Source organism: Paractinoplanes ferrugineus, assembly GCF_016862195.1.
GTDB lineage: Bacteria > Actinomycetota > Actinomycetes > Mycobacteriales > Micromonosporaceae > Actinoplanes > Actinoplanes ferrugineus.
The window spans coordinates 113,395-169,266 of the sequence record NZ_BOMM01000056.1; the positions used below are offsets into that span (position 1 = coordinate 113,395).

The 55,872-nt window shown below is 71.9% G+C and carries 52 protein-coding genes (2 of these 52 cut by a window edge); 19 read left to right on the forward strand and 33 right to left on the reverse strand.

Annotation, left to right across the window (positions count from 1 at the left end; all coding sequences use genetic code 11):
* Positions 1 to 851, forward strand: partial view of an FxsB family cyclophane-forming radical SAM/SPASM peptide maturase gene (locus Afe05nite_RS31945; RefSeq protein WP_239118333.1) — the 3' portion only. The gene continues 340 nt to the left of window position 1, outside the view; the window shows 851 of its 1,191 coding nt (coding positions 341–1,191); the start codon falls outside the window, past its left edge; its stop codon occupies positions 849 to 851.
* Complete coding sequence (locus tag Afe05nite_RS31950) at positions 848 to 2,131, forward strand: HEXXH motif domain-containing protein (protein WP_203820981.1); 1,284 nt, start codon at positions 848 to 850, stop codon at positions 2,129 to 2,131. The genes Afe05nite_RS31945 and Afe05nite_RS31950 overlap by 4 nt, the downstream gene beginning before the upstream one ends.
* Here Afe05nite_RS31950 and Afe05nite_RS31955 read toward each other — a convergent pair.
* Both Afe05nite_RS31955 and Afe05nite_RS31960 read right to left on the reverse strand, forming a co-directional pair.
* Entirely contained in the window at positions 2,128 to 2,517 is a 390-nt protein-coding gene (locus Afe05nite_RS31955; protein ID WP_203820982.1) for a PPOX class F420-dependent oxidoreductase, read from the reverse strand. The two genes, Afe05nite_RS31950 and Afe05nite_RS31955, sit on opposite strands and share 4 nt — an antisense overlap.
* 1,527 nt (positions 2,518 to 4,044) lie before the next feature.
* Positions 4,045 to 4,899, reverse strand: a complete 855-nt coding sequence (locus Afe05nite_RS31960; protein WP_239118334.1) for an SDR family NAD(P)-dependent oxidoreductase — start codon at positions 4,897 to 4,899, stop codon at positions 4,045 to 4,047.
* A 62-nt stretch (positions 4,900 to 4,961) separates the two neighbouring features.
* Here Afe05nite_RS31960 and Afe05nite_RS31965 point away from each other — a divergent pair, with 62 nt between their 5' ends.
* On the forward strand, positions 4,962 to 5,633 hold the full coding sequence (locus tag Afe05nite_RS31965; protein ID WP_203820983.1) for a DUF998 domain-containing protein: 672 nt from the start codon (positions 4,962 to 4,964) through the stop codon (positions 5,631 to 5,633).
* Here Afe05nite_RS31965 and pdxY read toward each other — a convergent pair.
* Positions 5,611 to 6,462, reverse strand: coding sequence for a pyridoxal kinase PdxY (gene pdxY / locus Afe05nite_RS31970; RefSeq protein ID WP_203820984.1), 852 nt, complete (start codon positions 6,460 to 6,462; stop codon positions 5,611 to 5,613). The two genes, Afe05nite_RS31965 and pdxY, sit on opposite strands and share 23 nt — an antisense overlap.
* On the reverse strand, positions 6,459 to 7,187 hold the full coding sequence (locus tag Afe05nite_RS31975) for a TetR/AcrR family transcriptional regulator (RefSeq protein WP_239118335.1): 729 nt from the start codon (positions 7,185 to 7,187) through the stop codon (positions 6,459 to 6,461). Before Afe05nite_RS31975 ends, pdxY begins: the two co-directional genes overlap by 4 nt.
* Positions 7,188 to 7,218: 31 nt before the next feature.
* On the opposite strand from Afe05nite_RS31975, the gene Afe05nite_RS31980 reads away from it, so the two are divergent.
* The gene (locus Afe05nite_RS31980) at positions 7,219 to 8,331 is read left to right on the forward strand and encodes an FAD-dependent oxidoreductase (RefSeq protein WP_203820985.1); all 1,113 of its coding nucleotides are present in this window, start codon (positions 7,219 to 7,221) and stop codon (positions 8,329 to 8,331) included.
* 52 nt (positions 8,332 to 8,383) lie between these two features.
* A complete protein-coding gene (locus tag Afe05nite_RS31985) occupies positions 8,384 to 9,403 on the forward strand; it encodes an aldo/keto reductase (RefSeq protein WP_239118336.1) in 1,020 nt (339 codons plus the stop codon).
* A 4-nt stretch (positions 9,404 to 9,407) separates the two neighbouring features.
* On the opposite strand, the gene Afe05nite_RS31990 is transcribed toward Afe05nite_RS31985, so the two are convergent.
* Complete coding sequence (locus Afe05nite_RS31990) at positions 9,408 to 10,268, reverse strand: alpha/beta fold hydrolase (RefSeq protein ID WP_203820986.1); 861 nt, start codon at positions 10,266 to 10,268, stop codon at positions 9,408 to 9,410.
* 91 nt (positions 10,269 to 10,359) lie between these two features.
* On the opposite strand from Afe05nite_RS31990, the gene Afe05nite_RS31995 reads away from it, so the two are divergent.
* On the forward strand, positions 10,360 to 10,953 hold the full coding sequence (locus Afe05nite_RS31995; RefSeq protein WP_203820987.1) for a TetR/AcrR family transcriptional regulator: 594 nt from the start codon (positions 10,360 to 10,362) through the stop codon (positions 10,951 to 10,953).
* An 18-nt stretch (positions 10,954 to 10,971) separates the two neighbouring features.
* Positions 10,972 to 11,457 (forward strand): serine hydrolase, encoded by a 486-nt coding sequence (locus tag Afe05nite_RS32000; RefSeq protein WP_203820988.1) that lies wholly within the window; start codon positions 10,972 to 10,974, stop codon positions 11,455 to 11,457.
* On the opposite strand, the gene Afe05nite_RS32005 is transcribed toward Afe05nite_RS32000, so the two are convergent.
* Both Afe05nite_RS32005 and fxsT read right to left on the reverse strand, forming a co-directional pair.
* Positions 11,458 to 12,135 carry a hypothetical protein gene (locus Afe05nite_RS32005; protein WP_203820989.1) on the reverse strand — a complete coding sequence of 226 codons (678 nt, stop codon included), beginning with the start codon at positions 12,133 to 12,135 and terminating at the stop codon, positions 11,458 to 11,460. It lies immediately after the preceding gene.
* Positions 12,136 to 12,650: 515 nt separating this feature from the next.
* Positions 12,651 to 15,566, reverse strand: a complete 2,916-nt coding sequence (gene fxsT / locus Afe05nite_RS32010) for an FxSxx-COOH system tetratricopeptide repeat protein (protein ID WP_203820990.1) — start codon at positions 15,564 to 15,566, stop codon at positions 12,651 to 12,653.
* Positions 15,567 to 15,872: 306 nt separating this feature from the next.
* On the opposite strand from fxsT, the gene Afe05nite_RS32015 reads away from it, so the two are divergent.
* The 4 genes from Afe05nite_RS32015 to Afe05nite_RS32030 all read left to right on the forward strand — a co-directional run bounded on the left by Afe05nite_RS32015 (position 15,873) and on the right by Afe05nite_RS32030 (position 19,162).
* The gene (locus Afe05nite_RS32015; protein ID WP_438869242.1) at positions 15,873 to 16,949 is read left to right on the forward strand and encodes an RNA ligase RtcB family protein; all 1,077 of its coding nucleotides are present in this window, start codon (positions 15,873 to 15,875) and stop codon (positions 16,947 to 16,949) included.
* Complete coding sequence (gene prfH / locus Afe05nite_RS32020) at positions 16,946 to 17,578, forward strand: peptide chain release factor H (protein WP_203820991.1); 633 nt, start codon at positions 16,946 to 16,948, stop codon at positions 17,576 to 17,578. Before Afe05nite_RS32015 ends, prfH begins: the two co-directional genes overlap by 4 nt.
* 86 nt (positions 17,579 to 17,664) lie before the next feature.
* Entirely contained in the window at positions 17,665 to 18,099 is a 435-nt protein-coding gene (locus Afe05nite_RS32025; protein WP_203820992.1) for a hypothetical protein, read from the forward strand.
* A 10-nt stretch (positions 18,100 to 18,109) separates the two neighbouring features.
* The gene (locus tag Afe05nite_RS32030) at positions 18,110 to 19,162 is read left to right on the forward strand and encodes a DUF2293 domain-containing protein (RefSeq protein WP_203820993.1); all 1,053 of its coding nucleotides are present in this window, start codon (positions 18,110 to 18,112) and stop codon (positions 19,160 to 19,162) included.
* Between the two features lie 34 nt (positions 19,163 to 19,196).
* Here the strand turns inward: Afe05nite_RS32030 and Afe05nite_RS32035 are convergent, their stop codons facing one another.
* The 14 genes from Afe05nite_RS32035 to Afe05nite_RS32095 form a co-directional block, all read right to left on the reverse strand.
* Positions 19,197 to 19,703, reverse strand: a complete 507-nt coding sequence (locus Afe05nite_RS32035; protein WP_203820994.1) for a zinc-ribbon domain-containing protein — start codon at positions 19,701 to 19,703, stop codon at positions 19,197 to 19,199.
* The gene (locus Afe05nite_RS32040) at positions 19,696 to 20,259 is read right to left on the reverse strand and encodes a phage tail protein (protein WP_239118337.1); all 564 of its coding nucleotides are present in this window, start codon (positions 20,257 to 20,259) and stop codon (positions 19,696 to 19,698) included. Before Afe05nite_RS32040 ends, Afe05nite_RS32035 begins: the two co-directional genes overlap by 8 nt.
* Positions 20,256 to 22,214 (reverse strand): putative baseplate assembly protein, encoded by a 1,959-nt coding sequence (locus tag Afe05nite_RS32045; RefSeq protein ID WP_203820995.1) that lies wholly within the window; start codon positions 22,212 to 22,214, stop codon positions 20,256 to 20,258. The genes Afe05nite_RS32040 and Afe05nite_RS32045 overlap by 4 nt, the downstream gene beginning before the upstream one ends.
* A complete protein-coding gene (locus Afe05nite_RS32050) occupies positions 22,211 to 22,618 on the reverse strand; it encodes a GPW/gp25 family protein (protein ID WP_203820996.1) in 408 nt (135 codons plus the stop codon). The genes Afe05nite_RS32045 and Afe05nite_RS32050 overlap by 4 nt, the downstream gene beginning before the upstream one ends.
* Entirely contained in the window at positions 22,618 to 23,010 is a 393-nt protein-coding gene (locus tag Afe05nite_RS32055; protein WP_203820997.1) for a PAAR domain-containing protein, read from the reverse strand. Before Afe05nite_RS32055 ends, Afe05nite_RS32050 begins: the two co-directional genes overlap by 1 nt.
* A gap of 16 nt (positions 23,011 to 23,026) precedes the next feature.
* Positions 23,027 to 24,676, reverse strand: a complete 1,650-nt coding sequence (locus Afe05nite_RS32060; RefSeq protein ID WP_203820998.1) for a VgrG-related protein — start codon at positions 24,674 to 24,676, stop codon at positions 23,027 to 23,029.
* Complete coding sequence (locus Afe05nite_RS32065) at positions 24,669 to 25,349, reverse strand: CIS tube protein (protein WP_203820999.1); 681 nt, start codon at positions 25,347 to 25,349, stop codon at positions 24,669 to 24,671. The genes Afe05nite_RS32060 and Afe05nite_RS32065 overlap by 8 nt, the downstream gene beginning before the upstream one ends.
* Before the next feature lie 17 nt (positions 25,350 to 25,366).
* Entirely contained in the window at positions 25,367 to 26,344 is a 978-nt protein-coding gene (locus Afe05nite_RS32070) for a hypothetical protein (protein WP_203821000.1), read from the reverse strand.
* Positions 26,345 to 27,827: 1,483 nt separating this feature from the next.
* Positions 27,828 to 28,280, reverse strand: coding sequence for a phage tail protein (locus Afe05nite_RS32075; RefSeq protein WP_203821001.1), 453 nt, complete (start codon positions 28,278 to 28,280; stop codon positions 27,828 to 27,830).
* Positions 28,273 to 28,458, reverse strand: a complete 186-nt coding sequence (locus Afe05nite_RS45000) for a DUF6760 family protein (protein WP_369076814.1) — start codon at positions 28,456 to 28,458, stop codon at positions 28,273 to 28,275. The genes Afe05nite_RS32075 and Afe05nite_RS45000 overlap by 8 nt, the downstream gene beginning before the upstream one ends.
* Positions 28,440 to 28,799 (reverse strand): hypothetical protein, encoded by a 360-nt coding sequence (locus Afe05nite_RS32080; protein ID WP_239118338.1) that lies wholly within the window; start codon positions 28,797 to 28,799, stop codon positions 28,440 to 28,442. The genes Afe05nite_RS45000 and Afe05nite_RS32080 overlap by 19 nt, the downstream gene beginning before the upstream one ends.
* Positions 28,796 to 29,227: a phage tail protein gene (locus Afe05nite_RS32085; RefSeq protein WP_239118339.1), complete on the reverse strand. Its 432-nt coding sequence runs from the start codon at positions 29,225 to 29,227 to the stop codon at positions 28,796 to 28,798. The genes Afe05nite_RS32080 and Afe05nite_RS32085 overlap by 4 nt, the downstream gene beginning before the upstream one ends.
* Positions 29,228 to 29,240: 13 nt before the next feature.
* The gene (locus tag Afe05nite_RS32090; RefSeq protein WP_203821002.1) at positions 29,241 to 30,881 is read right to left on the reverse strand and encodes a phage tail sheath family protein; all 1,641 of its coding nucleotides are present in this window, start codon (positions 30,879 to 30,881) and stop codon (positions 29,241 to 29,243) included.
* Positions 30,882 to 30,896: 15 nt separating this feature from the next.
* Positions 30,897 to 31,229 carry a response regulator gene (locus Afe05nite_RS32095; protein WP_203821003.1) on the reverse strand — a complete coding sequence of 111 codons (333 nt, stop codon included), beginning with the start codon at positions 31,227 to 31,229 and terminating at the stop codon, positions 30,897 to 30,899.
* A 156-nt stretch (positions 31,230 to 31,385) separates the two neighbouring features.
* Here Afe05nite_RS32095 and Afe05nite_RS32100 point away from each other — a divergent pair, with 156 nt between their 5' ends.
* Positions 31,386 to 34,904 (forward strand): eCIS core domain-containing protein, encoded by a 3,519-nt coding sequence (locus Afe05nite_RS32100; RefSeq protein WP_203821004.1) that lies wholly within the window; start codon positions 31,386 to 31,388, stop codon positions 34,902 to 34,904.
* Here the strand turns inward: Afe05nite_RS32100 and Afe05nite_RS32105 are convergent.
* Genes Afe05nite_RS32105 through Afe05nite_RS32115 form a run of 3 tightly spaced genes read right to left on the reverse strand, consistent with a single transcriptional unit; the run spans position 34,901 to position 38,131 of the window.
* On the reverse strand, positions 34,901 to 35,467 hold the full coding sequence (locus Afe05nite_RS32105; RefSeq protein ID WP_203821005.1) for a Pvc16 family protein: 567 nt from the start codon (positions 35,465 to 35,467) through the stop codon (positions 34,901 to 34,903). The genes Afe05nite_RS32100 and Afe05nite_RS32105 overlap by 4 nt on opposite strands.
* Positions 35,448 to 37,565 carry an ATP-binding protein gene (locus Afe05nite_RS44135; protein WP_239118340.1) on the reverse strand — a complete coding sequence of 706 codons (2,118 nt, stop codon included), beginning with the start codon at positions 37,563 to 37,565 and terminating at the stop codon, positions 35,448 to 35,450. Before Afe05nite_RS44135 ends, Afe05nite_RS32105 begins: the two co-directional genes overlap by 20 nt.
* Before the next feature lie 8 nt (positions 37,566 to 37,573).
* Positions 37,574 to 38,131, reverse strand: coding sequence for a helix-turn-helix transcriptional regulator (locus Afe05nite_RS32115; RefSeq protein WP_239118341.1), 558 nt, complete (start codon positions 38,129 to 38,131; stop codon positions 37,574 to 37,576).
* A 250-nt stretch (positions 38,132 to 38,381) separates the two neighbouring features.
* On the opposite strand from Afe05nite_RS32115, the gene Afe05nite_RS32120 reads away from it, so the two are divergent.
* Genes Afe05nite_RS32120 through Afe05nite_RS44685 form a run of 3 tightly spaced genes read left to right on the forward strand, consistent with a single transcriptional unit; the run spans position 38,382 to position 43,982 of the window.
* Positions 38,382 to 40,031, forward strand: coding sequence for a transglycosylase SLT domain-containing protein (locus tag Afe05nite_RS32120; RefSeq protein WP_203821007.1), 1,650 nt, complete (start codon positions 38,382 to 38,384; stop codon positions 40,029 to 40,031).
* Positions 40,032 to 40,056: 25 nt separating this feature from the next.
* Complete coding sequence (locus tag Afe05nite_RS32125; protein WP_203821008.1) at positions 40,057 to 41,109, forward strand: COG1470 family protein; 1,053 nt, start codon at positions 40,057 to 40,059, stop codon at positions 41,107 to 41,109.
* An 11-nt stretch (positions 41,110 to 41,120) separates the two neighbouring features.
* Positions 41,121 to 43,982, forward strand: coding sequence for an Hsp70 family protein (locus tag Afe05nite_RS44685; RefSeq protein ID WP_203821009.1), 2,862 nt, complete (start codon positions 41,121 to 41,123; stop codon positions 43,980 to 43,982).
* Here the strand turns inward: Afe05nite_RS44685 and Afe05nite_RS32135 are convergent.
* The 9 genes from Afe05nite_RS32135 to Afe05nite_RS32175 form a co-directional block, all read right to left on the reverse strand.
* On the reverse strand, positions 43,964 to 45,445 hold the full coding sequence (locus Afe05nite_RS32135; RefSeq protein WP_203821010.1) for a dynamin family protein: 1,482 nt from the start codon (positions 45,443 to 45,445) through the stop codon (positions 43,964 to 43,966). The genes Afe05nite_RS44685 and Afe05nite_RS32135 overlap by 19 nt on opposite strands.
* Positions 45,442 to 47,190: a dynamin family protein gene (locus Afe05nite_RS32140; RefSeq protein ID WP_203821011.1), complete on the reverse strand. Its 1,749-nt coding sequence runs from the start codon at positions 47,188 to 47,190 to the stop codon at positions 45,442 to 45,444. The genes Afe05nite_RS32135 and Afe05nite_RS32140 overlap by 4 nt, the downstream gene beginning before the upstream one ends.
* A 293-nt stretch (positions 47,191 to 47,483) precedes the next feature.
* Positions 47,484 to 48,488 (reverse strand): sensor histidine kinase, encoded by a 1,005-nt coding sequence (locus Afe05nite_RS32145; protein ID WP_203821012.1) that lies wholly within the window; start codon positions 48,486 to 48,488, stop codon positions 47,484 to 47,486.
* The gene (locus tag Afe05nite_RS32150; protein ID WP_203821013.1) at positions 48,485 to 49,186 is read right to left on the reverse strand and encodes a response regulator transcription factor; all 702 of its coding nucleotides are present in this window, start codon (positions 49,184 to 49,186) and stop codon (positions 48,485 to 48,487) included. The genes Afe05nite_RS32145 and Afe05nite_RS32150 overlap by 4 nt, the downstream gene beginning before the upstream one ends.
* Before the next feature lie 10 nt (positions 49,187 to 49,196).
* Positions 49,197 to 49,442 carry a hypothetical protein gene (locus Afe05nite_RS32155; protein WP_203821014.1) on the reverse strand — a complete coding sequence of 82 codons (246 nt, stop codon included), beginning with the start codon at positions 49,440 to 49,442 and terminating at the stop codon, positions 49,197 to 49,199.
* The gene (locus tag Afe05nite_RS32160) at positions 49,439 to 50,539 is read right to left on the reverse strand and encodes a molybdopterin-dependent oxidoreductase (RefSeq protein WP_203821015.1); all 1,101 of its coding nucleotides are present in this window, start codon (positions 50,537 to 50,539) and stop codon (positions 49,439 to 49,441) included. The genes Afe05nite_RS32155 and Afe05nite_RS32160 overlap by 4 nt, the downstream gene beginning before the upstream one ends.
* Positions 50,512 to 51,150 carry a class I SAM-dependent methyltransferase gene (locus Afe05nite_RS32165; protein WP_203821016.1) on the reverse strand — a complete coding sequence of 213 codons (639 nt, stop codon included), beginning with the start codon at positions 51,148 to 51,150 and terminating at the stop codon, positions 50,512 to 50,514. Before Afe05nite_RS32165 ends, Afe05nite_RS32160 begins: the two co-directional genes overlap by 28 nt.
* Positions 51,147 to 51,809: a TIGR04282 family arsenosugar biosynthesis glycosyltransferase gene (locus Afe05nite_RS32170; protein WP_203821017.1), complete on the reverse strand. Its 663-nt coding sequence runs from the start codon at positions 51,807 to 51,809 to the stop codon at positions 51,147 to 51,149. The genes Afe05nite_RS32165 and Afe05nite_RS32170 overlap by 4 nt, the downstream gene beginning before the upstream one ends.
* The gene (locus Afe05nite_RS32175) at positions 51,806 to 52,459 is read right to left on the reverse strand and encodes a glycosyltransferase family 2 protein (RefSeq protein ID WP_203821018.1); all 654 of its coding nucleotides are present in this window, start codon (positions 52,457 to 52,459) and stop codon (positions 51,806 to 51,808) included. Before Afe05nite_RS32175 ends, Afe05nite_RS32170 begins: the two co-directional genes overlap by 4 nt.
* Positions 52,460 to 52,603: 144 nt before the next feature.
* On the opposite strand from Afe05nite_RS32175, the gene Afe05nite_RS32180 reads away from it, so the two are divergent.
* From Afe05nite_RS32180 to Afe05nite_RS32195, 4 genes are all read left to right on the forward strand, one after another.
* A complete protein-coding gene (locus Afe05nite_RS32180; RefSeq protein ID WP_239118342.1) occupies positions 52,604 to 53,653 on the forward strand; it encodes an NAD-dependent epimerase/dehydratase family protein in 1,050 nt (349 codons plus the stop codon).
* Positions 53,654 to 53,811: 158 nt separating this feature from the next.
* Positions 53,812 to 55,098 (forward strand): hypothetical protein, encoded by a 1,287-nt coding sequence (locus Afe05nite_RS32185; protein ID WP_203821019.1) that lies wholly within the window; start codon positions 53,812 to 53,814, stop codon positions 55,096 to 55,098.
* 45 nt (positions 55,099 to 55,143) lie between these two features.
* Entirely contained in the window at positions 55,144 to 55,635 is a 492-nt protein-coding gene (locus tag Afe05nite_RS32190; protein ID WP_203821020.1) for a 2Fe-2S iron-sulfur cluster-binding protein, read from the forward strand.
* Positions 55,632 to 55,872, forward strand: the 5' portion of a protein-coding gene (locus Afe05nite_RS32195) for an FAD binding domain-containing protein (protein ID WP_203821021.1). Its footprint extends 734 nt past the window's final position; the window shows 241 of its 975 coding nt (coding positions 1–241); its start codon is at positions 55,632 to 55,634; the stop codon falls past the right edge of the window. Before Afe05nite_RS32190 ends, Afe05nite_RS32195 begins: the two co-directional genes overlap by 4 nt.

Here is a 55,872-nt window from a genome sequence, read left to right on the forward strand (position 1 = left end):
GCGCGACCGTGCCCGGCCCGGTCGACTTCAGCATGCAGACCAACGGCGTGCTCCTCGACGAGCCGATGCTGGCGATGCTGCGCTCGGTGGGCGTCGCGGTCGGCGTCAGCGTCGACGGCACCGAGGCCGTGCACGACAGACATCGGCGAACTCCGGGTGGGCGGGGCAGCTTCAGCGCCGTCTCGGCCGCCCTGCGACGGCTCCGCCGGCAAGAGAACAGGCAGGTGTACGGGGGTCTGCTGTGCACCGTCAACGTGGCAGCCGACCCGATCGCCTGCTACGAGCAGCTGATGGCGTTCGAACCGCCCGCCATCGATCTCCTTCTCCCGCACGCCAACTGGGCCACGCCGCCGGCGACCGGTCACGCCGACTGGCTGATCACGGTGTTCGACCGCTGGTACGCCGACTCCTCACCGGTGCGGATCCGGCTCTTCGACGACGCGATCGCGCTGATGCTCGGCGGCTCGGCGCGCGGGGAACAACTGGGACTCAGCCCGTCCGGCGTCGTCGTGGTCGAGTCGGACGGGGCGATCGAACAGGTGGACGCGTTGAAAACGGCGTACCCGGGGGCCTGCTCCACCGGAACCGACGTGCTCACCGCCGGCTTCGACGCGGTGCTCGACCACCCCGGCATCGTGGCCCGGCAGATCGGCCGCGCCGCCCTCGCCGACGAATGTCTCACCTGCCCGGCTGTCGCGTTCTGCGGTGGCGGCCACTACGCCCACCGCTATCGCCCCGGCGCCGGCTTCCGGTCGCCCTCGGTCTACTGCGCCGACCTGCGCGTCTTCCTGCGCCACGTGTACGACCGCGTCACCGCCGACCTGCCCGCTCACCTCCGGAGCCCGTCATGACCGCCGTCCACCAGCTCTCCCCCGGCCTCTTCGAACGGCTCGCGTCCGGCGCCGGCGGAGTGGCGGCCATCCGGGAACTGCGCGCGGCCCAGCTGAGCAAGCGCCTCCTGCTGATCCGCTTCCTGCTCACCGACCCCGCCCGCGACCTGCTCGAACGGGTGCGGATCGCGGCGCCCGACCACTACCGCGACATCCTGGGCGCGCCCCTGGTGGCCGGCTGGGCGGCCATCGCCGCACGGGCCGCCGACGACAACGTGCTGGCCGAGGCCGACAGACTCTTCCTCAACGCCATCGCGCTCGTGGCCGCCGACGCCGCCGGCCTTGCGGCCACCCTGGACGTCCCAGTCCACGACGGCCGCGCCGTCCTGCCCGGCGTGGGCGCCTTCGAAGCCCTCCCCGCAACCTTCTTGCGGGTCACAACGCCCCTGCCCCGCGCCGTTTTCCCCCGCTCTTCCCCCGCTGCGACCCCTTCCTCCGGCGCCGCTCTTTCCCCCAGCGCCGCTCTTTCTCCGGGCGGCGGCTGGCTGCCGGTGCGTGGACTTGCTGCCGCGGCGGGCGGCCTGACCATTCGGCTCACCCTCGACGACCTGCACCCCTACCGGCACGGCCACCACGCGCCACCCGCGAACCGTCTCTCCGACGAGGCGCTCGACCGCTGGCAGACGTCCTTCACCGAGGCCTGGCGACTGCTCGCCACCCATCTGCCGACCCGCGCCGCCGAACTGGCCACCGGCCTGGAGACCCTGGTACCGCTCGTGCAGACGGACCCGCGCTCGGCCCGCGCCGCCACCCTGCGGCACGCGTTCGGCGTCTTCGGCCTGACGTTGCCGCGCACCCCGCACGACTTCGCGGTCACCCTGGTCCACGAGTTCCAGCACTCGAAACTGAGCGCGCTCCTCGACCTGGCCCAGCTGACCGACCCCGCCGACGACCGGCACTATTTCGCCCCGTGGCGCGAGGACCCGCGCCCGTTGCCCGGCCTGCTGCAGGGCGTCTATGCGTTCGTCGGCGTGGCCGACACCTGGCGTGCGCTGCGTCCCGAGATCGAGGTCGCCACCGCCCGCTTCGCCGAAGCACGCCTGCAAGCCGACCGGGGCCTGACCGCGGTCGAGGAGTCCGGTGCTCTGACCCCCGACGGCACAGCTTTCGTCGCCGCCCTGCGGGAAACAACCGACCGCCTGCTCGCCGAGCCGCTGCCGCCGCAGGCCGACGAGGACGCCCGCCGCAAACTTGCCGACACCTACACCGCCTGGCAGCAGCGCCGCCGCCAGCTCATCTAGCCGGCCGCGCCGGGGGTGATCCGCAGAATCACGCGGTCCCGGCTCTTGCGGGAGAACAACTTCTCAAGAAACAGCATGACCCGATACTGAACGCCATATTTGCGCCGAATCGGATCCGCCATCCGCCGACAGGTGGCCGGGTCCTCGATCACCCGAGCGGTGCCTCCCACCACTTCGGCATCCGGTTCGACCCGCCCGAAACGGCTGCTGGGCCGCATCTCCACCCGCGGATCGTGCCGGAGCCGGCGCACCTTCCCCGTGTCGGCCGGCGTGGTCACCACCCACTCGTCCCCGTCCCGAGCAATCCAGACCGGCACCGCAACCGGCACACCGGTACGCCGATAGGTGGTCAGCGATACGAACTTCTCCTCGGCCAGGTCGCTCATATCCCGGCAAATGCCCGCTCGACCCACCCCTCAACCCCTCCGTCTCTTTCCGGGCTCACTCAGCGCACCGACCCGCACCGCCATTCACCGCACCGCCATTCACCGCATCGCCTCCGCCGAGCCGAGATCCGGCGAATCGGGCCCGGAACATCTCTCCCACCGCCCCTCTCCAATCCGCGGATCGGCCTGATCGAATATTGGCTTGGCCCATTCCTGGTGGGCGATAATATTCGCATGCGGCACCAGCAGCTTTCACTATTCTCCCGGCCGGCGACACTCGCCATGCGGGATCGCTCGAAAGCGCGCAATTGGTCGCCGGAAATGGACGAATTCCGCCGCGCCCAGGCACTCCGGCGGCGATGGGGACTCGCTCGGCGCCACGGCGAAAAACTGTGCCGCGCCCACGGTTGCTCACAGCAGTGCGGCGAACTGGGTTTACCCGATCCGGCCGACGCACTCCCGCCCCTGATCCGGCCCGCCGAGGCAACCCTGACGCAGCGCCCGTCATCGCCGCCATCGATCGGCAATGCCCCGACGGCCGCAAGCCGCCCGGGTGACGTTGGCTCGCCGCCGGACGCGGGCCACGTCGACCCGGCGCCCCGACCCGACCGCACCCCCGGAGCCCATCCCGCTCCAACAGTCGAGCGTCGGCCCGAGCCCGCACCGGCAGCGGACCCCGCTCATCGGCCCGACCCCACAGCCGAATCCACGCATCGGCCCACATCCTCAGGCCGGGCCACTCCCGCAGCCGGGTTCATGCCCCAGCCCGATCCCGCAGGCCCGACCGCGCCCGCAGCCGGGTCCACGCGCCAGCCCGCACCCCCACGCCCGGCCACCCCCACAACCAGATCCACGCGCCAGGCCGCACCCGCGTCCGCGGACGAACACGCGCATACACCGGAGGCCGCAAGCCGCGCCGAGCCCGCACGTCGATCCGGGCGGCCGGCCGCGGCGCGATCCGCACGTCGGTCCGGGCTCGCGCCGGGGACCGGAATCACGCGCCAGGGCCGCGGTGGGTGGCCGGCGTGGATCGGCTGCGTGGCACGAGCGCCATCGACCGCCCGATGCCATCCCAGGGGCAGCGCTCGATCGCCACCCTCGAGGCTCGGCCGGTCTGCGGCACCGGCGTGGCTACGCCCCGCAACCACCAACCGGTCGCCGCTGGAAACGGCCGGTCGATCAAGTCCGAGAATGCTCGGAATTGGGTGCCGGAAGAATAAATGTCAGTTGCGATTTGATGGGCGGGGCGTTATCGACTGCCGCGTTCAACGGGATGGTGGCGGCGAGAAACAACAATTGCTGGTCCGCGCTCTTTTCGAGACGGGCCGCGCTATCCGATTCGGGTTGTCGCAGTGCGGCGGGGGCGACGGTTCGGGTCCGGCTGGAACCGCGGACTGGCAGCCCGGTAGCCGCGGGGAGCCGGGGAAGGAGGCGAGCACGGAGTTTTTACCGGCGCATATCGGACAAGGTTTGCCAAGCGGGGGCGTGAGCGGGTGGCAGGGGGCGGACCGGGCTCGGGCCGGCGGCCTACGAGCCGGGGGGCTGGGTGGGGGTCAAGCCGACCGCGCTCAGGCTTGAGTTCCACAGGCGTTCGGCGCGAGCTTTGCTTGTCGAGCGCGGAGTCGCCTTGAACGGGGCGCGCCAAGCGAAGTAGCCGCCCGGGATCAGGGCCTCGGGCGCGGTGGCCAGCCAGACCAGGGTGTCGGCGCCCTGCTCGGTGGAGCGGAACAGGCCCGGCGCCAGGCTTGCGACGCTGAAAGCTGGGCTCTGCCTGCCGAAACCGCTGCGGATCAGGCCGGGGAAATAGCACGTGGCCACGACGCCGGAGGCGGTCCAGCGGCGGGCGGCCTCGACCGTCATCAGGATGTTGGCCTGCTTGCTGGCACCGTAGGCCAGCCAGCGGCTGCGCTGGCGGCGACCGGGGTGGTCGACGTCGAGCGTGCCCCAGGACTCGGCGATGGAGGACGTCGTCACGACGCGAGCCGGGGTCTCCGGGGTGGCGGCGGCACGCAGGCGGTCCAGCAGCAGGTGGGCCAGCAGGAAGCCGGCCAGGTGGTTGATCTGCAGGGTGGCGTCGTGACCGTCGGTGGTGGGATGGCGCACCGAGGTCAGCAGGCCCGCGTTGTTCGCCAGCACGTGGATGCGCTCGTGGTCGGCGGCGATGGCCGCGCCCGTCGCGCGCACCTGGTCCAGCTCGGCGAAGTCGGCGCGGTAGGACGTCGGGGTCCGCCCACCGGCGTCCCGGACCCGCGAAACGGCGTCCGCCAGCCGCGCCGGGTCCCGGCCGAGCAGCACGACGTCGTCACCGGCGCGGGCCAGTGCGACCGCCGCGGCCAGCCCGATTCCCGAGCTCGCGCCCGTCACCACCACAGTTCGGCGCATGCGGACCATTCGATCATCACCCCACGGGTACGCCGGAGGCGGGCACCGATCATGATGACGGAATGATCCGGAACCGGCTTGCCGTGGCCGCCGCCGTCACGGTCACCGGGGGCGCCGGTGTCATGCTGTTCACGCTCGTCGCCGGGCCGGGACGGTGGTGGCAGGGCTACGTGAGCGAGGCGGGGACGGCCGGTCAGCCGTACGCCGTCAGTTATCGCCTTGGTCTTGGTCTGCTCGCGCTCGGGGTGGCGCTGCTCGGCCGGGCCCGGCGCCACGCCGCGCTGCTCCTGCTGGTCGCGGCCGGGCTGGCGGGCACGTCGAGCGTGGTGCCGTGCAGCGCGGGATGTCCGTTGCCGCCGTTCGAGCCGACGACGACCGCCGACCTCGTGCACACCGCCGCCAGCATCCTCGGCATGGCCGTGCTGGCCGCCGCCATGGCCGTGACCTGGTGGACCGCCGCCCGCCCGGCCGCCCCGCAGGCCACCACAGCGGGGGCCAAAGCCGGGGCCGCAGCGGGAGCGCCGCCGGTTGGTGACGCCGGGGTGAGGAAGGCGGTGCGGCGGCTGGCGGGGGTCGCTCTGGTGCTCACGCTGCCGCTGGCGGCGGCCATGGCGCTGACGATGCTGTTCGTCGGGCGCGGCACGGTGGGTGCTCTGCTCGAGCGGGCGCTGCTCCTGGTGGCGGTGTGCTGGCTGGTCGGGACGGGTTTGCTCAGCGCACCCGCTGCGCGCTGAACTGCATGCGCGGGGTGGCGAAGAACTCCTGGGCCGGCACCAGCTGGAGCTCACGCTCGCCGGAACGATAGGTCATCTCGATCAGGTCGAAGACGCTCGACGCCGTACGCTCCAGCGCCGCCCCGGCGCTCCTGCTCGCCACATAGTGGGCGGTGAACAGGGCGGCCGTGACGTCACCCGACCCGTTCGCCTTGAACGGCAGGTGCGGGGTGCTCACCAGCCAGGCGCCGGTGTCGTCGACCGCGAGCATCTCGATGGTGCCCTCCTCGCGGTCGGGTCGCTCGACGCTGGTGACCAGCATGGTCGACGGGCCCTTGGCCCGGGCGAGGTCGGCCGAGGCCAGTGTCGACTCGATGCTCGCCGGTTCGGTGCCGGTGAGGAAACCCAGCTCGAACTGGTTGGGGGTGATGATGTCGGCGACCGGCACGACCCGGTCCCGCAGCAGGTCGGGGATCTCGGGGGCGACGAAGCAACCCGATTTGGCGTTCCCCATCACCGGGTCGCACGCATAGACGGCCGCGGGGTTGGCGGCTTTCACCCGGCGCACGGCGTCGACGATCACGTCGCCGATGCCGACCGAGCCCTGGTAGCCCGACAGCACGGCGTCGATCTGCGGGAACACGCCGCGCTCCTCGACGCCGAGGATGATCTCGGCCACGTCGGACGGCGGGATGAGCGGACCGCGCCAGGCACCGTAGCCGGTGTGGTTGGAGAAGTTCACTGTGGGGACCGGCACGACCTCGACCCCGATGCGCTGCAACGGGAACACGGCCGCGGAGTTGCCGACGTGCCCGTGGGCGACCGCCGACTGGATGGACAGAACCTTCATGGCTCAAGCCTAGAGCCGGTGAGGCCGTCCAGGACGGTGGTCAGGTTGTGGTCGAAGGTCTCCTCGGGGTCGAGGTGGGCGCCGTCGACGACCAGGCGGGCGATCGTGGGATAGCGGCCGGTGTCGAGCATGCGCCGGAGGTAGGGGCCGTGACCGGCCTGCCAGGCGGCCACGTCGGTGCCGGTGGACCGGGCGGTGCGGCGTTCGGTGATCTCCCGGCGGAGGGCTCCGGCGAGGAACGCGCTGAGGGCGCCCGAGGCTCGCTGGAGGTCGTCCAGGCTGGTTATGCCGGGGGCCTGACTCAGCGCCGCCGCGGTCGCCTCGCCCACGGCCAGCGCGTGCGGGCCGAGGTGGGGGCGGGCGCCGAGCAGGTCGGCGAACCACTCGTGGTCGAGGGCGACCTCGCGGGTCCGGCGCACGACGGCGAACAGGGTGGTCCGCCAGTCGGCCTGCGGGACGGCCTCGGCGATCCGGGCGTAGATCACGTCGACCATCAGGTCGAGCAGCTCGGATCGGTTGGTCACGTAGTCGTAGAGGCGCATCGGGCCGACGCCGAGCTCCTTGGCGATCTTGCGGACCGACAACCCGTCGAGGCCGTGCTCGTCGGCGACGGCGATCGCGGTGGCGGCGATCTTCGACCGGCTCAGTGGCACCGGCGCCGCGCGCGGTTGCGGCTCGGGCCGTTCCCAGACGGGCAGCGGTACGTTACCGTACGGCGTATCCATGAGGTACAGCGTACGTTATCGGGGGTTGACCATGCGAATCGCGATTGCCGGCGGCGGCCTCGGCGGCCTCACCCTGGCCCGGATCCTGCACCGGCACGGCATCGGCGCGGTGGTCTACGAACGCGAGGCCGGCCGGTCGGCCCGCTCCCAGGGCGGCATGCTCGACCTGCACCCGGAGTCCGGCCAGCACGCCCTGGACCGGGCCGGACTCATCGGCCGGTTCGAGTCCGAGGCGCGGCCGGAGGGCGAGGAACACCGCATCCTCGACCCGGCCGGCCGCACCCTCGTGCACCACCTGCCCCGGCCCGGCTCGTTCGCCGGTCGTCCCGAGATCGATCGCACCGTCCTGCGCGACCTGCTGCTCGACTCCCTGCCCGACGGCACGGTGGCCTGGCAGCGCCGGCTCGTCGCGGCGGCGCCCCGGCCCGGCGGCGGCTTCGAGCTGGAGTTCGACGGCGGTCACCGGGCCGGCTGCGACCTGCTGGTGGGCGCCGACGGGGCGCGCTCGGCGGTCCGGCCGCTGCTCACCGACGTACGCCCGGCACCCGTGTCCATCGTGGTCGAGCTGACCGTCAGTGACGTCGCCCGGCGCCACCCGGAGCTCGCCGACCTGGTCGGGCCGGGCAACCTGTGGGCCATGGGGGTGCGCCAGGTCCTGTCGGCGCAACGGCTCGGCGACGGCGACCTGCGGGTCGGGGTCTCGCTGCCCGCGGACCGCGACCTGGACGCCTGCCGCAGCAAGCGTGGCCTGCTGGAGATGTTCGCCGGCTGGGACCCCGGCCTCACCGCGCTCATCGAGGCCGCCGACGGCCCGCCGGCCCCGCACCGGATCGAGGCGATGCCCACCGGCACCGGCTGGGCGCACCGGCCGGGCGTCACCCTCGTCGGCGACGCCGCGCACCTCATGCCGCCCGTCGGCGAGGGCGCCAACCAGGCCATGCTCGACGCCGCGGAACTGGCCGGCGAGCTCGCCGCCGAGCCGTCCGATCCCGGCGCGGCGATCCGGGCGTACGAGAAGGCGATGTTTGCTCGAATCCACCCGATCGCGGCGAGGTCCGCGCGGGTGCACGCGATGATGTTGTCCCCCACCGCCGCCGAGGACATCGTGCGGTTCTTCACCCCGAAGCACGCCGGAGTGGATTAACCGCCGCCGCCCGGGGGACTCTGGGGGTCGATCGAGGCATGAGGAGCAGCAAATGGAGTACCGCACCCTGGGTGGCACCGGCACGATCGTGTCGTCGCTCTGTCTGGGCACGATGACGTTCGGCAACGAGAGCAGCGAGGAGGTCTCGCACGCCCAGCTCGACCGCTTCGTCGAGGTCGGCGGCAACTTCGTCGACACCGCGAACGTCTATTCCCGCGGCACCTCCGAGGAGGTGATCGGGCGATGGCTCAAGGCCCATCCAGGGGTACGGGACCAGCTCGTCATCGCCACCAAGGGCCGTTTCCCGATGGGCGAGGACCCCAACAGCGCCGGGCTGACCCGGGTGAACCTGTCGCGGGCGCTCGACGCGAGCCTGCGCCGCCTCGGTGTCGAGACGATCGACCTCTACCAGGCCCACGCCTGGGACCCGCTCACCCCGATCGAGGAGACGCTGGCGTTCTTCGACGACGCCGTCCGGGCCGGCAAGATCCGCTATGCCGGCGTCAGCAACTTCCTCGGCTGGCAGCTGCAGAAGGCGGCGCTACTCAGCCAGGTCCGCGGGCTCGCCCCGATCGTCACCCTCCAGCCGCAGTACAACCTGCTGGTCCGCGAGATCGAGTTCGAGCTCGTGGACGTGTGCCGCAACGAGAACATCGGCATCCTGCCCTGGTCGCCGCTCGGCGGCGGCTGGCTCACCGGCAAGTACCGGCGCGACGCCACCCCCACCGGCGCCACCCGCCTCGGTGAGGACCCGGGTCGCGGCATGGAGGCGTACGGTCCGCGCAACTCCGACACCCGCACCTGGCGCATCCTCGAAGCGGTCGGCCAGGTCGCCGAGGAACGCGGCGTGTCGATGTCGCAGGTGTCGCTGGCCTGGCTGGCCGACCGGCCCGCGGTCACCTCGGTGATCCTCGGTGCCCGCACGCTGGACCAGCTCGAGGACAACCTGGGCGCGGCCGGCCTGCACCTGTCGGAGAAGGAGACGGAACTGCTCACCGAGGCCAGCACCCCGGTGATCGGCGAATACCCGTACGGTCCGCAGGGGATCGCGCAGCGCGCCCGGAAGATCTGAGGCCTCAGCGCGGCATCCGGGAGATCACGTCGTCCCAGATCCCCTCGGGCCAGTCGTGGCCGACGCCGGGGTATTCGACCAGTCGCGCGCCGGGGATCTGGGCCGCCAGATCACGGCCCGCGCTGGGCTTGAGCATCGGATCCTCGGCGCCCGCGACGACCAGGGTGGGCACGGTGAGGCCGGACAGCGGCGGCAGCTTGGTGGCCCGGCCCGCGGCGAGGTGGCGCTGGGTCGTGCCGGGGTTGTTCGGCGCCCGGTGGTGGCTGAGCGTCGCGACCTGGCGTACCCACTCCGCGGGGAAGGGGTAGCCGGGTGAGGCCTGGGCCCGGTAGAGCCGCACCATGTTGTCGATCTCCTGCTCCGGCGTGGTGGCCTTGGGCAGCTTGCGGAACTCGCGGAAGATGCCGAACTTGAGATAGCGCAGGGTGCGCAGGATGCCGGCGGTGGCCGGGCTGCTCATGCACAGGGTGAGGCCGCGGACCCGCGCCGGGTGCAGCAGCGCCATGCCCTGGGCGATCGCCGACGCGCCGCCGATGACGTGGGCGGCGGTCCAGCCGAGCGCGTCCATCACGGCCAGCCCGTCGTCGACCATGTCGGCCATCGTGTAGACGGGTTTGGTGCCGCCGAGCAGCGCCCGCCACGGGCTGCCGCCGGCCGGCTGCGGGAAGTGCGTGGACAGGCCGGTGTCGCGGTTGTCGTAACGGGCGACGTGAAAGCCCGCGTCGACCAGGCGCTCGCAGAACGCGTCGTCCCACCACACCATCTGATAGTCGAGCCCCAGCACGAGCAGCAGCGGTTCGCCGCCCGTCCCGAAGGTCTCGTACGCGATCTTGGCGGGGCCGTTCACGGCGTACTCGACAGGCATTGTTCGTCCTTCCCCGTTTTTATAATGCACTCGCATGGTAACGATGTACGGCGTCGGTTGGCAATGCGACCGCATGGGATAGATTCGGGGCGTGCCCAAGCAGGTCGATCACGAGCAGCGCCGCCGCCAGCTGGCCGAGGCGGTCTTCGCCGTCATCGGCACCCGCGGTTTCGAGGCGGTCAGCCTGCGCGACGTCGCCGAGCAGGCAGGCGTGTCGATGGGCACCGTGCAGCACTACTTCCCGGCCAAACAGCAGATGCTGCTGTTCGCGCTGGCGCACATGCGGGAACGGGTGACGGGCCGTCTGCAGGCCGCCGTCGCCGCGCTGCGTGCGCCGGCCCGCCGCGACCTGATCCGGGCGGCGACCGCGGTGATGCTGCCGGTCGACCCGGCCGGCCGGGAGGAGGCATGCGTCAACATCGCGTTCTTCTCGGCCGCGACCGTCACGCCGGCGTTCGCCGACCAGCTCCGCGACGGCTACGGCCGCATCCTGACGGTGTCGGTCGCCAACTTCCGCCAAGCGTCCGAGCTGGGCGAACTGCGCGACGGCAGCGATCCCGACGTCGAGGCGCCGGCGCTCTACTTCCTCACCCAGGGCCTGATCGGGCCGATTCTCGTCGGCCTCTACACCGCCGAGGAGGCGCTGGCCCTCGTCGACGCGCAACTCGATCGGGTGTTCCGCTGAGACGCTCGATCGTCCTCGGTGGAGGCATGCAGACCCCACGGGGTATCGGCCGGCGACGGCTTTCCCGCACCCGGCCGTAGTGGCTCACCGACGCGCGGCCCGTACGATCATCTCCGCGGGCGCAACCCGGGCCGCGCCTTCATCGACAGCCTCGGGGACGGCGGTTTCGCCACCGCCCCCGACCTGGTCCGTTTCGCCCGCGCCCGGCGCGACGGCACGCTCCTGGACCGGCCCTGGGCGGACGTGCTGCTCGGTCCCAAGGTTCCGCTCGGCCCGGCGGCCTTCGGCACCTACGGCCCGCCGGCCGAGATCGTCGGCGACCAGTGGGCGCTCCAGCGCGCCGGCGGAAACCCTGGCGTCGGCACCAACCGGAGCATCTACCCCGACACCGACTGGGTCGGCGTGATCCTCACCAACCGCGACGACGTGCCACTGCCGGAAATGATCGGCCGCGAGATGCCGGCGGTCACCGGAGTCGAGCCGGGCGACGGAGGCGACGGCTGATCAGAACGGCAACGACACCTCGTTCGACACCGGCTTGCCGGGCGCATCCTTGAAGAAGTCGTCCACGCGTGTCGTGGTCTGCCGCTGGACCAGGACCTCGGCCTGCGCGTTCAACGTGCTGTCGAGGCCGTAGACCCGGCCACGCCGCACATATTTGGGGTCTGCCTCGGCCGGTATCCCCACCTGGAAGGGCGACGGACAGGCGGTGATCGTCTGGCGCGGGTAGAACTCGGAGTTGCCGTTGCCGTAATCCACTTCGAGCACGAACCAATAGGTGAGCCCCGGTTCGGGCCGCCCGGAAGCCTTCGCCGTGACCTTTACCGACCGCGCACCGTCGCGCGTCGCGACGAGCTCATAGCGCAGGTCACCCGCCGTCGGGCACGACGCCGGATCCGACGTGACCGGCCCGGCGGTCGGCGCGGCCGGCGTACCGGATCCCGATCCGCCCGACCCCGATCCGCCCGACCCCGATCCGCCGGATCCGGACCCGCCCGACCCCGGCGGCGACGCGGCCAGGACGACCTGGGCGACCGTGGCGAAGCCGAACAGGAGAGCGGCCACGAATGACATGATCGTCCACTTCTCCTGGTGCTTACGCACGTAGAGGAGGACGAAGACCAGGATGACGGTGATGATTCCGCTGAACATCGCGGTGAGATAGATCGCCTTGCTGCTCACGCGACGAGTGTGCGGTGTGGACCCGGGCCCCGTTCACCGGCCGAGCGTCCGGGAGATCCACGTCAACGGCAAGCGCAACGCGACAGCCGGCCCTCGGAAACCATCCATGCGCCTCTTGCGCCGTCCCGCCCCATCGCCGAGATCGGTCGACGGACTCGGGGGCGGGGTGACACCGCGCGATCCATTTTGCGTGGGCCCAGCGTCTCGTGATGCTCGGCGGGATCGGCGGCGGCGATCAGGCACACCAGGTGCTCGAAGACGAAGGGTACGTGGGCGACCTCAGCTGACGCTCGGCCAAGATGTCGGGCCCCAATGCCGCCCAAGCACGACGGGCGCGCGTCGGCACCAGCCCGACAATCAATTTGGTTTCCCTGCCGCCGAACATCGATAGAGCCCCGGGCCGCTGAATACACGCCGACGCGGCTGACGGGCCGGCGGATTTCAGCCCGGCAAGCAGCGTCGACAGCCAGACACCCTTCGTGATCAGGTGTCCAGGGCTGAGATCAGATGCCCTCCTAGGTCGGCGGCGGCTCGATGTCGTTCTCCAGGCGCCGGCCGGCGGTGGCCTCGAGCACCTCGGGGTGCTCCGGGCCCAGCAGGGCCTTCAGGCGGCCGACCGCGTCGTCGAACAGGGCGGTGGCTCGGTCCTCGTCACCGGCGGCGCGGACGTCGTGGGCCAGGTTGACCGTGCGCATCAGGACGTACGGGTGGTCGGCGCCGCCTCGGGCTCGCTCGCCTTCGGCGTCGTTCGCGCTGATCTCGACCATTCGCTCGGTCAGGGCGAGCGCCTGCGGCGCCCGGCCGATCAAGGCATAACCGGTGGCCAGGGAGGTGCCGGCGCAGATCGTGTACGGGTGTTTCGCGCCCAGCTTGGCCTGGAGTTTGGCGTAGGTCGTCTCGTCGACGGCGAGCGCCCGCTCGACGTCGCCGGTGGCTCGCAGCAGGATCGCCTGATTGACCTCGGCGGCCAGGGTCAGCGGGTGGTCGACCGCGAAGTCCTTGCGGTAGCGGGTCAGCGCCTCGTCGATCAGGCTCGACGCCTCGGCGTACTGGCCGGTCTGGCGCAGGGCGTTGGCCACGCTCATGTTGGCGGCGATCGCGTGCTCGTGGTTCGGGTTGAACTTGCGCACCGTACGATCCCGGGCCTCGCGCATCAGGTCGAGCGCGCCGGGCGTCTCGTGGCCGGGGCGGGTGTCCGGCCGCAGCCGGCCCAGCTTGCGCATGGTGATGGCGTGGGTCCGTTCGGCCAGCAGCACCGACGGGTGGCCCTTGCCGAGCATGCGGTCCTGGATCGGCATCCACTCCTCGAGCCGCTGGATCGCCGCGCGATAGTGGCCGAGGCCGTAGTAGTCGCGGGCCACGTTGATGTTCATGTGGATGACCTGCAGGTCGATCACGCCGGCGTCGGCGTAGTAGGACGCGATCTCCTCGTCGAGCCTGAGCGCGGCGGCGAACTCGCCGATGAGGCGGTAGTCGACGGCCAGGTTGCCCATCGCGCGCAGGATGTAGACCTCGTCCTCGGCGAAGGCGCGCCGGTGGGCCTCGACGCTGCCCTCGTCGAACTCCAGGGCCTCCTGATATTTGCCGGCGATGCGCAGGTCGTGGCCGACCTGGTTGCTGGTGACCAGGGTGTACTCGTGCTCCGGGCCGACCTTGGCGCTGGCCAGCATCCCCTGGTAGGCCTCCTCCAGGATGACGCTGGCGGTGCGGCTGTCCCCGAGAGCGCGGGTCGCGTTGGCCACCTGGGACTTGGCCAGCAGCGTCGCCTGACCGTCGGGGCCGAGATCGTATTCGCCGCCGGTGGCCTGGGCCCACTCCCGGGCGGCTTCCTCGGCCAGGGCGCGGCTGCTCTGGTAGTCACCGGTCAGGTAGAGGAAACGGGCGTACTCGAGAACGGTCTGGCGGCCGTCGGCCGAGCGGGCGTGGATCATGTCGGCGGTGCGGAGGTGCGGGCCCATCTCGGCCTGCAGGTCGAGCTCGCCGATCTCGTCGGGGTCGCCCGGGGCCGCGGCGGCCAGCAGGTTCTGGACGTTCAGCAGGGTCTGTTCGCGCTGCTCGGGGTCGAGGGTGTCGCGCAGCACGCGCTGCACGAGCCGGTGCACCTGCAGGCGGGGTGACTTGTCGGCGGCCTCGGGGGTGGACGACGACGGGGCCCGGCTGACCGTCCGGGCCAGGCCGTAGCGGCGCAGCTCGCGCACCAGCTGGCCGGTGCGGATCGGGCTGCGCAGCGACTCCTTGAGCGGCGAGGACAGCTCGGCGTTGTTGCCGCGGCGCAGCACCGACTGCCGGATGCCGTCACCGCCGAGGAACGCGAACAGGGCGAACAGCTGGGCGATCGCCTCGTCGGTGTTGCGCAGCCGTTCCAGCGCGACGGCCACGAGGGCGGCCACCGAGAGCGGATAGTTCGGCGGGCGGCCCTCGTCGAGCAGCTCGATGCGGTCGTCGAGCAGCTCGAGGTATTCGGGGATCGGCATGCCGGTCGCGACGTACCACGCGGCCGCCTGCTCCAGGGCCAGCGGCAGGTCACCGAGCTTGTCGGCAAGCTGGTCGGCCTCGGCGGCACTGACCGTGCCCTTGCCGTTCTGATCCGTCGTGCGCTTGAAGAGCAGCTCGACGCTCTCGTCGCGACGGAAGATGTCGACCTCGATCGCGATGCCGATGCGGCTCCACTGATCGTTCCGGGTCGTCACGATCACGTGGCCGCCGGTCGTCGGCAGCAGCGGGGTCAGGCTCACCGGGTCGTCGGCGTTGTCGTAGACGAGCAGCCACTCGCGGTCGCTGCCGGCCAGCCAGTTGAGCACCGTACGCGCGGTCTCCTGCTGGTCGTCGGCGACCGGCTGGTCGAGGCGCTGGGCGAGCTGGGTGAGCGCGGCCAGGACGGTGGACGTCTGTTCCGACGGGATCCACCAGATCAGGTCGTACTGATCGAGGTGGCGGTGCACGTATTCGGTCACCAGCTGGGTCTTGCCGACACCGCCCATGCCGTTGACGGCCGGTGGCAGCACCGACGTCTGGGTGCCCCGCTCCAGCGCCGTCTCGAGGGCCTCACCGAGGCGTTCGAGCAGCTCGACGCGGCCGGTGAAGTTGCGGTTGCGGATCGGGATGTCCCCGATGATCCGCTCCTCCGGGCGGTAGACGTGCCGGCGGGCCGAGCGCGGCCGGACCACGGTCAGCTCGGCGAACCGCTGCGCCTGCGCACCCGGATGCCGCAGTGCGATGATCTCCCCGAACACCCGCAGGTCGGCCGGTGCGGTGGCGAACACCTCGAGCAGGGCGGCCAGGTCGTCGCGCGGCACGTCGGAGCGCTCGAACGCGAAGTCGCGGGTCAGCGTGCGGCTGAGCTCGGCGATGCGGGCGTCCCGGGTGTCGCGCCTCTCGAGACCCGGCACCTGGAGAAGCGCCTCGAGGAGAGGAGTGTGCGGATCGGACACAGCTTCTCTTTTCACCGAGCGGGTTTGGCAAATCCCTGAGCCCGAAGAATATCGGAATCGCTTGGCGTAAAGCAGGCTGGAAGCCGACTCGAGGGCCCGAACATCCACAAAGTTCGTTCCGCAAGATCACCGAGACCGGTCACCGACCGTGACGCTCGGCACCCCGCGCCGCGGCCGGGCCACCGAGCTCGTCGGTAATTCGATTGCCCCTGGTTCGCCGCTCCGCGATCCTTGTCGGCATGACGCGCTGACTTTCGACCCCGAGCTTTGCGGTGATTTCCCGCTTTCGAAAAGAGCGTCATTCTTTTGTCTGCTTCCGTTCGCGTCTTCGCGTCCGCGTCCAGCTGGATCGAGTCCGCCGCCGTCGATCAGTGCCACCAGGTGGCCGCCCTCGACGGCATGCGACACGTGGCCGGCATGCCCGACCTGCACCCCGGAAAGGGCGCACCGATCGGCGCCGCCATGCATTCCGAGGTCCTTTATCCCGTCCTGGTCGGCTCGGACATCGGGTGCGGCATCGCCGTTTTCCCGATCTCGCTGAAACGGCCCGTCCCGGAGAAACTGGCGGGCCGGTTTCCCGATCTCGACCACTCCCCCGCACCGGACGACCCGGCGTGGGACTTCGTCGGCCGCGACGTCCCGCTCGGTCACCTGGCCGGCCTCGGCACCGTCGGCCGCGGCAACCATTTCGTCGAGCTGGCCCGGGTCGAGCCGGTCGGAGCCGGATCGCCGCCGGCCGGCCCGGGGAGCTTGGTGCTGATCGTGCACAGCGGATCCCGTGGTCTCGGGGAGAGCATTCTGCGCGAGCACACGTCGCAGCACGGCGCGGGGCCCGCGGCCTCGCCCGCCGACTACCTGAAGGCGCACGACGAGGCGGTGCGGTGGGGATCGCTCAATCGGCGGCTGATGGCCGCCCGCGTGGCGCGCGCCCTCGGCGCCGACCCGGCCGACCCGATCGTCGACGAGTGTCACAACCTCGTGGAGTGGCGGGACGGCGGCTACCTGCACCGTAAGGGCGCGGCCAACGGCGACGGCCGGGACGTGCTGATCGCCGGCACCCGGGGCACCCGCTCCTACCTGGTGCGCGGGCACGCCGGCCCGGAGGCGGGCTGGTCGGTGGCGCACGGGGCGGGGCGCAAGATGTCGCGTTCCGACGCCCTGCGCCGGGGCAGGGCCAAGCACACGGTGGAGGAGCTGCGGCGTACCCCGGTGGGCTCGTTCGTGGTGTGCGGCGACCGGCAGCTGCTGTTCGAGGAGGCGCCCACGGCGTACAAGAAGATCGAGCAGGTGGTGGGGGACCTGACCGAATTCGGTCTGGCGACGCCGCTGGCCGCGACGGTTCCGCTGGTCACCTACAAGACCGCCGATCGGGTACGCCGATGACCCTGCACCTGCTCCTGTCAGCCGGCCGTGGACCGCTGGAATGCGCCTGGGCGGTGGCCGAACTGACCCGCCGGCTCGAGTCCTCGGCCACCGCCGACGGCCCGGCCGCCCGCGGGCGCCCCGAGATCACCGTGGCCCGCGTCGAGTCGGTGCCCGGCGACCGGCCCGGCACCCTGCGGTCGGTGCTGGTGCGCATCGACGGGCCGGGCGCCGCCGCGTTCGCCGCGAGCTGGAGCGGCACCCTGTGCTGGCGGGCGGCCAGCCCCTACCGCAAGGTCGGGCGCAAGAACTGGTACGTCATCTCGCAGCCGGTCGACCCGGAGGTCGCCACCACGGCGTTCACGGAGACCGACGTCGACCTCGTGCCCTGCCGGACCGGCGGTCCGGGCGGGCAGCACCGCAACAAGGCGAGCACGGCGGTACGCGCCACCCACCGCCCCACCGGCCTGACCGTCGTGGTCGACACCGAGCGGCAACTCAGCCAGAACCGCCGCCTCGCCGTCGAACTGCTGCGCTCGAAGATCGCCGACGGCAACCAGTCCGCCGCCCAGGCCGCGGTCACCGCACGCTGGCAGGTGCACGACGACCTGGTCCGCGGCAACCCGACCCGCATCGAGCGGCCCACCTGACGGCCCTTCAGCAAGATCGCCGAGCCGGACCCCGGCTGGCGGCCGGCCCACCCGCCGGGCGAGCGTGCGTTTCGTAGGCTCGCGGCATGAGCGTCGACGCGTTGCGGGTCCGGGGTTGCCGGCGGTGGACCGAGGAGCTGCCGGCCAACGCCTGGCTCGGCGCGCACGCCGGGCTCTACCTGGTACTGAGTGCGGCCGCGGTGGCGTGGGTCGGGCCGTTCCAGTTCGCCGGGCTGCTGGTCATCCTGGGCTGGGGCGGGCCGGTCCTCGCTCTGTTGACGGCGGGCTTCGGCACCTTCCCGGGTCTGCTGCGGGTGCTGGCCGACCTGCCGTGGTATTGGTTCCGTTCGCTCGCTCTGCTGTCCTTCGTGCTCCCGCCGGCCCTGTTCCTGTCCCCGCACACCCCGATGCGCGAGGTCACGGCGGCGCTCGTGGTGCAGCTGAGCATGGCTTCGGTCCTGGTTCAGCCGAGGCGCCACCGGGTCGCCCCGCCCCCACCGGCCGGCGCCGACCGCGGGTAGCCTGCCGGCCATGCGGCCTGCCTCGAAGCTGGAACGCCGGGTGGTGACCGCCGCTGAGCGGGTGCTCGAGCGACAGCGTTACGTGAGTCCACTCGACGTACTGACCGAGATCGGCTGGCTGACCCCGGGCTCGGTGACGATGTGGCGGCAGGGGCGTGCGCCGCTGCTGGAGGGCACCGCGGCGGTCTCGGCCGACCGGATCGCCGACGCGCTGGAGATCCTGCACCGATGGGTCTCGGCCGGCGGGCTGCACCCGAGCGAGGTCGAATATCTGGCCGCCACCCGCGATCGGCGCCCGCTGGTCTTCACCGCCGGCGCCGACCCGGCCCGGGAGGTGGCGTACCGCACCCACTGGACGCGCGCGGACCTGCCGGCGAAGCAGCGCGAGCGGCTGACGACCCGGCAGAGCAAGGCCCCCGACCTGGTGGTGGTGCAACCGGTTCGCGAGTTCACCTGCACCGGGTGCGGGCAGACCCACGCCGACATGCTGATCATGGAGGATGCCGGGCCGCTCTGCCTCACCTGCGCCGACCTCGATCATCTGGTGTTCCTGCCGGCCGGCGACGCCGCCCTGACCCGCCGGGCCAAACAGGCGAGCCGCCTGTCCGCGGTGGTGGTGAGGTTCAGCCGGTCCCGCCGGCGCCAGGAGCGGCAGGGCCTGCTCGTCGAGCAGACCGCGCTCGAACAGGCCGAGCAGCTGTGCCTGTCCGACGAGGACGCGCGGGCCCGTCGCCGGGAGCGGGACCGGGAGCGGCGCGAGTCGGCCGATGAGACGTTCCAGCAGCAACTGGCCGAGGAGATCGGCCGGTTGTTCCCGGGCTGCCCGCCGGCCCGGGCCGCCGAGATCGGCCGGCACACCGGCACTCGGGGCAGCGGTCGCGTGGGCCGCAGCGCCGCCGCCCGCGAGCTCGACCCGAACGCGGTGACCCGGGCCGTCGTCGCCTCGGTCCGGCACGAGGACACCGATTACGACGAGTTGCTGATGACCGGCGTGCCGAGGGACCAGGCGCGGGAACGGATCCGCGACCGGATCGACGAGGTTCTGGCCCGCTGGCGCGGTTGAGCGCCGGGCCCCGGACCGGCGCGGCCCGAACCCGTCAGCCCAGGTAATACCAGACCAGGGTGGCGGCCAGGGTCAGCACGGACAGCCCGGCCAGGACGATGAGCAGGATCAGCAGCCAGCCCCAGCTCCGGGCGACCGGCTGCGGGCGGGCGACCATCGCCGGGGCGAGGGTACGGGCGTTCGGGCGGGCCGGGCGCAGTTCGAAACCGCACCGTTCACACCGGACCCGGGCCGCCTCGTTCGGGTAACCACAACTGCGGCACGGGGCCTGTCCTCGTTGCGCACCGTAGTTCGTGGCCGGGAACTGGCGGGTGTCGGTGCGCGGGACGGGCTGCGGCACCGCGCGCAGGCTGGTCTCGTCGGCGGCCTCGTTCGGTTTGCGGGGGATCGCCTGGGCGCCGGCGTCGTCGGTGCCGCCGCCCTTGCGCAGGAACATCAGCGGGTAGCCGCAGTTGGCGCACAACTGGTCGCGATCGGGCATCACCGGGTTGCCGCAGTCCGGGCAGGGCATCTGCCGGACCTGGCCGTACGTCTCAGGCACTCTCGCCTCCACTGCCGGGTGGGCGGGCACGGCCGCGGGCCGGCTGCGCCTGGAATCGGACGTCCAACTGGATGCGGGCGCCCAGCGGGACCTCGCTCTGCAGGAACGCCATCACCTGCTTCTCGGTCAGGTGACCGGTGTGATCCATCTGGACGACCACCACCGGGTCGGGCGGCGGCACCTGGTCGCCGCTGCCGTAGACCCCGCCCGCGTCGATGACCGTCACCCGGGCGCCGGTCGCGGCCTGCAGCAGCGCCTCGACGCCGTAGCGGGTGCCGCGCCAGCCGAGCAGCTTGCCGACCTCGCGCACCAGCGAACGGCGGTAGTCGGCGGGGTCGGTCGGTTCGAGCATGACACCCAGCCAGGAGCCCAGGTAGGCGAGCATCTCGGGGCTGGCCAGCCCGGTGTCCATCTGGAACTCGATGGCGTCGATGCGTTCGCGGACCGTGTCGTGCACCTGTTCGAAAGCGGTCACGAAGTCACGCAGCACCGGGTCGGCGGCCATCACGCGGGGCAACTGGTCGACGAGCCGGCCACGAGACGCGGAAATCGTCACTGCTGGACCACCACCCGATGCTCATACGACATGAACAGCGCCTCCGGCAACAGGCGCAAGCGCTGTTCCACCTGGTCGAGGGTGCGTTTGCGGCGCAGGTCGGCGGAGAAGAAGTGCACCGCCTCGACACCCTGCACGCCGAACGACCCGTGCAGCACGCCGTAGACGTCGCCGAGGCGCAGGTCGGTGTCGAACGGCCAGCCCTGTCCACTGGGGCCGCCGGTCAGCGGGTTCAGGTATTCGTAGAGGGCACGTTCGGCTCGTTCGCGCACGGTCTCCGTGCGTACACCGGGCGCAGCCCGCACCTCGGCGACCACCTTGACCCCCTGATATCGCGGTGCGTCGATGCGCAGGCGCATCGTGAGCAGCCGCCGCGGCTCCAGATAGGCCTTGATCGTCTCCTCCAGCTCCTCGGCGAGGGCCAGATCGTCCAGGGTCAGATTCTCCGGAGCGACATCGACTCGGGGAACGACCAGCAGGCGCGCCGGTTCGGAGGGATTGTCCGGGGGCAGGCAGCGGGCGCGCGCGACGCTCGGGGCAGCGTCGAGGGTGAGCCGCTCGACATCCTCGGCGGTGACCGCCCGCCGGCCGCCGCGCAGCAGCATCGGCCCGCGCACCTTCGCGTTCTCCACCGTCTCGGCGTCGACGCCACCGGTGGACGCGTCGAGGTTGGTCACCCCGGCCACGAACGGGATCGACGTGTGCAGCACGGTGAGCCGGTCGGCCGGGACGTTGCCGCGCCGCCCGCCGCCGAAGCGGTAACCGGTCACGTAGAGCTGCGAGTCGATCGCCGGGATCGCGCCGTGCTGCCAGACCCGGCCCTCCCGGTCGAGCACCCGCGGCCCGAAGCGGATCTCCCCGGTCGCGCCGGACCACGTGAAGACCTGGTCGTCCTCCTCCGCGTCGGAGAGGTCGGCGACCTCGGTCCACTCCTGCTCCTCGGGTTCGCCGGCGCGCTCGTGCCGGGGCAGCACCACGCGCACCGTCTCGTCGAAGCGCCGCGGCAGCACCGGCACCCGGCGTACCTGGAAGACCTGGCCGGGCCGCCCGGTGCTGGTGCCGAGCAGTTCGGCCGGGGCCGGTTCGGCGTGGTGGGCCGGGACGGCGCCGCCCAGCGCGACCGCGGCGAGCCGCTCGAGGATCGGCGGGTTGGTGTAGTCGGGCTGGCCCTCGACCGGCTGCACCAGCCGGCAGCGGAGCCAGAACGCCCGCTTCGAGCCGATCGCGAGGGCCTCGTGCCGCATCGGCAGCAGCAGTGTCACCTCGCCGGTGGAGTTGAAGCCGGCGCTGGTGTCGTCGAGGATCCGCACGTTCTTCCAGGCGGTGCCGTCCCACGCCTCCCACACGCGGGGCGGCCGGCGCGGGTCGACACCGGCGCCCTCCGGACCGGTGGTGACGTCGAGGCGCAGCAGGTTGCCGGCGGCCGACTCCTCGAGCCCGAAATAGACCGCCTCGTCGACCTGCAGCGTCGGGAACAGCTGCACCGTCGCCGCCTCGCGCCGCAGTTCCTCCCAGTGGTCGGCGTACCGGTCGCCGGTGTGGGTCAGGCAGGCCATCAGCTTCGGCGGCCGGATCTGCAGCTCCGAGTCGGTGAGAAAGACGACCGGCGCCTCGTCGTCGCGCCGCTCGGTGCTGACCTGCGTGCCGGCCGGCACCCGCACCACGTCCTCGCGCGCCGCGGTCAGCCGGAACAGCAGGTCGGCGCGGGCCGGCACGGCCGAGAACAGCTCCACCCCGACCAGCTCGAGGAACTTGACGTAGAGCCGGTCCGGCACCTGGTTGAGCCGGTAGAGCGTCATCTCGGTCATCCAGGCGAACAGCTCGACGAGCGCCACGCCGGGGTCGGAGACGTTGTGGTCGGTCCAGTCCGGGCAGAGCCGGTTGATCCGCCGTTTCGCCTCGTCGACGATGTCCTGGAAACGGCGATCGTCGAGATTTGGTGCGGGCAGGCTCATGGCGCCGGCTCCTCGGTGGGAATCGTATAAAACGGAAATACCAAATTTCGTACGTCGTTCGTGGACTTCACGCGGTAGGCGACAGTGATGTGTACGGTCCCGGTCGACTGCTCGCCGTCGGCCGTCACGGCCTGCAACTCGATGCGCGGCTCCCACCGTTCCAGGGCCTCCTTGACCGCCTGCTCGATGAGGCCGAGCGTGCCCGCGGTCAGCGGGGCGAACAGTTGCTCCCACATCGAACAGCCGAACTCGGGCCGCATCACCCGCTCCCCCGGCACCGTCGACAGGATCATCCGGATCGCCGCGTCGACCTCCTCGGTGCCGGTGACCAGCCGGACGCTGCCGTTGCGGTTGATCGCGGCCGGGAACGCCCAGCCGTTGCCGATGAAGTCGTCGTTGGCCATCACGCCACCAGCACGTCGGGTGAGCCGGCACTGATCACGCAGGTCGGCGCGTCGACCGGGTCGTTGCAGGTGGCCACCTGATCGCCCAGCCGGGCCAGCGGCTTGCCGTTGACCAGCACCGTCGGCGAGCCGAGGAGCACCCGGCCCTGGTTTGTCGGCGGTTTGCTGAACGGCGACGGGGCGAGGTGCGGGGGCATGTTCTGCGCGACGCTGCCCTGGGTCGCGGCGGGCAACCCGTTGATGAGTACGTCGGTGGAAAGGCTCAGCATCAACTGTCCCGCGAACGGTAGCGGCGTCGGGGTCGGCACCGGCCCACCCGGCGACGGCACCAGGAGGATGTGGATGTCGGTCCCGGTGACCGGGTCGTTCTGCCGTGCGGCCGGTTGCGGCATGGGTCCGTACCCTCCCTCAGTTGAGCTTGATCGGTTTGCCGGCCGCGGTCAGCGGGCCGGACGCGTTGATCTCGATCTGGGCGCCGGAGAGGGTGAGCTTCGACGTCGCCCTGATCTCGATCTGGGTGGCGGTGACGACGAGTTTCTGGTCGCCAGTCAGCGACGACTCGGACTTCTCCAGCTTCAGCGCGCACGGGGTGCCGCCGAGCAGCAGATCGATCTCCAGCCGGTCGTCGTCGAAGACGAGCCGGGAATCCTGGCGACTGACCAGCATCCGCTTGTTGACCTCGCCCCGGTCCGCGGCGCCCGGCTCCGGCGGAGCGTCGCGCCGGTTCCACAGTCCGCCCAGAACCACCGGCCGGGTCGTGTCGTCCAGCTCGAAGCCCACGAGCACCTCGTCGTCGACCTCCGGGATCCACTGCAGACCCCGCCGCCGGCCACCGCCGGGCGTGGCGATCCGGGCCCAGGCGCTCTCGTCGTCCTGCGACAGGGTGGGGAACTTGACCCGGACCCGGCCCAGCTTCTCGGGGTCGTCGTTGTTGGTCACGATCCCGACGACCAGACCGGCCCACCCGGCCTTCGCCGGGCCGCGGCCGGCACCGGTCAGGTCGGCCAGGCCGGCCGGCTCCTTGCCACCGCAGGTGAAGCGGGTCAGATAGGGCCGGTTCGCGCCGTAGGAGTGCTCGACCTGGGTCACCCGGTAGTGCCCGGTCATCCGCGAGCCGACGCCCTCGATGTGCACCTTCGCGCCCGCCCCGATCAGCGGGTCACCCATCGCCTCGCCGCGCAGCACGACTTCCTCGCCGGACGCGCGCAGCAGCAGCGAGCCGGCGAGCGCGTCGGCCTCGGCCTGGTCGGTCACCGGGAACTGGCCGGCGTTGCGCTTGACCCGGCCGAACGCCCGCCGGGCCGCGTCGGTCATCTCCTGGGCGGCGGGCGCGTCGGTGCCCGGGTCGGCGCGGTCCGCACGCCCGGTGATCGCCTGTTTGCCGAGCTGGTCCCAGCCGCGGATCTCCACCTCGTCACTGCGCTCGGCGGCGGAGAACCGGGTCGCGAACCTGGCGAGGTTCTGCCCGTACGTCAGCTTGGGCGGGGTGGCCGTTGATCTCGGGGTCTTCTTGAAGTAGAACTTCTTCTCGCTGACCCACACGTCGAAGCCGATCCGGGCGGCGCGGCGGCGCAGGAACGCGTAATCGGTCTCACCGGCCTGCAGCACGTAGTCGTGGGTGGCGCCGGTGGCGTCCACATCCACGTCCAGGCCGTACTCGCCGGCTATCCGGGACGCGATGTCGGCGTCGGTGACCCGCTGGAAACTGCGCGACTTCGGCACCCGGGCCAGCCGGTGGGTCAGATCGAAACCGGACAGCACCAGCTCGTGCCGCCCCGACAACCCCGGCTCGACACTGATCGCGGTGATCTCCCCCGAGGTGACGACCACCGGGTCGCCCTCGGCCCGGAACGCGATCTCGACGCGGGTGCCGATCGAGAACGTCCCCTTGTCGAACAGCTCGAAGTGCGGGTCGTCGAAGTGGATCGCGAAATAGTCGGGCAGCTGCACCGACTCCTCGACACGCACCAGCGTCAGCCGCGGATAGTTCTCCGGCGCCAGCGGCCGGCCGTCCACCGTCAGCTGCGCCCCGTCGAGCCGCCGTTTCTGCTCAGCCACGGCGCCGCACCGGCAACTCGGGAATGATCAGCAGCATGCCGGCCTCCAGCGCGAGCGGGTCGACCACGTTGTTGGCCTCGGCGATCAGCCGCCACCGGGTCGAGTCGGCGTAATGCTTGGCGGCCAGCCGGTCGAGCGTCTCGCCGTGCTGCAGCCGGTGCACGGTCTGCAGCGAAGGCGTGTGCGAGGTCGGGTTCTGCAGCGGCTTGACCTCCTCGTCCTCGTACTGTTTGAGGGCAAGATCGGCCTTGGCCCGCAGCGGCATGCCACTGGCCGCGAAGTAGGTGAACTTCAGGGTCAGGCGCTCGACCACGGCCTTGAACGACTGCAGCGGCCCCCAGTGGAACGTGACCCAGGGCGGCCGGAAGTTGTTGCGGTTCTTGTCCGAGGCGGGCAGCTTCTTGTCCACCGCGACCAGCTTCATCAGCTTGTCGGTGTGCTCGGTGACCGACGTGCCCTTGTCGGTGGTGTCGAGCGTGATGCTCAACGCGAGCGTGCCCGGCTGCCCCGCCTGGAAGCGCAACAGCGGCGCGTTGGCCCCCTTGTTGTCGGCCGCCTGCCACGACGCCGACTTGGTGATCGTCAACTCCGCCGGGTTGAACAGGAACGGAATGACATCCTTCAGTTCGGTACGCAGTTCAGCCTTGGCCGGCGCCGCCGGAACTCCCGTCATCAGAACTCACCTGCCATCTAGAAGATCCCCGCCCACCGGCCACCGCGCCGCTCGATCTCCCGGAGCAGCCGCCGCTCCACGATCTCGACCACCTGATCCGCGTCGAGCCCCGGCTTGCCGCCCCCCGCCATCCCGCTGCCCCCCGCGGCGTGTTCCAGCGCCGACCGAGCCCCACCGGCGGCCGCGCCGGCCGCCTGCTGCATCCCGCCGGCCGCCATGTCCTGCAGACCGCCGCCCAGCCCTTGCCGACCGCCCAGCCCTTGCCGTCCGCCGCCGCTGTCCTGCAGGCCGCTCATGTCTTGCCGGGCACCGCCGGCCATGCCGTCCAGGCCGTTGCCGGCCATGCCGCCCAGCCCGCTGCCGGCCATGCCGCCCAGGCTCGAGAAGGCGTCGCCGGCCGCTTCGCTGACCGCGGCCTTCGCCGCCCGGGTGGCCACTTCACCGACCGCGCCCATCCCCCCGCCGACGGGCAGCGAGTCGACGATCCCCGCGCCGGTGGTCAACGCCTGCTTCCCGGCCGCGAGCGCCTGCCGCTCGTCATCGTCGAGCAGCCCGGAAGCGCCGTCGAGCAGGAACCGCGGCCGCCGCACCGGGCTGCGGGTGTGCATGAGCTCATGGGCGAGCACAGCCGACACCGCGGGCCCGGACGGCGGCGCGGCCGGCAGATGCACCACCGTCCCGGTCGTCGCCCCGAGCGCCCCCGCCACGGCAAGCGCGTGCCGGGTGTTGGGCCCGGTCGTGTAGAGCGGCGGCCGAGCCCGCCCACTGAGCGCCGAAGCCATCGCGTGCAGCACCCCCGGCAGCGCCCGAGGTGACTCGAGGGGCCGGGCGGCCACCGCTGCTTCCCACCGTTCCCGCGGACTTCCCGCCCCGACCCGAACCCCCGCCGACGGCCCGACGCTGACAGCCCCGCCGGGATCGGGAACGCTCCCCGGCGGCAGCGTGGCCGCCCCGAGAACCCGGAAGTCCGACGCCGGCTCCGGATTGCTGACCACCGGCCCGTCCCCCGGTCGCACCACAAGCGACCGCCCGAGCTCGCCTCTCCCGGCGTGGCCCATTCCGGCGTGGCCCATTCCGGCGTGGCCCAACCCGGCGTGAACTCGGCCGGCGGCGTCAGCTCCGGGGCCGGTCACCGCCACTGTGGACCGGCCGGCTCCGAGCGCGTCACCGGGCGATCCGGCCGCGGATGCGGTGCCTATCCCCGTGCCTGCGCCTACGCCCGCGCCTCGGCCGGACGGTTCGGTCGGGCCGCCGCGCCGTTGTGCGGTCGGCCCGAGCGCAGCCAGCCCGAACGGGGTCAGTCCACCGACCTCGGACCAGCTCACATCGGGACCGTCCCCGACAGAGCCGAGCCGACCGAGCGCGCCCGAAGCGGCCCCGATTCCCGGGCCGATCCCCGCTCCGGCTCCCGGCCCCCATCCCGCTCCGGCGCCCGGCCCGCTGCCGGCGAGACCGCTGCCGGCGGGTCCGCTGCCGGCGAGACCGCTGCCGGCGGGTCCGCTGCCGGCGAGACCACTGCCGGCGAGACCGCTGCCAGCCGGTCCGGCGGCTCGCTCGCGGGCGAACCCGCCAGGACCATGTCCGTAATATCGGTCATAAGCAGGAAGGAAAGGGCCGTGGGCGCCCCACGTAGAGCTGCCGGAAGCGCGCGTGGAGGCGGGCGCAGAGCTGCGGAAAGCGAGCGCAGGGCTGCGCGAGGCGGGTGTGTGGGTGTGGTGGTGACCGGCCGCGCCATGCGCCGGATGGTCACCGTGCCCGCGCCCCCGATCGTGCCCCGTGGCACCGGCACGACCACCATCGCTCGCCCACCCGGCCGGAGTCGGAGGTCCCCCTCCGGAGGTTGCGCCCCCGACCGCGTCGCGCGCAAGCAGATTTCCGACCCGGGCCTGGTCCGACATGCCTGCGCCGAGGCCGGCCAGCAGTCCGAGCGTGGGGCCCATGGCAAGTTCGTTGCCGGGCCGCACCTCCGGGCCGCCGGCTGGTGCGCCGATCAGCGCCGCGCGGCCGGCGGTGATCGACGAGCGCGCGAGCATCCGGTCACGCGTTCCGGCACCCATCACCCCCGGCCGATGCGACGCACCACCGAGCGATCCCGGGCCGAGCGAGCCGGAGCCGGAGCCGAGCGAGCCGGAGCCGAGCGAGCCGGAGCCGAGCGAGCCGGAGCCGAGCGAGCCGGAGCTGAGCGAGCCGGAGCCGGGGGAGCCCGGGTGCGGCGTGGCGGCGGGCCGGCGGCGGGCGAGGGGGATGTGTCGGGAGACCGGGGTGGGCGACTGTGGGCGCCTCGCCTGGTACCAGCGCAGGGCCGACCAGGAGGTGCGCACGCGCAGGCCGTCGGTCAGGCCGGCGCTTACCGGGGGGCCCGGTGCGGGGTGGGTGGAAGCGGTCAGCCCCGGTCGCAGGGACCGGGGCAGCAGGCGGGCCAGGAAGCGGGCGGCGCGGCGAAGCGGACGGAGGGGGCGGGGAGGGCGGGGCGCGCCGCTAGGTGACAGTGAAGCCACTGTGGCACACCTCCAACTCCTCTACGGCCAGGTCGCGGGAGGAGGCGGCCAGGCGGGGGCCGCTCCACTTGATGGGCTTCACGCCGATCAGGGACCAACTGCGGAACGGCTTGCCGTTCTGGTGGACGACGGTGATCGAGCCGGTCTCGGGGACGATCTTGTTGCTGTTGCCGTTCAGGCCGGCACCGGAGAAGCCGGACAGCCACGTGAACAGGGCGTCGGAGTTGGTCAGGCCGCGCTTGAACACGATGTTCGGCCAGCGCATGCGGCCGAGCAACTTATGGGTGTACGCGTTCTGGCCGCCCTCCGCCAGCTCCTCCACGTCGATGGACACGGCGAGGCCGGTCACCTCGGTGAACTGGCCGATGTCCAGGTCACCGATCTTGAAGTGGAACTTGCCGACGAAGGGCGGTCGGATGATGTCGTCAGCCACCGGCCACTCCTTGCCACGCGCGTTCGTTCAGGCCGCCCACCTCCCGCAGGAGGCGGATGCGGTCACCGTGTTCCAGGTCGAGCAGACGATCAAAATCCCAATGCAGGTGGTACGCGAGGAACGCGATCTCCTGCCACAGCTCGTCCTGGGCGTAGTGCCCTAACCCACCTCCACGGATGTCCGCGGGAAAGGGGTGCCCGGCTCCAGGGCCTCGAGGATGCTCGGGTCCTGGAAATTGACGATCCGATAGAGGTCCTGCAGGTAGGAGAAGTCCGAGACGAACAGCGACTCGATCGTCTTGGTGGTGATCCGGGAGACGGTGCCGAGTTGGGTGACCACCCGGGCGAGCACGATCACCGTCGCGTAGGCCTCGTTCTCCTTCACGCGGCCGTCACGCAACGGCTCGATCTCGTCGCGGGCGCACGCCAGCCGCATCACGCCGGTGCGGTGAAGCGTGCCGTCCTCGTCCACGTAGCCCTTCGGCAGCGTGAACGGGAACTCGGTCTGCAAACCACTCATGCCCGGTGGACCCCTTCATGGGTGATCGTGATCTTCTCGGTGGCGATCTCGTTGCTGCCCGCGTCGAGCTCGGCGCCGGTCCACTTGGAGACCCAGCCCTTCTCGAAGTTCCAGCGGGCGACCTCGGTCTTCATCGAGTCCTTGATGACGATCGAGCCGTCCCGGCGGGCCGAGTCGACGTCACCGTCCTCGACCTGCTTACGCCACTCCCACAGGGCCTTGGACTCGTCGATCCGGCGTTCCAGGGTGATGTCGCTCCACTTCATCGCCCCCGGGACCTTCCGGATGAGCATCTTCCCGTCCTTGGTGGCTTCCTTGTATTCGATGATCTCGGTCTCCGACTCGACCCCGGAGCACTTGCGGAAGCTCGCCATCTCCACTCCCCCGATCTCGAGGAAGAAGGAGAAGGTAGTCATCAAATCAGGCACGAGGCCCTCCTCATCACTCGGAAGCGGCTCCGCCGCCCTGCCACTGGCTGATCCGGAAGATGACGAACTCGGCGGGCTTGACCGGGGCGATGCCGACCTCGACGATCAGCTTGCCCTCGTCCACCGAGGACGCCGGGTTGTTGCTCTCGTCGCACAGCACGTAGAAAGCCTGCTCGGGGGTCGCGCCCACGAGCGCGCCCTGCTGCCACAGACCGCGCAGGAACGACGTGATGTTGCGCTTGACCCGCTGCCACAGGTCGTAGTCGTTGGGCTCGAAGACCGCCCACTGGGTGCCCTGCTGGATCGACTCCTCGATGAAGTTGAAGAGCCGGCGGACGTTGATGTAACGCCACGACGGGTCGGTCTTGGCAAGCGTGCGGGCGCCCCAGATCTTGGTGCCATAGCTGCCGAACGACCGGATGCAGTTGACCCCCTCGGGGTTGAGCAGGTCCTGCTCGCCGCTGGTCACGTCGTTTTCCAGGCGGGCGATGCCGCGCAGCGCCTCGTTGGCGGGCGCCTTCCACACGCCACGGGCGGCGTCGGTGCGGGCCCAGACGCCGGCGACGTGGCCGGACGGCGGCACGGTCAGGTAGAGCTCGCCGTTGGTCGCGCCGGGGCGGGCGAGCGGGTTGCTGACCACCACGTTGGGGTAGTAGAGCGCACCGAATGCCGAGTCGCGGGCCAGCCGGCCACGCCACTCGAGGGCCCGGGTGGCGTTGAGGCCGGGCGGCGTGTCGAGGATGGCCATCTTGTTGTGGCTGGCCTCGCAGAAGTCGATCAGCTGCTTCTGGGCGGCGAGGTACATCTCCTCGTCGATCGACCCGTCCTCCTTGGTGGCGACGGTGACGAGGTCCGGGATGGACACCATGGTGACGTTGGCGGCGATCGCCAGGCCCTGATAGCCGGTGCGGTCGCTCTCGTTGCCGACCAGGTCGGCCGGGGTGACCGACTTGCTGGACACCGGCGGCGCCTGCAGCGTGTAGCGGCCGGCGGCCGGGCTGCGCTCGGCGAGCGAGGCACCCTGCAGCGGCTGCACCTCGATGCGGACGAACTTGGAGCGCTCGTTCACCGCCTTCTCGACGGTGCGGGCGCTGCGGCCGCTGAACTGGATGCCGCCGATCTCCTCCCGGAGCGCGCCGCCCTCATAGACCCGCAGGACGTATTCCCCGCCGGCGCCGTTGCTGCTCGCGCCGCCGTCCCCGTCGGCGTCGGGCGCCGGAGCCGGGGGCACCACCTCGACCTCGAGGTTGGCGTCCGAGCGCACCGCCGACAGCTGGAGGCTGGGCTGGCCCGGGTTGTCGGCGCTGGGCAGCGACAGCGACGGCTTGCCCCGGCCGAGGCCCTCACCGTCCTCGTCGGTGGTCGGGATGCGGCAGATGTAGGCCTTGCCCCCACCGTTCTCGAAGAAGCCGCGGACAGCGTGCGGCAGCAGGGCGCCGCGCACGAAACCGCCGTAGATCCGTTCGAACTGCGGCCAGCTGGTCACCAGCTGCGGTTTCACACCGGCCGGGTCGGTCGGGTCGCCCTGCTCGATGTCGTAGCGCTCGGTGAAGCCGACGAACGCGGCAACGGCGGTGCCCACCCCCTCGATGGGCATGGAACCGCTCGGTTGCTCCTCGATGTAGACGCCCGGTGCTCCGTATGACGCGGCCATGAAGTCTTCCCCCTGTCAGGCCTGCACCGCGCTGGTCAACAGCGCGGGGTCAAGGTCGGATTCGTAGAACTCCCCGTAGTGCAACGGCGGGAAAATGCGCATCATCGGATGCTGCGACGAGCAGGCAACGACCTTCACCCGCGGGAACCGGTGCACGATCACGTGCACGATGTCGCCGGTGCTGACCTTGTCGAGGTCGAGAACGATCACGTCGGGCAACGCCTCGAGCAACCGGTCGAGCACCTCGCCGCCGGCCGTGTCGACGAGCTCGATGCCGTCGACGCGCAGGATCTGCTCCAGGCCGAGACGGTGCAGAGCCTCGAAATCCCCCATGAGGACCCGCGTCATCGCCTCACCCCACCCAGAATGAATACCGCCGGGATGAGGGTCTCTCGCGTCGCACGTGGACAGAAGGTGCGGCGGTGCAGCCATTGGTGCACCGATGCTTGCCGGGACTTGTCGGCCACGGCGGGGCGTCCGATGCTGAAGGCCGGAGGTGGGCCGGTGAAGCTGTCCGAACGGCAGGTGCCGACCCTTGCCGAGAACAAGGCGAGCCCCACGCCTGCGGTTGTGGAAGTGGTAGCCCGTACCCCTCAGGAGAGCAACTCGGCGTTGCAGCGCATGCCGCGGCACCCGGCCGCCATGCCCGCCCTCGCCCGCGGGGGTAACAGCGCGTTACAGCGCCTGGCCCAGCCCAAGCTCAGCGTGAGCAAGCCCGGTGACCCATATGAGCGGCAGGCCGACGCGGTCTCCGAGGCGATCACCGAGGGCAGCGGGCCGGTCCCGACCATCTCCCGGCTCGTGACCCCGGCGGCGGCCGCCGGCGAACCCCCGGAGACCCCACCCGAGCTGGAACGGCTCATCACCTCGCCGGGCGGCGGCGCGCCCCTCCCGCCGGACGTGCGGGCCAAGATCGAGGAGCATCTCGGCTTCCCGCTCGGCGGCGTGCTCGTCCATTCCGATCCGAAGGCGCAGGCCGCGGCCGCCCAATTGGGCGCCCGCGCGTTCACCACCGGGCAGCACATCTTCCTCGGCGCCGGCGAGTCGGCCGGCGACCTCGCCCTGATGGCGCACGAGGCCACCCACGTGGTGCAACAGACGTCGGTCGGCATCTACCGCGACGCCTCCGACTACCTGATGGGGCCGATAGTCGGCCTCGTCAGAAGCGTGCCGGGCTACGACATGCTGACCGTGGTGGCGGGCTACGACCCGATCGCGAACCGTAATGTCGACCGGTCACCGGAAAACCTCACGCGGGGCGTGCTCGGGCTCGTTCCGTTCGGCAACGTGGTCGCCGGCAAGCTGATCGAGCTTGGCGTGGTGCAGGCCGCCTACCGCATGCTCGACGAGGGGTTGACCGCGCACAACCTGACGCTCGCCCGCATCCAGGGCGAGATCGACAAGGCGTGGAAGGAGATCGACCTCACCGACCCGGACGGCGCCCTGGTGATCGTCCGGCGGCACGTGAGCGGGCTCCATGCCGACGCGCTCGGGTTCGTCAAGGGCATCTACGACCAGATCGTGCAGCTCATCCGCGACGCCGCCGTCGGGCTGGCGGAGAAATACCTGGTCGGCACGCCGGTCTGGGAGCTGACCAAGAAGGTGCTGCGGTCCGATCCGCTGCGCGGCACCCCGGTCGAGGCGACCACCGTCGAGATTCTCGAGGACTTCCTCACTCTGATCGGGAAGCAGGACGCTCTCGCCCAGATGCGCGAACGCGGCACCCTGCAGAAGACGGCCGACTGGCTGGACGGGCGGATCGCGCAGTTCCTCGGCATCCTCGGCGAGTTGAGTGCGCTTTTCCAAGCCGGCTGGCAGGCCATTCAGCCGGAGAACATCGCGCAGCTGGGTGACAACCTGAGCAAGCTGGCCACCCAGGCCAAAGGGCTGATCGCCAGGATCGGCGCATTCGCCAAGGACGTGCTGACCGAGGTCGTCCGGCTCATCAAGGAAGCGCTTCTCGAATGGTTGAGCGCCGAGGCCGCCAAGTTGCGCGGATACCGCCTGATGACGGTCATGCTCGGCGAGGATCCGGTGACCGGCAAGGCGGTGGCGCGCAACGCGGAGAACCTCATCGGCGGGTTCATCGCGCTGCTGCCGGGCGGCGAGGCGACGTACAAGAAATTGGCCGAGGCCGGCGTCATCGCCGACGCCGCCGCGCAGATCGAGGGCGCGATGTCGCGCCTCGGCATTTCGACCGACATGATCGTCGGCACCTTCCACGGCATCTGGGACACCCTCACCCTGGAAGACCTGGTCAACCCGATAGGAGCGTTCGGGAAGATCCTGGAGAAGTTCGGCGAACCGCTGCTGCGCATCGTCGAGTTCGCCGGCGAGGTCCTCAAGGTCGTCCTGACCCTGGTCCTCCGACTGATGAATTTCCCGCCCGGCATCCTGGACAGCATCATCTCGAACGCGATGGCGGCGATCGAGGACATCGAACGGGACCCGGTCGCCTTCCTGCTCAACATGCTCGAAGCCCTCAAACAGGGTTTCCTCGGCTTCGTCGACCGGGCCGTCGGCTATCTGCTGAACGGCCTCGCCGACTGGCTCTTCCGCGGGCTCGGGGCGATCGGCATCCAGAAACCGGCAGACCTGTCGTTCGGGTCCATTCTCACGCTGGTGCTGCAGGTCCTCGACATCACCGCCGAAAAGCTGTGGAAGAAACTGGGCGAGCAGATCGGCCCGGAAACCGTCGAGAAGATCCGCAAGGGCGCGGCGATGGCCGAAGGGGCGTTCGACTTCGTCAAGGACGTACAGGAGAACGGCGTAGCCGCGATCTGGAAACACGTCGAAAGTCAGCTCGGCAACCTGTGGGACACGCTGCTCGGGATGGTCAAGGACTGGATCGTCGGGGAGATCGTCGAGAAGGCCACCGCGAAACTGCTCTCGATGCTCGACCCGACAGGCATCATGGCCGTGGTGAACAGCTCGATCGCCTTCTTCAAGGCGGTCCAGTCGGTAATCGAGTACGTCCGCGAGATCCTCATGATCGTCAACGACTACGTGACCACCCTCGCCGCCGTCGCCGCCGGTAACGTGCAAGCCGGCGCGCAGAAAGTGGAGAAGGGCCTGGCCTCGGCCGTGCCGGTGGCGATCGGCTTCCTCGCCAACCAGGTCGGTCTCGGCAACGTGCCGGAGGAACTGGTCAAGCTGATCGGCCAACTGCGCGAACTGGTCGACAAGGCGATCGACTGGCTGATGGCCAAGGCGATGCAACTCGGCAAGGCCGCGCTGGAAGCGCTCGGGCTGGGCGGCGGCAAGGAGGAGCCGGACGAGCGGACACCTGAGCAGAAGCAGGCGGATCTGGATCAGGGCGTGGCAGAGGCCTACACGCTGGTGCAGAAGCCGGACAGCTCGATCGACCTGGTGAACGCGGCGCTGCCCAAGCTGGTCAAGAAATACCGCCTCAAGTCACTCGAACTCGTCGTCGAGAAGGAGAACGAGGAGATCAAGACGGTGCATGTGGCGGGCGAGGTCAATCCCAAGAAGGACAGCCCGGCCGGGGAGATCTCCGCCTCGCGCAAGAAGGGCGACCACGTATTCGCCGTCGGTCTGCGCAAGGGCCTGAACAAGTGGGCGGCCCTGTGCACGAAGGTCCTCGGCGAGACCGCCGACGCGCGCAGCCTCGTCAACGGCATGTCGCAGGCGAAGACCCTGCTCGACGACGAGGTATACGACATGGTCATCGACAAGGGCGCGCAGCCGGCCGACGGCGACACCCACTCCAAGAAGTTCGGCGGCATCGACAAGGACATCACCGAGAAGTTCGAGTTCTTCTTCAACGCCGTCAAGCTGCGCGCCGAGCCGCCGACCGGCGACTCGGCCACCATCGAGGCCCGGCAGCTGAATGTGCAGACCGCCGCCGACGTCGTCTTCCTGCGTCTCGGCGAGTGGGTGAACGCCTCGGTCGACCCCGACGCGGAGAAACTCATGCCCAACCGCAAGGCCGACATCGAACGCGGGCGAAAGGGCATCCAGGACCTGCACGCGGCCCTGAACGCGCTTCTCAAGAACGCCTAACGACCGGTGGTGCGGACCGTGATCGACTCGGTCGGGGGGCCGGCCACCGCGCGCAGGGCGGCGTCCACCGTGACCGTGACGACGAGGTCCAGGCCCGGCTTCAGCTGGCCGCCCAGGGCCGACCAGAAGTCCGAGTTCTCGCTGCCGTCGCCGCTGCGCAACCGCAACGCGGGCAGCGGCCGCACCTCGGTGAACGCGCCGCGCAGATGCGAGACCTCGATGACCGGGTGCAGCAGCAGGGCCGACAGCACGTCGCCGAGCAGCGAGTGTTCGTCGCGCACCTCGCTCGTCCAGGCGGTCACCAGGTAGCGGCAATCAACTCGGGGCAGCGGGTCACGCCGGTAACGCTTGCCGTCGGCGTCCTCGACGATCACCTCGCCGTAGTCGCGCTCGGCCAGGTTGGGCCGTACGTCCCAGAGGTAGAGGTCGACGGTGGGCCGCGACGACAGCGCGGCCGACCATTCGCCGTCCGGCGCTTCGAAGGCCACGTCGACGTCCCGGGCCGGCAGCGGTACGACCTCGCGCAGGAACGCCTCGAGCGTCTCATCCAGCAGGTGCAGCATTGGCGTCCCTGTTCACTAGGTCGAAGTAGCGGTCGAACTCCTTCTCGGTGCGCAGCCGCCCCATCTTCTGGAACTCGCGCTTCACCGACAGCACCACGTGCCGCATCGTGATCGGTGAGTCCTCGGCCGCCGCCAGGAACGCCGACCCCAGCGCGGCGTTGCTGATCACGCCACCGGTGATCTTGAACTGCCGGGCGAGGAAGTCGAGGTCGAGGTCGGACATCGGGGCGGTCGGCGGGAAGGTCCGCGCCCAGATCTGCCGCCGTTCCGGTTCCTCCGGCGGCACGAAGTCGATCGCCACCGAGATCCGCCGCAGGAACGCCGGGTCGATGTTGCGCTGCAGGTTGGTGGCCAGCACGACCAGCCCGTCGTAGGTCTCCAGCCGCTGCAGAAGGTAGGCGACCTCGATGTTGGCGTACCTGTCGTGCGCGTCGCTGACCTCCGAGCGTTTGCCGAACAGCGCGTCCGCCTCGTCGAAGAACAGCACCAGGTCGCCGGCCGCCGCCGCCCCGAAGATGCGCTCCAGGTTCTTCTCGGTCTCGCCGATGTATTTGCTCACCACCGCCGACAGGTCGACCTTGTAGAGGTCGAGCCCCAGCTCACCGGCCACCACCTCGGCCGCCAGGGTCTTGCCGGTGCCGGACGGCCCGGCGAACAACGCGACCACCCCGGTCGACGGCGCCGCACTGAACTGCCACCGCCCGTAGACGGTGTCCCGTCCCCGATGCCGTTCGGAGAGCTCGCGCAGCTGCGCCGCCTCCTCCGGCGGGAGGATCAGGTCCGGCCAGGCGCGGCGCGGCCGGATGCGCACGGCGACACCGTCGAGGTGCCCACCGGCAAGCCGGCGGACCGCGGGCGCGATCAGGCCACCATCGGCTGCCGCGGCGGCGGCCACGAGCCGCAACTGCTCCCGACTGAGCCGGTACGCCGGGTCCGGCGCCCGCCCGAGCAAGGCGTCCCAGTCGTCGGCCCCGGCCACCCCGTCATGCACGTGAAGCTCCCGCCACGGCAGGTCGGGGAGGGCCTCCAGGGGTTGTTCCCCGGCCGAGGACAACACCCACCCGAGATGCGCCGCACGCCCGATCGCATCCCGCCCGGCCGCCGTGAGCGGCTCCGCCAGGTCGAGCAGCACCGTGAGCCGGCCGATCGTCGCTTCCCGCACCACGGCCTGCCACTCCGCCTCGTTCGACGGCGGCGCGGTGATCAGCAATCCGATGTCGCCGACCGCCTGGATGCGGCTCTCCCGGTCGCCGCCATGCACCAGGACCAGCCCGACACCCCCGTCTCGCGCACCTCTGTCTCGCGCACCCCCGTCTCGCGCACCCCCGTCTCGCGCGCCCACGCTTTGCGCATCGCCGCTTTGCGCATCGCCGGACGCCGAGCCCGCGCCGCCGGCAGCCGGGCCTCCCGCAGCCGGGCCGCCGGCAGGCGGGCCGCCGGCAGCCGAGACCGCACCGCCGGAAGCGGGCGCGGGCGGTGTCGTCGGGGTGGGGTGGCGGATCGTGGCGCCCGCGGGCAGTGCCGGGTCGGGGGTGTGGTCACCGGTCAGGTGCCAGATCACCCGGGCCGCGGGTTCGGCGGTCAGGGTCGCCCACGGGCCGTCGCCGGTCAGCCGGGCCAGACCGGCGCGGACCAGCGCGCCGCCCGGCGACAGGGCGCGGGCCGACGGGTGGTCGTCCTCGAAGAAGACGCGCCGCAGGGTGGCCAGGGTCAGCCGGGGCAGTTGCACGGAGTCCTGGATGTAGGCGACCAGACGCTGCCGGGCCGGCGACATCTCGACCGCGACCAGCAGCGCCAGCACCTCCGCCTCGCCGGTGCGCAGACCGGCGCGGCCGGCCAGGTCGGCGAACGGACCGCCGGGATCCGCGGCGAACGCGGCACGGGCCGCCACGACCGGACCGGCGGCACCGGCGCGCATGGCCGCGACCCGTTCGAGGCCGGGGCCGTCGAGGCCGGGCAGCGTGGCGAGCAGCCGCTCCACCTCGTCGTCGGCGACGTAGAGCCCGGCGAAGTCCCGGGGCGGGCGACCCTCCCCCAGGCGGCAGATCAGCGCCTCACGCTGCAGCAGCGCGTCGGCCAGCGCGGTCCAGGCTTCCACCTCGGGGCTCAGATCACGCCTTCCCGGGTGGCCACCGCGACGGCCTGGGCCCGGGTGCGGCAGTTGAGCTTGGTCAGCACATCGTGGACGACGTTCTTGACGGTCCGCTCGGAGAAGCAGAGGTCTTCGGCTATGCCTCGGGTGTCCATGCCGTCGGCCAGCAGGCGCAGCACCGAGCGCTCCCTCGTGTTGAGACCGCCGGGGCCGAGGTGGGAGGTCTGGGTGACGTGCAGCAGCAGGCGGGTCAGCATGTCGCCGGGCAGGGCCACGTTGCCGGCGACCACCGAGCGCAGGCTCGTGATGAGCGCGTCGGCGGTGAGGGTGCTGTGCGGCAGGATCGCGCTCACGCCGGCGTCGACCATCTCGCGGACACTCTGCTCGGTGACCTCACGAACGGTGGCGACCAGGCGGGTCGGTCGTCCCTCGGCCAGGCGGACGGCTCGGCGCAGGCTGGACGCGCCGTATTCGAAGACCAGGACGTCGAGGTCGTCGGGGACCGGCTCGGGCGACAGCACGGCGCTCTCCCCGCGCACGACGAAGTCGGCCTGTTGAAGGCAGGCAGCCATGCCACGCCGCACTATGGCGTGACTGTCGTCGATCCACACCGTTGGCGGCCGTTGCGAGATCATGCGTTCCCCCTGGTCAGTGCCCCCGGGTCGGAGGAACCGCTCGCCCATGATGGACCGGCCAAGTCGATCAGAACAATAGCTCTTTCGGCTCTGTCGTTGATCCAACTCTGTTGCCCCTTTCGCTGCCCTTTAGTGCAACCCGTTCGGCCCGTATACAGAGTGGAATGGCCTGTCTACCCTCGTGACCATGCCGAGGTACTCAGCGGAACAGATCTACGGTTTCGCCCGACGGGCGGGCTTCTCGCCGGACGAGTCGGCGACGATGACCGCGATCGCGCTCGCCGAGTCCGGCGGCAACAGCAAGGCCCACAACCCGGTCGGTGAGGACTCCCGCGGACTGTGGCAGATCAACGGCCGGGCGCACCCCGACTTCCTGACCAAATACAACCTGTACGACCCGGTCGACAACGCGAAGGCCGCCTTCGAGATCTCCCACCGAGGTGAGGACGTCTCACCTTGGACGACCACGCACGGCGGCCTCAGCTCGCGTTATGTTCGATTCAAAGAGGACGCTCAGGCAGCCGCGGTCGCCTACGGTGACGGTGCCGGCCGAGGCATGTGGACGGGCACCCGCGGCTACGGCGATCACGAGCCGGCGCACGACGGCGACGACCCGGCCGGGGTCGCGCTGCACGACGTCGCCGGCCCGCCGATGACGGCGATGTCGGCCCAGACCGCTGCGGCGCCCGCCGACAACGCCGCTCTCGACACCTTTATCCGAGTGGCCAAGGCGCAAATCGGCGACCGTTATGTGTTCGGCGCGGAAGTAAAGCTGAGCGATCCCAATCCGGCGGTTTTCGACTGTTCCGAATTCACCCAATGGGCGGCTTACCAGGCCGGCGAGAAAATCCCCGACGGCGCCACCGCGCAATATCTGCATTTCAAGGAGAAGGGTCTGCTGATCGATCCGGCGCAGGCCAAGAACACGCCGGGGGCGCTGCTCTTCTCCTTCGACCGCGAACCACGCGCCGGCGACGGCCGCACCCCCGGCGCGCACGTGGCGATCAGCCTGGGCAACGGCCGGGTCGTCGAGGCCGCCAACCCGCGCGTCGGTGTCCGCGAGTCCAACGCCGGCAACCGTTTCGAGTTCGCCGCCGTCATCCCCGGCATCTCCGAGGGCACCGCCACCCCGATCGCCAACCCGGTGATGAGCCCGCTGTCGAGCCTGGTCCCGCAGACCACGGTGCCGCTGCAACCGGAGCCGGTCGCGCTCGGCGGCCCCGACACCGACAACGACGGGCTCAGCGACGCCCTCGAACGGCGTTACGGCCTCGACCCGCTGCGCGCCGACACCGACGGCGACAACCTGACCGACGCCCAGGAGCTCGTCACCCATCACACCGACGGGCGCAAGGCCGACACCGACGGCGACGGGCTCAACGACGCGTTCGAGCTGGCCCAGGGCCTCGATCCGCGCTCACCCGACTCCGACGCCGACGGTCACATGGACGGCGCGCTCACCCCGTTGCAGCAAACCGACACCGACCACGACGGCCTCGACGACAGCCTGGAACAGGTGCTCGGCCTCAACGCCCAGCTGGCCGACTCCGACTCGGACGGTTTCAGCGACGCCCTCGAATATCACTCGGGCTCGAACCCGCTCGACGCCCACGACAACCCGCTGCTGCACGGCGCCGGCGCGGGCCAGCAGGGCGCGCTCGGCCAGAACGCGCTGGGCCAGAACGCGCTGGGCCAGAACGCGCTGGGCCAGGATGCTCTGGGCCAGAACGCATTGGGCCAGAACGGATTGGGCCAGAACCCGCTCGGGACCGGTGGGGCGCTCGGGACCGCCCAACTCCCCGGCGGTCAGTTTACCGACGTGAACGATCTCCCCTGACCCGGTTGATGCGACCATCGTGGACGTGGAACTGACCTTGCCGGACGAGCCGGTGACGCTCGCCCCCGGCGTACCGACCCGGGTGCCGGTGCAGCTGCGCAACCCCTACGCCGGGTCGCTCGACCTGCGTGTCTTCCTGGCTCGCGGACGCGCCGAGCGATGGGCCACGGTCGACCCGGCCGGCCTGCGTCTCGGCCCCGGCGAGACCGCCGAGGTCACCGTCGTCCTGCGGACGCCGCCCGAGCAGCCGCCCAGTTCCTCCCTCGTCCCGTTCACGGTGCACGCCGAGGAGGCCGCCACCGGCGAACCGGCCGGCTTCGCCACCGCGCTGCTCAAGGTCGCACTTCCGGTCCCGGTCACCGGCAAACTGGTGCCGAAAGAGGGACCCTCGCACGAGTACGATCTCCGGCTGGCCAACGACACGCGCGTGCAGGCGCCGCTGCGGGTCACGGCCGAACTGGACCCGCCGGCCGGCTCGGTGACGGTCGAACCGGACGCGGTGCTGCTCGACCCGGGTCAGGCCGCCGTCGTGGCGATCCGGGCGAAACCCCGGCGACCCTTCAGCGGATCGCCGCGCTCCTTCGCCGTCGTGGTCAAGGTCTCCGACGCGTACGATCCGGATCGGGAGCCTTTCCTGACCGAAGTGGCCACCGGTAAACGCAAGCCGCGCGTGCCGACCGCTGTGCTCTTCACGACCGCCATCGTCCTGGCCGTCGGTGCCAGCACGGCGATCCTGCTGACCGGCGACCATGACTTCCTGCCGTTCGGCAAGAAGGCGGCGACGAGCACCACCGCACCCGTCGCCAAGGTGACCATCGGCAAGCCGTACGCGTTGGTCGATGTCTTCCCGCACAAGGGCGCCGACGGCGGCCGCGGGGTCGCCGACGCCGCCCTCGCCAAGCTCCAAGCCGCCGGCATGCCGGTGCGGCTCGTCGACAGCCTCGCCTCCGACACGCTGGCCGACGATCCCGACGGCTACTGGGTTCTGCTGCAGGATGGCTTCGGATCGCCGCCGGCTGCCGAGCAGTACTGCGCGCAGTGGCGTTCGGTGGCACCGAAATGCAAGGTCACGTCCTAGGGGGCAGCGCGATGCAGTACGGGTTGGGAATCGACCTCGGCACCACCCACACCGCGGCCGCGGTCCGGGCGGAGGGCCGGGTCGAGGTCGTGCGCCTCGGCGGCCGCCGGGCCGAGATCCCCTCGCTGGTCTTCGTCACACCCGACGGCGGCCTGCTCATCGGGGACGCCGCCGAACGCCGCGGCGCGGCCGACCCGGCCCGGTTGGCCCGCGAGTTCAAGCGGCGCATCGGCGACCCGGTGCCGATCCTGGTCGGCGGCACGCCGTTCTCGGCACACGCCCTCACCGCGAAACTGCTGCGCTACGTCCTCGACACCGTCACCCAACTGCAGGACGGGCCGCCCGCCGCGATCACCGTGACCCACCCGGCGAACTGGGGCCCCTACAAACGCGAACAGCTCGACCAGGCGATCAAGCTGGCCGACGCCGGCCCGGTCGTCTTCCGCAGCGAACCCGAGGCGGCCGCACTCCAGCACGCCACCGCCCGGCGCATCGCCCCCGGCGAGACCGTGGCCGTCTACGACCTCGGCGGCGGCACCTTCGACGTGGCCGTGCTGCGCCGCGACGGCGACGGCTTCGTGCTGCTCGGCGAGCCCGAGGGAGTCGAGCAGCTGGGCGGCATCGACTTCGACGAGGCGGTCTTCGGCCACGTCCTCGAGGTGCTCGGCGACAAGGCCCAACTCGACCCGGCCGACCCGGACGCGGTGTCGGCGCTCGCCCGCCTCCGCCGCGACTGCGTCGAGGCGAAAGAGTCGCTGTCCTTCGACACCGAGACGATGATCCCGGTGGCGCTGCCCGGCATGCACACCCGGGTACGCCTCAACCGCTCCGAACTCGAGTCGATGATCGCCCCGTCCCTCGCCGACACCATCTCAGCCACCCATCGCGCGCTGCGCTCCGCCGGCGTGGCGCCCGCCGAAGTGAACGCGTTCCTGCTGGCCGGCGGTTCCTCCCGCATCCCCCTCGTCTCCGAGCTGCTGTCCACCGAGTTCCAGCGCCCGGTCGTGGCCGACCCCCATCCGGAACACAGCATCGCCATGGGCGCGGCGGTGGCCACCTCCGTCGTCATCGGCGGCGCCTCCCCCTTCTCCGCCGCCGTCCCCCCACCCCGCACCCCCGAGCCCCATGGCAGCCACTCGGCCGCCTCCTCCCCGCGGCGCGGCGGCCCACCCGCCGGCGTAGGAGCGGCCATCCCCGGAGCGGCCGGCCTAGGAGCGGGCATCCCAGGAGCGGGCATCCCAGGAGCGGGCATCCCAGGAGCGGGCGGCGCGGGAGCGGGCGGCGCGGGAGCGGGCGGCGCGGGAGCGGGCGGCGCAGCCATCCCAGGAGCAGCCATCCCAGGAGCAGCCATCCCAGGAGCGGGCGTCCCAGGAGCGGGCGTCCCAGGAGCGGGCGTCCCAGGAGCGGGTGGCGCGGGAGCTGGGGGGTGGTCCGCGGCGGCGAGCACAGTCAGCAGCGGGAACGCGGCGGTGAGCAGCCCACCCTATGGCGGCAACGAGGCGCCCACCGGCGGCGGCCCAGCCGGCACCGGGATGGGCAGCGGGACAGCGGGCGGCGGCAGCGGGACGGCGGGCGGCGGCAGCGGGACAGCGAGCGGCGGCAGCGGGACAGCGGGCGGCGGGGGCGTCGCCTACTCGCGGGGGTCGGCGGCGGTACCGGGGACTGCGCCGGCTCCGGGCACGGCTCCGACAGCGCTGGGCGCAGGAAACGGAGCAGGAGGCGGCACGGGATCAGGGGCGCCGGTCGCGCTTGCGCAGACGGCTGTGGTGGGAGCGGTGCCGGTTTCCGGGGGCGGCGCTCCGGGCGTACCGCAAGAGGCTCGGCCCTGGCCGCCGCCTCCGTTGCCGGGCGCACCGAAGCGCAACCTGTCCAAGGTCCTGATGGTCGGGGCCCTGGTGGTGGCCGTGATCGCGGGCGGAACCACGGCGGGGCTGATTCTGCTCAACAAGGGTGATGACAAGGCTGACAAGAAGGACACCGCGGCGACGGCGCCGCTGGTGACCGCTTCGGCGGTGGCGAGCGCGCCGGCGTCGCAGGCGGTTGTCGATCCGCTGGCGCCGCCGACCGACACCATGCTGATTCGGGTCGACAGTCCGCAGGCCGGGTCGGAGGAGCGGAACTCGAAGATCTACACGCTCAAGCCCGGCGAGGATGCTCGCACGCTGCTGCCGAACAGCACGGTGGGCGACGCCCTGCCGAAATGGTCGCGCGACCGCAATCAGATCGCGATCACGCACGTCGACGGTGACCACGTGTCGATCGACATCATGAACGCGGACGGCTCCGGGCGGCATCGGGTGGCCGACGACGCGGGGGGCCGGGTGGCGTGGTCGGCCGACGACAAGAAGATCGCGTTCATCAAGGAGTTCGCCGGGATCAAGCAGATCGCGGTGCTCAACCTGGTGACCAACGAGCTGAAGCAGCTGACCCGCTCGTCGCTGGAGAAGGACGACGCGATGTGGTCGCCGGACGGCAAGTCGATCCTGTACTGGCTCAACAAGGGTGGGGTGCGGCAGATCTACGAGCTGACCGTGGCCAACCCGAAGGAGCCGGGCCGGCAGATCACCAAGGCGTCGCTGGGGCAGACGAACGACCCGGTCTACTCGCCGCGTGGCGATCAAGTGCTGTTCACGCTGGCCAAGGACGGGACGTCGGACATCTGGCTGGTCAACACCGACGGTTCGAACCCGCACCGGGTCACCTCGAACCCGGCAATCGAGATGGACCCGACGTTCTCCCCGGACGGGGCGTGGTTCGCGTTCGTGCGGCTGGCCGGTGACCGGCCGACGGTCGTGATCCAGCGGTCGACCGGCACCGGCGAGCGGGTGCTGACGAAGGCGGGGGCGCGGGAGGCTCACCCCTGCTGGTTCTGAACCAGCAGGCCTTCGCAGCTGCGGGCGACCGCGCGGGCGGCGTTCTTCAGCTCGCGCGGGGAGAACGGGTGCTCGGCGATGTTCTGCCAGCGGGCCAGGGCCTCGCGGGCCTCGGCCGCGATGCGTCCGGCGGCGGCGTCGGGGGGCAGACCCAGGCGGTGGTACGCGGCTCCGCCCGAGCCGCCGAGCAGGGCGTCCATCTCGGTGAGCTGTTCGTCGGTGCCGGGCAGGCGACCCGATCGCAACTGGTGCAGCAGGCGCAGCTCGACGAACTCGTGGGCGCTCGCCCGGATCCGCTCGGCCTCGCCGGCCAGCGGTGCGCCGGACCCCGACGAGCCGGCCGGCGCTGAGCCGGACCCGGGTGAGCCGGCCCCGGGTGAGCCGGCCAGGATGCACTCGTCCAGGACGGCCAGGGCCGACCGGGCCTTGAGGACTTCGCTGCGGCCGACGAACTGGGCGGTGAAGACCTCCCGCAGGCGGTCGATGCCGCTGTGCTCGGTGAGTTGCTTCGCCAGCTCGGCCGAGTCCTTGACCACTCGCTCGCGAATCAGGCGGACGGCGAGGCGGACCCCGAACAATCCGAGGCGGGACAGCACGTGCGCGCGCTGCGGACCCGATGCCGCGAACCGGTCGGCGGTCAGCAGCAGCTCCACGATCCGGTCCATCGGTTCGGCGGCGACGGCGGCGAGGATCCGGTATTCCTCCTCGCGCAGCGTCGCCCCGGCCGCGCCCAGCAGCCCGGCCACCGGCACGACCACCGGGCACAGCCGGCGCAGGCGCTCGTCGGTGGCGTAGCGGGCGGCCACCCGGGCCGCCGACTCCATCGCGTCGAGGCGGCAGCCGCCGATCTCGTCCGCCCGGGACAGCACGCCGACCGCGTTGACCGGGGTGCCGTTGGACAGGCCGTCACCGTGGAACGACTCGAGGAACCGTACGTCGCTGCCGTGCATGTGGCGCAGCAGGTAGATGACCGCGTCGGTCTGGGCCGCCCGGTCCCCCTCGGCTTCCAGGAACGCCATCGTCCGCAGCGACACGTCGGTCGACAACGACGCGATGCCGGGGGTGTCGATCAAAGTGTGCTGACGGAGGCGGCTGCTCGGCACCCGCACTTCCAGGTGCTCGACCTCCTCGGCGGGACGGCCCAGGGAGATCTGGATGGCGCCGTCGCGGCGGGTGAACGGGCGGGGTTCGGCCGATCCGTCGTTGAGGTGCGCGGTCACGGCGTAGGTGCGGCCGTCGGCGTACCAGGTGACGATGCGGGTGCACTCGCCCGCGTCGGTGGGGGCCAGCTCCTCGCCCACGAGGGCGTTGAGGAGTGTCGATTTGCCGGCCTTGACCTTGCCGGCGATGGCGACGCGGAGCGGCTCGTCGACGCGGCGCCGGGCCTGCACCAGCCGCTCGTCGGGGATTTCCGCGATGGCTCGGTCGAGAAGCGCGCGGACCTGGCCGAGGAGGGTGCTCATGCGGCCAGCCGGTCCAGCCGGCGACGCTGCTCGGCGAGGGCGTCGGCCTTGCGGCGGCGCTCCTCCGGCGGCAGGCCGGCGATCTCCTGGACGGCCGCCGCGGTGGCCGCCGCCGAGCGTTCCGCGGCCTGCGCCCGGGCCGAGAACTCGTCGCGCAGGAAACGCTGGGTGCGCCGGGTCGCCTCCCGGCAGTCGCGGCCGACGTGGAAGCCGACGTCATCCACGTACCGTCGCAGTTCCTGTTTGGCCTGCAGCCGTCGCTGCTGCACCTGGCGCTCCCGCTCGCTCTTCATCATCCGGCGGCCCAGCGTCACCCCGGCGAGCAGGCCCAGCGGGGCCGCGAACGCCACGCTGAAGAAGGCGCCGACGGCGCCGAGCATGTAGAAGCCGCCGTACGTGACCCGGGCCGCCGTGAACGCCCCGAGGAACTGCTGCATGCCCGACTTCTGGAAGCTCACGTCCAGCTCGTCCACCTTGCGCAGGGCCAGATCGGGAGCCGGCAGGTCGACGTCGAGGCTGTCGTACTCGATGCCGAACCGCTCGGCGACGTCGTGCGCGAGTTGCTCGGTGCGGGTGACCAGCAGCATCAGGTTGTCGACGGCCGCCGCGGCCGCCTCCCGCTGCGCCCACGCCTGGAAGTCGCGCCACGTCTCCCGCGGATCCGACTCCGCCAGCAGGTCCTCGCCGCGCCGCACCATGATCCGCAGGCGTTCGCGCAGGTCGTGCTCGACGTCGGCGCTGAGGTCCTGGATGCCGTCGCCGAGCACGGTCTGCCAGGAACCGCCGGCCAGGCCGGCGCTGCGCCGGGTCTTCTCGGCGTAGCGCCGGGCCACCTCGGGGGCCTTCGCCGGTTCCGCCGCCACCGCCTGCTCGGCGTCGATGCGCTCGCGCAGCTGCCCGACGACGAACTTGACCTCGGCCCGCGCCGCCGCCACCTTGTTCTCCGCCGCCGCGCCCAGCACGTCCCGGCGCAGCAGCTCGACCAGGCGCGGGAAGCCCGACTCGGCGTTGAGCGCGGTGTCGTCGAGGGCCTGCGCCCGCATCCGCAGGAACGACGAGACGGCCACGATCGGTACGTCCAGACCCGCTCGCTCGAAGTGGCCCTGGTTGATCTCGACGATACGCCGCCATTCGCCGTAGAGGTCGGTCTTGGTCAGCACGCAGAACGCGCGGGGGCACCGTTCGAGGGCCCGGCGCAGGAACTCGACCTCGGGCGCGGTCAGCTCCTGGGCCGAGTCGGTGACGAACAGCGCCGCCCCGGCCAGCGACAACGCCCCCAGCGTGAGGTTGCCCTGGGCGGAGTCGAGCCCGCCGACGCCGGGGGTGTCGATGATCGACAGTCCGGCGCCGAGCAGCCGCCGGTCCAGCCGCACCTCGACCGCGCGCACGCCGTTCTTGTCGCCCTCGGCGATGTGCCGGGGCAGTTCCTCGAAGCCGACCGGCACCGACGCCAGTGCTCCGTCGTCCTGCGGCACCTGCAGAAACGCGGCGGGCGGCCGGCCGAACCGCAGAACGGTGGGCACGGCTGTCACGATGTCCGAGTCGACCGGGCAGATGTCGGTCCGCAGCAACGCGTTGACCAGGGTGCTCTTGCCCTGTTTGAACTCACCCACGACGGCCACCGTCGCGTCGTCGGCCCGCATCCGCTCGACCGCGAGATCGATGCGCTGCACGAGGTCGGCGCGTTGCGCGGCGCCGGCCAGGGCACGGGCATCGGCAAGCTCGGCGAGCACGCCCGTCGTCAACCGCCCCGCCCTTCGTCGACCTTTTGCCCGGCGCTCGAACCCTACGCTGACCAGCAAGGTAGCGTCCACGCCGGATTAGCCGCCCAGCGCCCCGCGAACAGCCGCCCAGCGCCCCGCGAACAGCCGGCCGGGCAACGGAGCGGACAGCCGGCCGGGCGGTCAGAAACCCAACATCATGGCATAGCGACAGGTATGCAGGGGCCGCGCCGCCCACTAGCATCAGAGCACTCCGCACGGACCTCGCGGTACGGCACCCCGCGAGATTCGTGCGGAGCCCGATTTCCGGACGTGACTCAGGCGGAAACCGGGAGGCGCACCTCGAACCGGCAGCCGTGGCCGGTGTTGCAGACCTCCACGTTCCCGCCGTGCGCCTCGACGAGGCCGCGGACGATGGCCAATCCGAGGCCGCCGCCCCCGGGTGGGGTGCGGGCCCGCTGACCGCGGAACGCGACGTCGAAGACCCGATCGATGTCCTCGGCCGGGATGCCGCCGCAGGTGTCCGAGATGGACAGCCAGACGCTGCCCCGTTCGTGGCCGGCCTCGATGTCCACGAACCCGTGCTCCGGGGTGTAGCGCACCGAGTTGACGAGCAGGTTGGTGACGATGCGGGCGAGCTCCCGCTCCCCCGCCCGGACGGTCGGCCACCCGGTCTCCCGCGCCCGCAGGGTGATGTTGCGGCGGGCGGCCAGCGGGGCCACCCCGGCGATCGCGTCGGACACCACGTCGCGCAGCGGCACCACGGTCGGGACCAGCCGCAGCGCACCGGCGTTGATCCGGGACAGCTCGAACAGGTCGTCGACGAGCCGGGTCATCCGGTCGGTCTCGACCCGGATCCGCCGGTGGTACTCGGCGAGCGTGTCCCGGTCGGCGATCACCCCGTCCTCCAGGGCCTCGGCCATCGCCCGCATGCCGGCCAGCGGCGTACGCAGATCGTGTGACACCCAGGCCACCAGTTCCCGGCGGCTGGCTTCGAGGCGGCGCTCCCGTTCCCGGGCGGCCTGGGCCCACACCGCCGCCGAGGCGAGCCGCCGGCCGAACGCGGCGCCGAGCAGCAGGCTGATCGAGGCGGCGGCGGTCACCGTCACGAGCACGACCCACAGGTCGTGCCCGGAGAGGAACATGGCCTGCGCGACGGTCGCCACCCCGGCGACCACCGCGAGCACGGTGATGACGAGCATGGCGATGACGTGCACCAGGATCGAGCGGCGGCGCAGCAGCCGGAGCACGGCCGCCCCGGCCAGCCCCACCACCCCGGCGGCGGCCAGCGCGTAGAGCCCGATCAGCATCATGTCGGTCATCGGGGGGCCACCGGCTCGTACCGGTAACCGACGCCCCAGACGGTGAGGATCCGCCCCGGCTCGGCCGGATCCTTCTCGATCTTCTCGCGCAGCCGGCGGACGTGCACCGTCACCGTCGAGTCGTCGCCGAACTGCCAGCCCCAGACCTTCTCCAGCAGCTGGGCGCGCGACCAGGCCTGCCCGGGATGGGTGAGCAGGAAGGTCAGCAGGTCGAACTCGCGGGCGGTCAGGGCCAGCGGGGCACCGCCGAGCCGGGCGATCCGGCGGGCGGTGTCGGCGGTCAGCTCGCCGTCGGTGAGGGTCGCGGTGGCCGGGGCGCCGGCCGGCGGTCCGGCGACCCGGCGCAGCACCGAGCGCACCCGGAGCATGAGCTCGCGCGGCGAGAACGGCTTGGTCACGTAGTCGTCGGCGCCGACCTCCAGGCCGAGCACGCGGTCGCTCTCCTCGCCGAGCGCGGTCAGCATGATGATCGGCAGGTCGGGCAGGTCGGCGCGCAACCGGCGGCACACCTCGAGACCGGACAAACCCGGCATCATCAGGTCGAGTACCACCAGGTCGGGCCGTTCGGCCCGGACCGCGGCGAGGCCCTGCATGCCGTCCCGGGCCAGGCGCACGCCGTATCCGTCCTGCTCCAGGTAGCGCCGGACGACGTCGCTGACGGTCGGGTCGTCGTCGACCACGAGCACCCGATATCCCATCCCGATCACGCTACTCGTGCCCCCGCCCACGACTTCTTTCCCACTCCTTACGTCCCGCCCGGTTGACGGTCGTCTTCAGCAGGGCGAGCACGGCCAGGACGGCCGGCATCCACACGGCGTCGTGCAGGATCAGGACGGCGGCGAGGAACACCAGCACGCCGATCGGGTTCAGGTCGGCGTCGGTCAGGGCACCCACTGTCGCGTACGCGATGAGCAGCACCCCCGCGACGCCGAGCAGCCGCCGCACCACTGTCATGACCGCTCCCGCAAGGTCAGGCGCCCCACCCACTTGGTCTGCAGCACCCCGGGCCGGTTCGGCGCGATCAGCCGGACCGGGTAGCCGTGGTCGGGCGGCAGGACCTGGCCGTCCACCCGCAGCGCGAGCAGCGTCAACGGATCACGGACATGCTCGGCCGGCAGCTCACTGGCCCGGTAACGGCCGCCCTGCTGCAGCGACTCGACGAGCACCTCGGCCCGCTCCGGGTCACCGCCGGCCAGGGTCACCAGGTCGCGCAGCCGCACTCCCGACCAGGTCGCGGTCGCACTCCAGCCCTCCACGCAGGCGATCGGCAGCTCGGCGGTGTGCTGGTCGAGCGCGTTCAAGGCGGCCAGGTCGAGGGCGATCTCCCGGGTCCCGCCGGTGACCACGAGCCGGTAGTCGGGCCCGATCACCCCGATGCCGGCCGCCGCGGCCGTCCGGTTCACCGGCAGTTTCTCGCGCCGGGGGGCCAGCACCGAGACCGGCGTCAGCCACCGCACGGTCTGCCCGGCCGTGGCGAGCGTGATCAGGCCGGCGGCCGCGGCCGTGCCGGTGAGCAGCCGCCGGCGAGCCGGGTCGGCGGGCTTCCCGCGGCCGAGTTCGCCGCGCACCACCGGCAGCTGGACGGCGATGTGCACGAGCAGCGCCCCGACCGCGAGCCACGCCACCCAGTAGTGCCCGGTGGTGAAGAAGAACGGCATCAGGCCGTACCAGTGGTAGACGTTGAACAGCCCGCCGACCACCTGGAACAGGGCCGCCGCCACCAGCACCGCCACGCTCGCCCGCTCGGCCGCGTGCAGGATCCCGCGCACCGGCGGCCAGCCGAACAGTTTCGGGTAGACCGCCCACAACTTCACGCCGAGCAGCGGCAGTGTCGCCAGCCCGGTCGCCACGTGCAGCCCCTGGGTGAACCGGTAGAGCTGGACCGGCCGTGAGGGCCACCAGAACCACCCCGGCGGGTGCTGGATCAGGTGGCTGAGCAGCCCGGTCACGAAGCACACGCCGAACGCCACGCCGAGCGCGACCCCGAGCAGGCTGGTCAGGCGCGGCGACCGCAGCGTGCTGCTCAGCGCGGCGACAGCGAGACGAACCATCGTCCGGCCTCCGTCCGGGTGTCGATCACCCGCAGCGCGGTGGCGGCGGCCAGGGCGGCGACCTCGTCGAGGGGTACGGCGGCCCACCGCATCGTCGACTCGGCCGCACCCGGGCCCCGGCCGACCGTGACCGTGCCCGCCCAGCCCCGCGTGCCCGGCGCCGCCACCTCGGCGTGCAGCCGCCCGCCCGGGGCCAGCAACTGCCGGCAGCGCCGCAACAACCGCCGCGGGTCGCCGCCGATCCCGATGTTGCCGTCGGCGAGCAGCAGGTGCTGCCAGCGCCCGGCCCCCGGCACCGGCTCGAACACGTCGCGCCGCAGGGCGAGGGCGCCCCGGCGCTGCGCATGGCGCACCGCGGCGTCGCTGATGTCGATCCCGAGCACCGGCCAGCCGGCCGCCGCGAGCGCCCCGGCCAGCCGGCCCGGGCCGCACCCCACGTCGAGGGTGGGTCCGGTGCACGCGTCGAGCAGCCCGCGGTCGCCGGGCAGCCGGTCGCGGAACCAGGCGGCCGGCTCGTAGTGGTGGCTCCCGCCGTTCGCGTGGTGCAGGGTGAACGCGGCCGGCCGGCCCGCCGCCACGTCGGCGAACAGCGCGTCGAAGATCTCCCTCATCGGACCGGCTCCGGTCGGGCCGGCTCCGGGACACTGCCGTGGACCGTCCCGGCGAACCGGCCACCCGGCGGGCACACGGCCGCGACCAGGTGCGCGTCGGCGGCGGTGTCGACGTCGCGCAGGCGCGGCAGGGTGCCGACCCGCAGGCCGCGCTCCCGCAGGGCGGCAAGCGTCTCGGCACCGGTGGTGGCGGTCGAGGTCACGATGTGCCGCAGCGCCTCGGCGTCGCGTGGCTCGCGCAGACCGAGCGCCCACCAGCCGCCGTCGACGGCCAGGCCGAGCACCGCGTCGGGGCCGCCGGGTTCGGCCAGTTGCCGCAGGGCCTCGGTCAGCAGTTCCGGCGTTACCTGCGGCGTGTCCATCCCGATGAGCAGCGCCGGCACGCCCGGCCGCCGGGTGTCGGCGAACGCGGCGACCAGCCGGTCGGCGAGCGGCCCGCCGCGCTGGGCGACGGTCGTCCACCCGGCGGGGGCCTGCCGCTGTCCGTCGAGAACCAGCACCCGGCCCATCGCCGGGGTCGCGGTCGCGCTGTCCAGGGTGTCGTCGAGGGCCGCGGCGGCGACCCGGGCGGCCTGCTCGGGTGTGCACGGCGGACAGAGCCGGGTCTTGACCCGCCCCGGCACCGGCGCCTTCGCCAGCAGCAGGATCTGTCCGCTCATCGGGCCAGCACCGCGCTCATGTCGCGGATCGCGCGGGCGGTCCCCCGCACGGTGCCGGTCACCTTGGAGCGGGTGCCGGCCGCCCGCGGGTGGTAGTCGACGTCCACCTCGACGACCCGCCAGCCGGCCCGGCCGGCGGCGATCAGCAACTCGAGCGGATAGCCGAACCGGCGGTCGCGCAGGTCCAGGGCGAGCAGGTCGGCGCGGTAGGCGCAGCGCATCGGCCCGATGTCGTGCACGCCGAGGCCGGTGGTGCGGCGCAGCCGCCAGGCCAGCCCCGCGTTCGCGATCCGGGCGTGCAGCGGCCAGACGCCCCGGCCGACCGGACGGCGGCGGCCCACCGCGAGGGTCGCCGCCCCGGTCCGCACCGGGTCGGCGACCAGCCTCAGCTGCGCCGGGTCGAAGGAGCCGTCCGCGTCCATCACGCACACCGGACCGTCGGCGGCGGCCTCGATCCCGGCGTGCACTGCGGCGCCGTAGCCGGGCCGGTCCACGGTGATCACCTCGGCGCCGGCGGCCCGGGCCACCTCGGCCGAGCCGTCGGTCGAGCCGTTGTCGACGACGATCGCCCGATAGCCGGGCGGGATCCGGGACAGCAGGCCGGGCAGGGCCGGCGCCTCGTCCCGGCAGGGCAGCACCACATCGATCATTTGACGGACGGTAATCACGCGGGCAGCCGGAAAGTCTTACGTACCGATGACGAACCCTTACCGGACGGGGACACTTCTTACGGACCGGTGACCGATTGCCGCACCTCCTCCCACGGACGCCGCGCGGGCTCTAGCTTCGGCGCCGTGACTCATGTGCTCATCACCGGCGGCGCCGGCTTCATCGGCTCGCACATCGCCGGCACCCTGCTCGACCACGGCTACCAGGTGTCGGTGCTGGACTCCGGTCATCCCGGCGCCCATCGCGGTCCGCTGCCGGCGGAGGTCGCGGGCATCCCGGTGCGCCGCGTCGATCTGCGCGAACCGGCGGCGGTGGCCGGCTGCCTGCCCGGCGTCGACGTGGTCGTCCATCAGGCGGCCATGGTCGGTCTCGGCGCCGACATCGCCGATCTGCCGGAATATGTGAGCTGCAACGACCTCGGCACCGCCGTGCTGCTCGCCGGGATGGCCGCGGCCGGCATCCGCCGTCTGGTGCTCGCCAGCTCGATGGTGGTCTACGGCGAGGGCGGTTACGACTGCGCGCGGCACGGAAACGTGCGCCCCGCCGCCCGCGATGCCGGCGACCTGGCGGCCGGCCGGTTCGAGCCCGGCTGCCCGCGCTGCGCCGCGCCGCTGACGCCGCACCTGGTGAGCGAGGACGCCCCGCTCGACCCCCGCAGCGTGTACGCCGCGACCAAGGTGGCGCAGGAACACCTGACGGCGGCGTGGGCCCGGCAGACCGGCGGCGACGTGACCGCGTTGCGCTACCACAACGTCTACGGGCCGGGCATGCCCCGGGACACGCCGTACAGCGGGGTGGCCGCGATCTTCCGCTCGGCGGTGGCGGCCGGCCAGCCGCCCCGGGTCTTCGAGGACGGCGCCCAGCGGCGGGACTTCGTGCACGTGCGGGACGTGGCCGCGGCCAACGCCGCCGCCGTGGCCGCCGCCCCCGACCGGCCGGGCTGGCGGGCCTACAACATCGCCTCCGGCCGGCCGGCGACGATCGGCGACATGGCCGCCGAGCTGTCCCGGGCCGCGGGCGGCCCGCCGCCGGTCGTCACCGGCCAGTTCCGGCTCGGCGACGTGCGGCACGTGGTGGCCGACCCGTCCCGGGCCGCCGCCGAGCTCGGTTTCCGCGCCGCGGTCGGCCTGCGCGACGGCCTGACCGAGTTCGCCACCGCCCCGCTGCGCGGATGACCGCCCCCGGCCCCGGCGCCCGCCCGACCGCCCCCGTCCCCGCGAAAGCCCCCGCGCGGCCGGAAGCCCCCGACCGCCCGGAAGCCCGCGGGCGTCGGGGAAGTACCGGGCGGACGTGGGTTCCCGGCCGCGCGGACCGGACGGCGGCGGTCGTCGCGGTGGTTCTGGTGGCCGCGGCGGCGGTCACCGCCGTCGTCCTCGCCCGGCTCGGGCACCCGGTACGAGCGGGAGCGGCGCCCCTGTTCGCGGACTGGTGGCCGCATCTCGGTCCGGGTACGCCGGCGGCCCTGCTCGTCGCGGCGGCGGTCGTCCGGTTCGGTCCGCCGCTGGCCCGGCGACTGTCCTGGGGCCGTCTGCTGGCCGCCGGCTATGCCACCGCGGTCGGCTGGACGCTGGCGCTGGCGCTGGTCGACGGATGGCGTGCCGGGGTCGCCGACCGGCTCACCACCCAGCACGAATACCTGCACGAGGTGCCGGGGGTCACCGACATCCCGGCCATGCTGCGCGGCTTCAGTGCTCGGATCCTGGACTTCCAGCCGGACTCGTGGACCACCCACGTCTCCGGGCACCCGCCGGGCGCGCTGCTGGTCTTCGTCTGGCTCGACCGGCTGGGCCTGTCCGGCGGCGGCTGGGCGGGACTGCTGTGCATCCTGGTCGGCGCGGGCACGGCGGTGGCCGTACCGCAGACCGTCCGCCTGCTCGGCACCGACGAGGCGGCCCGCGCCGTCGTACCGTTCGCCGTCCTCTTCCCCGGCGCGGTCTGGATCGGGGTTTCGGCCGACGGCCTGTTCGCCGGAGTCACCGCGGCCGGCGTGGCGCTCGTGACGGCGGGCGCGGTCCGGCGGTCCGTGCTCGCGGCGCTGGCCGGTGGCGTACTCCTCGGCTTCGCCTGCTACCTGTCCTACGGTCTGGTACTGATGGCCCCGGTGGTCGCCGCCGCCGTACTCCTGGGCGGCGCCCGGCGGGTGTTCTGGGCGGTGCTCGGCGCCGCCGCGGTGGCCGTCGCCTTCACCGCCGCCGGTTTCTCCTGGTGGACCGGCTACCACCTGGTCGTCGAGCGGTACTACCAGGGGATCGCCTCGCACCGCGCCTACGCCTACTGGGTCTGGGCCGACCTGGCCGCGCTGGCCGTCAGCGCGGGCCCGGCGGCCGCCGTCGTCCTACGCCGGGCCGGGTCCGAGGGCGGCCGGCTGCGTCCCCGGAGTCTCGCGGGACTCCGGCGGATCTCGGTCGTCTGGCTCCTCCCGCTGGCCGCCGCCGGGTCGGTCCTGGCCGCCGACCTGTCCGGCTACAGCAAGGCCGAGGTGGAACGGATCTGGCTGCCGTTCGCGGTGTGGTTCGCGGCCGGGGCGGCGCTGATCCCGGCCGGGCACCGGCGCTTCTGGCTGGTGGCCCAGGCCGGCACCGCCCTGCTGGTCAACCACCTGCTGTTCACGACCTGGTGAGCGGCCCGCCGGTTGAACCGGCAGGGACGGGGTAACCGGGCGAACATGCGTCTCACCGTCAACGACGTCGAGCACGACCTGGATCTGGACCCGCGGACCACGCTGCTGGACGCCCTGCGTGAGCATCTCGATCTCACCGGCGCCAAGAAGGGCTGCGATCACGGGCAGTGCGGGGCGTGCACCGTCCTGCTCGACGGACGGCGCGTCAACAGCTGCCTGGTGCTGGTGATCGCCCAGCAGGACGCCCGGGTCACCACGATCGAGGGGCTGGGCACCGCCGAGGAGCCGCACCCGCTGCAACGCGGCTTCCTCGACCACGACGGTTTCCAGTGCGGCTACTGCACGCCGGGGCAGATCTGCTCGGCGGCCGGCATGCTCGACGAGGTGGAGCGGGGCTGGCCCAGCGCGGTCACCGCCGGCGACGACCCGGATCTGCTCAGCGATCCGGAGATCCGCGAGCGGATGAGCGGCAACCTGTGCCGCTGCGGCGCCTACCCGAACATGGTGCCGGCCATCCGGCAGGCGGCCGGGCGATGAAGACCTTCGATTACCGTACGGCGGACCGGTCCTCGGCCGGCCTGGCCCCCGAGGCGATGTTCCTGGCCGGTGGCACCAACCTGGTCGACCTGATGAAGCTCGGTGTCGCCACCCCGGACGTCCTGGTCGACGTCACCAAGTTGCCCCTGGACGGGATCACCGAGCGGCCGGACGGCGGCGTACGCATCGGGGCCACCGTACGCAACAGTGACCTGGCCGCCGACCCGCGGATCCGCC

What these genes read in the sequence shown, in the direction of transcription:
- Afe05nite_RS32155 (WP_203821014.1), bottom strand. Translation starts at nt 49,442, where the DNA reads ATGACAGTGGTGCGGCGGCTGCTCGGCGTCGCGGGGGTGCTGCTCATC.
- Afe05nite_RS31950 (WP_203820981.1), top strand. Translation starts at nt 848, where the DNA reads ATGACCGCCGTCCACCAGCTCTCCCCCGGCCTCTTCGAACGGCTCGCG.
- Afe05nite_RS32055 (WP_203820997.1), bottom strand. Translation starts at nt 23,010, where the DNA reads ATGCCGCAACCGGCCGCACGGCAGAACGACCCGGTCACCGGGACCGAC.
- Afe05nite_RS32190 (WP_203821020.1), top strand. Translation starts at nt 55,144, where the DNA reads ATGCGTCTCACCGTCAACGACGTCGAGCACGACCTGGATCTGGACCCG.
- Afe05nite_RS32080 (WP_239118338.1), bottom strand. Translation starts at nt 28,799, where the DNA reads ATGAGTGGTTTGCAGACCGAGTTCCCGTTCACGCTGCCGAAGGGCTAC.
- Afe05nite_RS32030 (WP_203820993.1), top strand. Translation starts at nt 18,110, where the DNA reads ATGCGGCCTGCCTCGAAGCTGGAACGCCGGGTGGTGACCGCCGCTGAG.
- Afe05nite_RS32145 (WP_203821012.1), bottom strand. Translation starts at nt 48,488, where the DNA reads ATGACCGACATGATGCTGATCGGGCTCTACGCGCTGGCCGCCGCCGGG.
- pdxY (WP_203820984.1), bottom strand. Translation starts at nt 6,462, where the DNA reads ATGAAGGTTCTGTCCATCCAGTCGGCGGTCGCCCACGGGCACGTCGGC.
- Afe05nite_RS32175 (WP_203821018.1), bottom strand. Translation starts at nt 52,459, where the DNA reads ATGATCGATGTGGTGCTGCCCTGCCGGGACGAGGCGCCGGCCCTGCCC.
- Afe05nite_RS31975 (WP_239118335.1), bottom strand. Translation starts at nt 7,187, where the DNA reads ATGGATACGCCGTACGGTAACGTACCGCTGCCCGTCTGGGAACGGCCC.
- Afe05nite_RS32150 (WP_203821013.1), bottom strand. Translation starts at nt 49,186, where the DNA reads ATGGGATATCGGGTGCTCGTGGTCGACGACGACCCGACCGTCAGCGAC.
- Afe05nite_RS32045 (WP_203820995.1), bottom strand. Translation starts at nt 22,214, where the DNA reads ATGAGCCTGCCCGCACCAAATCTCGACGATCGCCGTTTCCAGGACATC.
- Afe05nite_RS32025 (WP_203820992.1), top strand. Translation starts at nt 17,665, where the DNA reads ATGAGCGTCGACGCGTTGCGGGTCCGGGGTTGCCGGCGGTGGACCGAG.
- Afe05nite_RS31990 (WP_203820986.1), bottom strand. Translation starts at nt 10,268, where the DNA reads ATGCCTGTCGAGTACGCCGTGAACGGCCCCGCCAAGATCGCGTACGAG.
- Afe05nite_RS32105 (WP_203821005.1), bottom strand. Translation starts at nt 35,467, where the DNA reads ATGCTGCACCTGCTGGATGAGACGCTCGAGGCGTTCCTGCGCGAGGTC.
- Afe05nite_RS32170 (WP_203821017.1), bottom strand. Translation starts at nt 51,809, where the DNA reads ATGAGCGGACAGATCCTGCTGCTGGCGAAGGCGCCGGTGCCGGGGCGG.
- Afe05nite_RS31960 (WP_239118334.1), bottom strand. Translation starts at nt 4,899, where the DNA reads ATGCGCCGAACTGTGGTGGTGACGGGCGCGAGCTCGGGAATCGGGCTG.
- Afe05nite_RS31985 (WP_239118336.1), top strand. Translation starts at nt 8,384, where the DNA reads ATGGAGTACCGCACCCTGGGTGGCACCGGCACGATCGTGTCGTCGCTC.
- Afe05nite_RS32135 (WP_203821010.1), bottom strand. Translation starts at nt 45,445, where the DNA reads ATGAGCACCCTCCTCGGCCAGGTCCGCGCGCTTCTCGACCGAGCCATC.
- prfH (WP_203820991.1), top strand. Translation starts at nt 16,946, where the DNA reads ATGACCCTGCACCTGCTCCTGTCAGCCGGCCGTGGACCGCTGGAATGC.
- Afe05nite_RS32095 (WP_203821003.1), bottom strand. Translation starts at nt 31,229, where the DNA reads ATGACGCGGGTCCTCATGGGGGATTTCGAGGCTCTGCACCGTCTCGGC.
- Afe05nite_RS31955 (WP_203820982.1), bottom strand. Translation starts at nt 2,517, where the DNA reads ATGAGCGACCTGGCCGAGGAGAAGTTCGTATCGCTGACCACCTATCGG.
- Afe05nite_RS32165 (WP_203821016.1), bottom strand. Translation starts at nt 51,150, where the DNA reads ATGAGGGAGATCTTCGACGCGCTGTTCGCCGACGTGGCGGCGGGCCGG.
- Afe05nite_RS32050 (WP_203820996.1), bottom strand. Translation starts at nt 22,618, where the DNA reads ATGGCCAACGACGACTTCATCGGCAACGGCTGGGCGTTCCCGGCCGCG.
- Afe05nite_RS32115 (WP_239118341.1), bottom strand. Translation starts at nt 38,131, where the DNA reads ATGGCTGCCTGCCTTCAACAGGCCGACTTCGTCGTGCGCGGGGAGAGC.
- Afe05nite_RS31980 (WP_203820985.1), top strand. Translation starts at nt 7,219, where the DNA reads ATGCGAATCGCGATTGCCGGCGGCGGCCTCGGCGGCCTCACCCTGGCC.
- Afe05nite_RS31965 (WP_203820983.1), top strand. Translation starts at nt 4,962, where the DNA reads ATGATCCGGAACCGGCTTGCCGTGGCCGCCGCCGTCACGGTCACCGGG.
- Afe05nite_RS44685 (WP_203821009.1), top strand. Translation starts at nt 41,121, where the DNA reads ATGCAGTACGGGTTGGGAATCGACCTCGGCACCACCCACACCGCGGCC.
- Afe05nite_RS32160 (WP_203821015.1), bottom strand. Translation starts at nt 50,539, where the DNA reads ATGGTTCGTCTCGCTGTCGCCGCGCTGAGCAGCACGCTGCGGTCGCCG.
- Afe05nite_RS32120 (WP_203821007.1), top strand. Translation starts at nt 38,382, where the DNA reads ATGCCGAGGTACTCAGCGGAACAGATCTACGGTTTCGCCCGACGGGCG.
- Afe05nite_RS32090 (WP_203821002.1), bottom strand. Translation starts at nt 30,881, where the DNA reads ATGGCCGCGTCATACGGAGCACCGGGCGTCTACATCGAGGAGCAACCG.
- Afe05nite_RS32065 (WP_203820999.1), bottom strand. Translation starts at nt 25,349, where the DNA reads ATGACGGGAGTTCCGGCGGCGCCGGCCAAGGCTGAACTGCGTACCGAA.